This is a genomic window from Shouchella sp. JSM 1781072, assembly GCF_041949915.1.
GTDB lineage: Bacteria > Bacillota > Bacilli > Bacillales > Bacillaceae_D > Shouchella.
This window is the reverse complement of record NZ_JBHFQE010000004.1, coordinates 229,464-286,511: the sequence shown is the minus strand read 5'-3', so window position 1 is coordinate 286,511 and position 57,048 is coordinate 229,464. Positions and strand designations below refer to the sequence as shown.

Here is a 57,048-nt window from a genome sequence, read left to right as displayed (position 1 = left end):
GGCAAGCAGAGAGACACCTGAAAAGGTGTCTTTTTTTGTATAGAGAGGCGCAAAAGAGCTGCGCTTCGAAGAAGCGAAATGAAGAAGCAAGCACTCAGATTGAACAAAGCACGAATCCAAATCCATCATGAATAAACATCAAGGAAAGACATCGTGCCGCCCTGTGAGACGGAGTTATGAATTTCGTAAGACGACATGGAACGCATCCATGAAACCGCTTCGTGCGAAACGTCCCCGTAGAAAATCATGACGGAGCCAAAGGACGTTGCCAGGCAAGCAGAGAGACACCTGAAAAGGTGTCTTTTTTTGTATAGAGAGGCGCAAAAGAGCTGCGCTTCGAAGAAGCGAAAGAAAAGCACGAATCCAGATTGATGTCGTACTTGTGTCTGTGGTGAAAGCGAGGTGGTTCTCTTATAACAAATTATAATTGCTCGTGTTTTAACAAGGAACTTGAGTGTAGTCACTTTGTTTTTGTGTATAGAGCAATGTAAAAGATCTAACATTTTTGAAAAACTATTTTCAAAGAAGTTTTTGGAGATAACTAGAAAGATGATCTTTTATAAAATAGAAAAAATCGACCATCATACTTGAATACTATAGGGGGGTATAGTATAGTGAGTGTAACAGAATAAAATGTGCAATGAGTAATCATACACTCAATGTTAATGAAGAAAGTATGAAATGGCAATTAGGGAGGCTCGACTATGGCTGATAAAGAGGTATATATCCCGATAGAAGGGATGACCTGTGCTGCGTGTGCTAATCGCATAGAGAAGGGTTTAACAAAGCTTGATGGTGTGCATGATGTTAACGTCAACTTTGCAACGGAAAAAGCCAAAGTTCACTACAACTCGCAAGAAACAGATATAAAGATAGTTGAGGAAAAAATCAATCATCTTGGTTATAAAGTGTTTAAAGAAAAGGTCGTTTATGATGTAGCAGGAATGACTTGTGCTGCGTGTGCTAATCGAGTTGAAAAGAAACTGTCGCGCACCGATGGAGTTTCAAATGCAAATGTTAACTTTGCGCTTGAAAACGTTACGGTTGAATATAATCCGAATCAAGTGACTACAGATCATCTAAAAGAAGCGGTTAAAAAAATTGGGTACACGTTAAATGAGCAAGAATCTAAAGAAGTAACAGTGGGTCAAAGGGAAAAAGAAATTCAAAATCAAACAGGGAAATTTATTTTTGCAGCGATTCTTACGTTCCCTCTTTTGTGGACGATGGTGACGCATTTTGAATTTACCTCGTTTCTTTATATGCCAGATATGTTTATGAATCCTTGGGTTCAACTTGCGCTGGCTACTCCGGTTCAATTTATTGCTGGTGCTCAGTTTTATAAAGGGGCTTACAAGGCATTGCGGAGCAAAAGCGCCAACATGGACGTTTTAATTGCATTAGGTACGACTGTTGCATTTTTTTATAGTATCTTTTTGGGATGGGAGTGGCACGTTGGCGGTCAGGTTGGCATGCCAGAGCTTTATTTTGAAGCTGCCGCAGTAATTATAACGTTAGTCATTTTAGGTAAGTTATTTGAAGTGCGGGCAAAAGGTCGAACGGGAAAAGCAATCGAAAAGCTCCTAGGAATGCAGGCAAAAACAGCCCGTGTCATACGAAATGGAGAAGAAATAGAAGTCCCAGTAGAACAAGTAGTGGTCGGGGACTGCTTTATTGTTCGACCAGGCGAGAAAATCCCAGTAGACGGAAAAATCATAAAGGGTGAATCAGCAGTTGATGAGTCGATGATTACTGGTGAGAGTATTCCGGTTGATAAAAAGCTTGAAGATGAAGTAATAGGAGCAACAATTAATAAAAATGGAACGTTAACGATAAACGCAACGAAGGTCGGTAAAGATACAGCTCTAGCTCAAATTGTTCGTGTTGTAGAAGAAGCACAAGGAAGTAAAGCAGATATACAACGTGTTGCAGATAAAGTATCAGGTGTTTTTGTACCTATTGTTGTTTTCATTGCTATCGGCTCGTTTCTTGTTTGGTATTTCCTCATTGAACCAGGCGATGTACGCTCAGCCCTTGTTCCTTTAATTACTGTTTTAGTTATTGCTTGTCCTTGTGCGTTAGGTCTGGCAACACCAACATCGATCATGGCTGGGTCGGGTCGTGCAGCAGAAATGGGAATCTTGTTTAAAGGTGGCGAACATCTAGAGAATACTCGCACGGTCAAAACGGTTGTTTTAGATAAGACAGGGACGGTTACGAAGGGCGAGCCTGAACTAACAGATATTGTAATGTTGAACGGATTGGAAGAAGAACTTCTTCCTTTGGTTGGAGCAGCTGAAAAACACTCGGAGCACCCCCTTGCACATGCAATTGTAAAAGGAATTCAAGCGAAAGGACATGTGCTAGAGGATCCTGAAAATTTTCAAGCACTACCTGGTTTTGGCGTTGAAGCAAAAGTAAGCGGGAAGACAGTTCTTGTTGGGACGAGAAAGCTAATGCATCAGAAAGATATTAAAATCGCTAATGCGGAAGATACATTGACAACTTTTGAAGAAGACGGAAAAACCGCCATGTTAATGGCAATCGATAGAGAATTAATTGGTGTGATTGCTGTAGCTGACACGATAAAAGAAACATCACGAGCCGCCATTCAGCGTATGAAACATTTAGGACTGGAAGTCATTATGTTAACTGGGGATAACAAAAAGACTGCAGTAGCCATTGGCAATCAAGTAGGTATCGATCGTGTCATTGCAGAGGTTGTGCCAGAACAAAAAGCTGATGCGATAAAAGAATTACAGCTTAAAGGCAAGAAAGTCGCAATGGTGGGAGACGGGATCAATGATGCGCCTGCGCTCGCTGTAGCGGATATTGGAATGGCGATTGGAACAGGAACAGATGTGGCAATAGAAGCGGCAGATGTCACACTAATGCGGGGAGATTTACAAAGTGTTGCTGACAGTATTCAAATGAGTAGTAAAACGATGCGCAATATTAAGCAAAACTTATTCTTTGCATTCGTATATAATTCTGCAGGTATTCCGATTGCTGCAGCTGGCTTACTAGCTCCTTGGGTTGCGGGCGCAGCGATGGCTTTTAGTTCGGTATCCGTAGTGTTAAACGCGCTACGTCTACAGCGAACACGTTTTAAAAAAGAAGGTGTGCCAAATGAAGATTAAGACTTGGATAACGATTGCTGTTGTTTATTTAGTCGTCGTGATAAGTGCTTATGGACTTATCACGGGAGAAAATATTTTTCAGAGTGGAGATCTGCATGAAGATCACGAATCTTTGATGAATCATCATGATGAGAAACCGTTAGATTTTAAATAGGAGGGGTAGTAAATGGAAAAAGCTGAGTTGCATGTAACAGGAATGTCGTGTGGTCATTGTGTATCTTCAATTGAAAGTGGCTTAGGTGAGAAGAATGGAATTGAGCATGTAGAAGTGAATCTGCAAAAAGGACTTGTGACGGTAACGTTTACCCAAGAAAAATGGACGGTTGATCAGTTAAAAGGGGTTATCGAAGATTTAGGCTATGAGGTAAATTAAAATCAGGAACAGAAAAAAGGAGCCCTTTTAATAGAAGCTCCTTTTTGCGCTATTTCATGAAAGTTAGCTTATTGCAATTCCTGCACTGGCGTAGCCGGCTACTGCATTAACTAGTGTGAGTCCTTCTGCAGTGGCGGAAAAGACCATTAATAATCGATCTCCTGCCTCTACTGGAATGGAAAGGCCGGAAGCAATACCACTTGAAATTGTACCTAATTCTAAAATGCCAGTCAAAGGCGGCGCTAACGTAACAGTTGCCCCTGGAATCGCAGTAAACGTATTATCTGGCGTTGGGCCGGCTGAACGGAATACTTGAGCTGTAATCGTAACAGTAGACCCTACTAATGATAAGGCAGCGGTTGTACTGAAATACCCACTAAGTGACGTAATGGTTCCATCACGAGGGACGGAGAAACCGAAGTTAAGCAATGTTCCTCCTGCACCAGTTAAATCAATGGTGTCTCCTCCTAGCAAACTGACTCCTGCTAGCGCAGTACCAAAGCCAATTAAACTTGTTGTACCGATTAATCCACCTGCAATTGTAGTCAAAGCCGCTGGAAGTCCGGATGCAAATGGCACAATAGCCCCCCCGCCTGCTACACCAGTAGGTCCGGTGGAACCTGTAGTGCCTGGAAGTCCAGTGGCACCAGTAGGACCTGTAGCGCCTGGAAGTCCAGTGGCACCAGTAGGACCTGTAGTGCCTGGAAGTCCAGTGGCACCAGTAGGACCTGTAGTGCCTGGAAGTCCAGTGGCACCAGTAGGACCTGTAGTTCCTGGAAGTCCAGTGGCACCAGTAGGACCTGTAGTTCCTGGAAGTCCAGTGGCACCAGTAGGACCTGTAGCGCCTGGAAGTCCAGTAGCACCAGTCGGCCCTGTTGCTCCGGTAGTCCCTGTTGCGCCGGTAGGTCCAGGAGGATTGATAATGGTTGGTCCAGTAATTCCAGTAATACCTGTAATACCACTACCAGGCCCAGTGGGTCCAGTCGGCCCAGGAGGTCCTGGAATACCGGTAGGTCCAGTTATTCCCATACATGGTGGACAGCGGTCTCCTCCATTATTAGGGGTACGGGTAAACCGCTGGATGTTTGTACATTGACAATAGGTTGATTGACAATTTTGGCAATCGTTATTCATGACACACACTCCTCTAAAAGACATTTCATATACCCTATGCTCATGCCTAAAAAAATGCGCATCATTATTGAACGAATTTTATCACTTAAAAATGGTTTGGAAAGGGCGAAAATGTTATAAGATGGTCAGCGCAATATCTATTTGGACATGTGTTCCCAGCGATTGATTTACCTCAGGCATGCCTAATTCTTTATAAAGAGGACGAAATGGCTAAAAAAAAAACATCTCCAAATAAGGAGATGTTAGCAAAAATTCGTTTACTTTCCAAAAAATCCGCGAATTGCAAAGGCAACATTTTGTGGTCTCTCAGCAAGGCGTCTCATGAAATAGCCGAACCAATCAGTTCCAAATGGCACGTAAGAACGCACTTTATAGCCTTCATCAATTAACTCTTTTTGCAGCTGTTCTCTAAATCCATAAAGCATTTGGAATTCAAATTGATCTTTATCAATTTGATTCTCGCTCGCGTACTTTTTTACATCGGCGATAATGTTGTGATCATGGGAAGCAATTGCTGTGTAACTTCCATTTTCTAAGTGTGTTTTAATGAGGTTCATATAGTTTTTATCGATTGTTTCCTTATCTTGGTAGGCAATTGTTTCAGATTCTTTGTAAGCACCTTTTACAAGTCGTAGTGGGACACCTTTTAATTGTTTTACATCATGTTCAGCTCGATGGAGGTATGCTTGGATGACGGTCCCAACGTTATCAAAATGGTGTTCCGTACGTAAGATTGATAGGATACGTAACGTTTGTTCACAGTGAGAATAATCTTCCATATCAATACGAATAAAAATATTAAAGGCTTGCGCCACTTCACAAATACGTTTCATGTTATATAAGCAAAAACCTTCATCAATGTCTAAACCAAGCTGCGTCATTTTTAATGACAGGTTGCAGTCTACTTTTGTTTCGTTAATCGCGCGCAATACGGAAAGACATGCTTCTGTAGATTCAATTGCTTCTTCTCGTTCCGTAACAAATTCTCCTAAATGGTCGAGTGTACAAGAAACACCTTTTTCATTTAATAACTGAACATTTTTAATGGCATCTTCTAGTGTTGCACCAGCAACAACTTGAGAAGCGCCGAACTTCAGTCCCCATTTTTTTGCGGCTTTATTAAGCGATTTATTTTTAGCTAGCTGCATAAATACTGAACGAAGTGGTTGTTCTAGGACCATAATTCATTCCTCCTACAAATGATGTAAACGCTATATTGAAAGATATGCAAAAAGTATGCCAACTTTGAAAAGGGTTTAATGTAGAGTTTTTTAGGCAAATCGTCTAAAATATAGACAATAAGTGACACAATTGTCTAATGTGTCTAACAGCTGAGGGGGGAGATTGTGCAAACATCATTAAAGGATGTAGCCGTTCCGCATAAAGGGAAAATAGAAGAAACGAGTTTTCAGTTACCAGAATCTACATTATTAAAAGATATACCGTCATTTAGCGATGAAGCTAAGACGATTTACACTGTAAATGAAACAAATGAAGTTGTAGGAATGATCTGTAAAAACACCCTGCCCTCTATATTACTGAAAGAATTAAAGCGCTATCATTCGTTTCACGAGACACTGTTAACAGCGATGAATGATGCTGTCACGATTGTGAATGATGAGAGTGAAATTTTAGCAATCAACCATCGATCGGAAGAGCTTTATCAAATTAAAAATGAAAATGTCAAAAAGAAACCAATCCAACAATATTTTGAAGAGGATGCGCTTGTTTTATGGTCAGTATTACGAGATAAGCAACCAGTGATGAACCAGTACAATCAACCAAAGCTAGGATTACATGTTATTGTAAATACGGTTCCGGTTTTTTTAGGTGTGCAGTGCATCGGTGGTATTTCAATTGAACGAGATATTACGGATGTCGTTAAGCTGAATGAAAAGCTATCAACAACAACAGCAAGTTTAGTTGATTTAAATGGGAAAGTGGCAGACGAACCTTTTCAAAAAATTATTGGCAGTAGTAAACCCATTACACAAGCTGTTGATATGGCGCGAAAAGTAGCAAAAACAGAAGCAAATTTATTGATAACGGGTGAAAGTGGTGTTGGAAAAGAGTTGTTTGCAGAGGGTGTTCATCACTCAAGTAAACGAGATCAAGAGCCGTTTGTTGCCATCAACTGTGGAGCAATCCCGTCGGCTTTATTCGAAAGTGAATTATTTGGTTATGTAGCTGGAGCGTTTACAGGTGCGGTAAAAGGTGGGAAAAAAGGCAAGTTGGATGTAGCGAAAGGTGGGACGCTTTTTCTAGATGAAGTTGCAGAAATGCCGCTTGAATTACAAGTGAAGTTATTACGTGTGTTACAAGAACGAGTTTTCTATCGCGTTGGGGATCACAAACCGATTCCTCTTGATGTCCGAATTATTGCAGCAACGAACCGGAATTTAGAGGAGATGATTCGAGAAGGTCGTTTTCGTGAAGATCTCTATTATCGCCTTCATGTGATTCAAATCCATGTTCCTCCTTTGCGAGAGCGTCTGGATGATTTGCCTGAGCTTATTCAACGTTTTGCGCATGAATTTGCTGTTCGGTATGAAAAAGTCGTCCCGACATTTGATCCAGAAGTGATGTATATGTTGATGAATCATCGCTGGGAAGGCAATGTGCGGCAATTAAGAAACTTAGTGGAACGGGTAGTAATTTTAACGAATGATGCGGAAGATCGTGTACATTGGTATCATTTGCCGGAGTCCTTTCAGCAGCGAATTAATCATGTTTCGTCTTCTACCCATTCTAGGAACGACGAAAGAAGCGAAATTTTGGCGGCGTTAGAAAAGACATTTGGAAACAAGTCGGCAGCAGCAAAAATGTTAGGTGTGTCGAGAGCAACGTTATACAACAAGTTAAAGCACTATAATCTGTAAAATCGACTGTCTAGTTAGACAGTTTTGTCTAGACAAAAAAAGACACGCTTTTCGGCGTGTCTTTTCCTGTTCGATCGTTTAGTACATTTCAGAAATAGTCTTTGCTTGCATGTGTAAAACTAAGTAGTCTGGTCCGCCTGCTTTTGAGTCGGTACCTGACATTTTGAAGCCGCCGAATGGGTGATAGCCGACGATTGCTCCTGTACAGTTTCTGTTGAAATAAAGGTTTCCAACGTGGAAATCGTATTTTGCTTGTTCGATCTTTTCACGGTTATTTGTAATGACTGCACCTGTTAACCCATACTCGGTATTATTCGCAATCTCTAACGCTTCATCATAGGAAGAGGCTTTGCTAATCGCAAGAACCGGTCCAAAGATCTCTTCTTGCATGATGCGGGCTTGAGGATCAACATCGATAAAAATGGTCGGGTGAATAAAGTAACCTGTAGCGTCGTCACTTTGGCCACCTGCAGCAAGTTTTCCTTCTTCTTTACCAATTTCAATGTAGTTTGTAATCTTGTCAAAAGCTGCTTGATCAATAACAGGTCCCATGTAGTTATTTGTTGATTCCGCTGGGTTTCCAACAGTTAGCTCATTCGTACGAGCGACAATTTTTTCAACAACTTCATCATAAACGTCTTCGTGAATGACGGCACGGGAGCCTGCTGAACATTTTTGTCCAGAGAAACCAAATGCAGACACGACAATTGCTTCAACTGCTGTCTCAATATCTGCTTCATTATCAACAACAACAGTGTCTTTTCCGCCCATTTCAACGATGACTCGCTTTAAATGATTTTGTTGTTTTTGGACAATCGCTGCTTTTTCATATAAACGTACCCCAACATCACGAGAACCAGTGAACGAAATGAGTGATGTTTTTGGATGCTCAATTAAGTAATCCCCAATTTCACTTCCGCTACCTGGGACGAAGTTAATGACTCCTTTTGGAATTCCTGCTTCTTCAAGCACTTCAACAAATTTCGCTGCAATAACAGGCGTTGTACTTGCTGGCTTAAGTAAAACCGTGTTTCCAGTAACGAGGGGCGCTACCGTTGTTCCTGCCATAATCGCAAAAGCGAAATTCCATGGTGAAATGACAACCGTTACGCCTGTTGGTGTATAGATGTAGTTATTTTGCTCGCCAACACGGCTGTTAACAGGTTTACCGTTTGCCAATTCAATCATTTGGCGCGCATAATATTCAAGAAAATCGATTCCTTCCGCTGTATCGCCGTCAGCCTCTTTCCAAGGTTTTCCGCCTTCTTTTACGAGCATAGCTGTGAATTCGTGTTTGCGACGGCGAACAATGGCTGCTGCGCGTACAAGAACATTTGCCCGTTCTTGAGGTGTGACTTTTCTCCACGATTCGAATGCTACACTAGCTGCTTCAATTGCTTGCTCTGCATGTTCTTTTGTCGCTTTGCCTGTTGTTCCAATCACTTCAGATTTATTCGAAGGGTTATAAGACGTAAGTTTGTCAGTTGTATCTACGCGCTCTCCGTTAATGAGCAGTGGGTAATGTCCCCCTAATTGTGCTTCGACTTGCTCAATCGCAGCTAATAGTTCTTTTTTATTTTCTTCAACAGTGAAATCAGTAAATGGTTCATGTGTGTAAGGTTGTAACATATAAATCCTCCTCCAAAATCAGTATCACAATATTTAATGCAAGAAGTATGCCAAGTATTTTGGATTGTGAGACAAAGGAAAAAAACGGTATACTTTTTTTAGGAAAAGGGGGAAGCTGAAGTGAAGGAAGTTGCGATTGTTGGAACTGGTAGAATGGGTGAGGCGATTGCTACACACATCTATTCAGATGTTGAGTTAACGCTTTTAAATAGTGGGTCCAAGCAGGGAAAAGAGTTGGCCCGAACATTACACGCGCACTATTCAACGGATTTTAGCGTTTTAAATCAAGTAGACGTCATCCTATGTTGTGTACCTCAAGGAATGACGGATGAAGTTATAAGAAAAGCAAGCCGCTATGCTTCAAAAGGAACAATCATCATAAATTGCTCGACTAAAGCATGGATTAAAGAAGAAGTGAAAAAAGAACATCACGAGCTTCATTATGTGGAAGCAAAGATTATTGGTCATGCAGGTTCCATTAAAGCAGGGCAGCGAGCGTATGTTATAGCAGAGGCAGACGAAGATGTACGAGATAACGTAACTGATATTCTTTCCCCTTTGGCAGAAGTGGTGTTTGATGATCCAGCTCTCGTTGAAGAGTTAAATAAAGTCGCAACAGAGGTAGGGATTAAAGCCGCTGTTCAATTAGACCAGCAGGTAAGAGATAAAAACCTTTCCCCAGAAATCAAACAAATTTTAGTAGAAAATGTTTGTGCTGGGGTGATGAGTGCGTATGCACGTGATGATTTAGGGCATTTTGCAAAACAAATCGTTGAAGAAATAAAAAACAAGGAGCCTAAGGATGAAAGAGATTTATAGTAAGGTCATTCAGTATAGAGGCGACCATGAATCATTCGGCTATGAGCAAGGTGTAGAAATAAAAAAATCGATTATGACTAAAAACCGAGCAAATCAATGGAAAGTACGCAAACAGCGGTTTTCAATTAATACAGATGAAGCAAAAAGGGAGATTACGGCAATTTCTCCAGGGGTTTGGCGGGAGTTATTAGGCTTGCAGCAAGCATTAGAATGGTCGTTAGAAGACACATTAAAAGAATTTGGCGGCTATCGGGTTCCATATTTACGTTCAGGTTGTTCGATCGCAACAGGTGAAGATTATTTGATTCGTAACTATGATTATCATCCAAAAACCTACGAGGGTCGCTATACGCTCTTTCAACCGAGTGATGGTGGGCTGGCTGCTGCTGCGCCAAGTCAACGGATTACAGGGAGGATGGATGGCATAAATGAAGCAGGTCTCGCAATGGGCTATAATTTCATGAATCGAAAGAAACCAGGTCCTGGCTTTATTTGCTGTATGATAGGTCGCTTAATATTGGAAACGTGTGAGACGGTTGAGGATGCAGTGGCTCTTGTAAAGCGTATCCCGCATCGACATTCCTTTAGTTATATTGTTTATGATCGCTCAGGAAAAACAGCAATCATTGAAGCGACCCCCAGGGAAGTTGCGGTGCGCTCAAGCATCCGCTGTACGAATCATTTTGAGCAACTTGTATCTGAAAACCGTCATCATTTAGTGGACTCATCACGAAGAATGGACGTACTAGCGCAACATCAGAAAGAACGATTGCCTGCAAAACAAGCTTATACGTTGTTTAATGCGGCGGATCAAGGTCTTTTCTCAGATTTGTACGATAGCTGGGCTGGTACGATTCATACATCTGTTTATTTTCCAAAATCGTTACACGCTTGGTTCACACTTGGACCTGATCAAGATCCAACGGTGATTCATTTTGAAGAGTGGTTACGTGGAAATGATCTTCCTTATCAGCAACTAACTGGAATGATTGATACGGATGTACCGTTTCTACATATGGATGATCCAGCGGATTGGTTTAGGTAAGAGCAAGTGAGTGACATTGCTTCATTTAGCACATCCTATATGGAAGAAAGGGTGTGAAAAATGAAGCTTTTTGCTGTTCCATTAATCACTATATTATTATTGACCGCTGTTCCATTTCAAGCGAATGCAAGTCAATTGGAGACAGTTCGTATTTTACATACAAATGACATTCATGGAAGAATCGTTCCTGGCGAAGGGATGGGTTTTTCAAAATTAAAAACACTTATTGATCAGTACTGTCAAGAAGACTGTTTATTGCTCGATGCAGGAGATATGTTTCATGGAACGCCTTTTGTACAAGCGTCAAAAGGGGCAGCGGTTGTATCTTTAATGAATGATTTACATTACGATGCTTTTGTACCGGGAAATCATGATTTTAATTATGGCTTGAAACGGTTACTAACTTTACAAAAGCAAGCGCACTTTACGTTTCTAAATGGAAATATTTTTTATCAATCAACGAATCAGCACGTATTTACGCCTTATATGATTAAAACAGTAGCAAACAAAAGAGTGGGTGTGTTTGGCTTAACAACGACGGAGGCTTTTACGAAAACAAACCCCATTTATGTAAATAAGTTGGAAATTAGCGATCCTTACGCGCAGGCGAGAGAGATGATAAAGCAATTAAAAGACGAGCAAGTTGATATCATTGTTGCTCTCGTTCATTTAGGCGTTGAAGGAAGCCCTGAGACAAGTCAGGAACTTGCGAAAAATGTTGAAGGTATTGACATTATTGTCGATGGACATAGCCACACGACGCTAGAGAAAGGGCTCATTGCTGATCACGGGACATTAATTTCTAGTACAGGAGCACATTTACATGCTTTAGGACTCGTCACCTTGACGTTTCCAACACATGAATCATCTAAGAAAAACGCCTCTCTGTTAAAAGATAGACCGACTCTTCAAGCGCATAGTGGAATTCAAGAAAAACTACAGACGTTACTGTCAGACATAAATGATGCTGGGAAGAAAATGGTTGCGTTCACACACGTTCATTTAGATGGTGAACGAAAAAACGTTCGTACAGATGAAACCAATTTTACACAATTTATTAGTGATGCAATGCGCGAACAAACAGAAGCGGATGCTGCACTCATTAACGGAGGAGCAATTCGTGCTTCAATCGAAAAAGGACAGATTACGCAAGGAGATTTACAGTCTGCTCTCCCGTTTGATGGACAGGTTGTAACAGCTAACGTAACGGGTAAACAGCTAAAACAGATGATTGAATTTGGTGTCGATGCGTATCCGGCTGAGAGTGGAAAATTTCCACATATTAGTGGGATGTCGGCCACATTTCACTGGCATGGAACAACACGGAGATTGTCATCATTACTCATAAATAATAAAGCAGTGGACGATTCTACCTACTATACGTTAGCGACGACTGACTTTATTATAAATGGGGGAGATGGTTATCCAAAGATACAGGCGGCAGTACGGCATAAGCATGTAAGAGACTTAGTCGTTGATCATTTCCAAAATCATCAACCTTATGCACAGAAAAAAAGTCGTTTACTCGGTCTAGAAACATAAATAATCGGGAATAGAACGAGTAAACGACAGCTTTAGACCGATGAGTGCAGGAGGAAACGTACGATGAAAAAAAAGACAAAGATTACTTTATGGAGTGTTGGAGGAGTGGTGGTTCTTATTGGTGGCGCTCTCGTGGCAGCAAGCTATTATTTATTTGATATGGCTGTCGCAAGAGACACGAATAACTTTGACATTTACGCAGGTGAAGAAGAAGAGGAAGAAGCGGAAGATGAAGTTGAAAATATCGCTGAGTTAATGGAACGTGGGGAAGAGTGGCTTTCCACTCAAGATGCTGAAGTGCTGGAACAAATAACAGATGACGGATTAACGTTATACGGACGATATATTGCGAATGAAGAACAAACCGGGAAATTAGCTTTACTTTTACATGGTTATCGAGGCGAAAGTGATCAAATGGGGTTAGCTGGAGCGATGTACTATGAAGAGGGCTACGATTTATTTTTGCCAGATGCACGTGCCCATGGTGAAAGCGAGGGACAGTATATCGGTTTTGGGTGGCCAGAACGAATCGATCAATTAAACTGGCTTAATAAAATTATTGAAGAAAAAGGTGCAGATCAGATCGTTATTCATGGTGAATCAATGGGAGCAGCAACAGCACTCATGATAGCTGGGGAAGATGATTTGCCACAACAGGTCAAGGCTGTGATTGCGGATAGTCCCTATACGTCTGTGGATGAAGAACTGTCGCATCAAATGGAACAATTATTTAATATTCCGAGCTTTCCTTTACTCCAGATGGGGAGCGCGATAACGAATATTGCGGCCGGCTACACATTTGGAGAAGCATCTGCTTTGAAGCAAGTAGAGAGTGGGACACCACCGTTATTTTTTATTCATGGGCTAGATGACGATCTTGTTCCGACTCACATGTCAGATGATTTGTATGAACGAGCGGAAACTGATGAAAAAGAAATCTGGATTGTAGAAGGTGCCGACCATGTTGGGGCGAAATTCGAAGAACCGGAAGACTATGAGGAAAGAGTTTGGTCGTTCATTAATAAGCATGTTGAATAAGACGTACTCAACCCGATTGGCGTAATCGTCAATCGGGTTTTTTAAAGTTAATCTTAAACGATCTTTTGATAAGCTATTGACGTGATTGGTAAATTCGGTAAAATAAGAATGGAGTTAGCACTCGAGGTCGCGGAGTGCTAAAAAGGTGGATATTGAGAAGGAGTGTACAAAATGGAAAAGAAACAATTTCAAGCAGAATCGAAACGTTTGCTCGAGATGATGGTCAATTCAATTTACTCTCAAAAAGAAATTTTCTTACGCGAACTGATTTCCAATGCAAGTGATGCCATTGATAAAATGTACTATCGCTCGCTTACTGATGAAAGTCTAGCATTTGAGCAGGACAAGTATGCGATTTATATTGAAGCGGATAAAGATGCGAGAACGTTAACGCTCCATGATACAGGTATTGGCATGACGAAAGAAGAGCTTGAAGCGAATTTAGGCACGATCGCTAAAAGTGGATCACTCGCATTTAAAAAAGAAAACGAAATTAAAGATGGCCATGATATCATCGGTCAGTTCGGCGTCGGTTTCTATGCGGCATTTATGGTAGCCGATCAAGTCGCTGTCGTGAGTCGTTCCGTTGATAGTGAGCAAGCATACTTGTGGCAATCAGACGGGACAGACGGCTATACCATTGAACCGTCCGAAAAAGAAGAGGTTGGAACTTCCATTACGCTTTACTTAAAAGAAAATGGAGAAGAAGAATCATTTGATGAGTATTTAGAAGAATATCGCTTGAAGCAAATCATTAAAAAATACTCTGATTTTATTCGCTATCCAATTAAAATGACTGTGACTGTAAGCAAGCCGCAGGAAGACAATGAAGAAGAGTACACAGAGTTTGAAGAAGAACAAACGATTAACAGCATGATTCCTATTTGGCGTAAAAATAAAAGCGAACTAACTGATGAAGATTATGTTCAGTTTTATCAAGACAAGCGCTATGGGTTTGACAAGCCGCTTGAGCATATTCATGTGGCTGTGGACGGCGCAGTTCGCTACAATGCGATTCTATTTATTCCTGAAAACACACCGTTTGATTACTATTCAAAGGAATTTGAAAAAGGGCTAGAACTTTATGCGAACGGCGTCTTAATTATGGAGAAGAGCGCAGAGCTCGTACCAGATTATTTTAGCTTCGTTAAAGGGATGGTCGATTCGGAGGACTTATCACTTAACATTTCTCGTGAGATGCTCCAGCATGATCGTCAGCTTCAACTAATCGCAAAAAACATTAAGTCTAAAATTAAGAGTCAGTTAAAAACTATGTTGAAAAAAGACCCTGAGAAGTATGATACTTTTTACAAAGCATTTGGTCGTCAATTAAAATTTGGTGTTTATAATGACTTTGGTGCAAATAAAGAGGACTTGCAAGACTTACTCATGTTCTATTCATCAACTGAGAAGAAGCTCGTCTCCCTAACTGATTATGTGTCGCGTATGAAAGAAGACCAGACTCAGATTTACTATGCGACAGGAGACTCGGTTGAGCGAATTGCAAAATTACCACAAACGGAAATGGTAGCAGATAAAGGATACGAAATTCTTTACTTTACGGAAGATGTTGATGAATTCGCGATCAAAATGTTACGTGAATACGACGGGAAAGAGTTCGTTTCCGTTTCAAGCGCTGACTTAAAAATGGATGAAGATGAGAAAGAGCAAGAGGAAACAAGTCAAGAAGACGCAGATATGTTTAGTAAGATGAAAGACATTCTGGCAGGAAAAGTAAAAGACGTTCGTACTTCTAAGCGTTTAAAAACGCACCCGGTCTTTTTGGCTGCAGATGGTGAAATTACGATCGAGATGGAAAAGGTACTTCAAGCGATGCCGGACAATCAGCACGTGAAAGCAGAAAAAGTGTTGGAGTTAAACGGCAACCATGACGTCTTTGCTTCTCTGAAGCAGGCATATGGTCAAGATGAAGAGAAATTTGCGCTTTACACGAACCTTTTATATAGTCAAGCGTTACTGATTGAAGGTCTTCCATTAGAAGATCCTGTTGAGTTTACAAAAGATATGTGTAAAGTAATGGTATAAAGTATGTATGAAGGAAAGAGGGTCAATTTGTTGATCCTCTTTTTTATGCAGGAAAAAAGAGAACAAAGTGCGAAAGGAGCATAGAGACTTTTATTTGGAAGGGGTAAGCTCTGGATGTCTATTTCACTAAATAACAAAGCGTTTCATCAATCTCCTTATGAAACGTATAAAGAAATTCGAAACCATGACGAATTTGCCAAAGTAAAGCTGGTAAGCGGGTTAGCAGATTCATGGGTCGCTTTTTCCTATGAAGCGGCAGAAGCTGTATTAAAAGACAATCGGTTTGTGAAAGACCCAAGAAATGTTTTTCCAGATTTACATGAGTCAGAGCTGTTACCTATTTCGCACAGTATGCTGTTTGCTGATCCTCCTGATCATAAACGATTACGCGGGCTTGTGCAGCGGGCATTCACTCCTAAAATGATTCACCGTTTACAAACTCGCATTGAGAAAATTGCACAGGAGCAAGTGGAACAAATCAAGGGAAAAGGTCGAGTGGATTTAATTGCTCATTATGCGTTTCCGATCCCAATCATAGTCATTTGTGAATTGCTCGGTGTGCCGGCAGAAGATCGGCTAGATTTCCAGCGTTGGTCGAATACAATGGTTGAGTTAAATGAAGACCCGGCGTTTTCACAGCAAGTTCAAGAGCAAATGATTGAGTTCCAGCAGTATATCGAGCAATTATTAGTTGAGAAACGAAGACAGCCTGAAGAGGATCTGCTGTCTGAACTCATTCGTGCTGAAGAAGATGGGGAGCGTCTTTCTATTAAAGAGTTGTATGGAGCAATCATGCTAATGATTGTTGCTGGTCATGAAACGACGGTTAATTTAATCGCCAACGGTATGCTCGCATTGTTTACAAATCCTGAGCAGATGACAAAGTTAAAAGGAGATTTCACTTTAATTGACGGTGCGATCGAAGAAATTTTGCGTTATAACGGTCCAGTGGAATTTAGTACAGATCGTTATGCAAGCGAATCGTTCACGTTTATGGGAAAACAACTGCAAAAAGGAGATCATGTCCTCGTTTCCCTTGCTTCAGCAGATCATGATTCAGCGGTATTTACAGAACCTGAATCATTTGACATCACACGTAAAAAAAGTCCACATCTTGCTTTCGGAAAAGGCATTCACTATTGTCTAGGTGCGCCTCTCGCACGTTTAGAAGGGAAAATTGCGATCCAGACATTGCTGCAAGCTTTTCCAAACATGTCGCTAGATGCCTCTTTATCGGATTTGGAATGGCGACAAAGCTTTGTTATTCGGGGATTAAAGGAACTTCCGGTTAAGGTTTTATAATCGTACTTATGAAAACAAAACACGGCAACCGCAATCAAGCAGTTGCCGTTGTGCCAACTAATGGCTTAAGTCATTCATTCAATGACGTCGGTATGAAAACAACGTTTCATATGATCCATCATCATTTCCCCAAGGTCTGTAAAAGTAGCGGTTCCTTGTTTATAGGTAACGGTATGAAACCCTTCAGCATCAGCACCGGAAACGGTTGAAAATACGCAGATGTCAGTAGCGACTCCAACAACATGGACGGTACGAACATTAGCATTTCTTAAGGTTTCACTTAAATGTGTCTGAAAGAAGGCGTTATAATTTGTTTTCGGGCAATCTATGACTTTTTTATTCTGTTTATTTGCTTGATACCAGTCGTAAAGCTCACCGTACAATTGTTGTCCTTTCGTTCCAATCACATTGTGCGGTGGCCACAAGTCAAAATGTGAATCATTAGGCATGTGCGCATCCATCGCTACAACGACAAAGTTCTCTTCTTTTAAAAAGGCGTCTGCTAAATCCCTAATATAAGGGACAATCATTTGTCCTGCTGTCCCCACTGTTAATGGTCCTTCATCAGCGATAAAATCATTGCTCATATCGACAATAATTAAAGCCTCTTTGTGCATAATCATCAACTCCTTAACATCTCTAATTTAACGATTCAAGGCATAAGCCAAAGCTTTTCGTAGACGTTTAACCCTTATGTTTGTTAAAGAAACAATAACCCAATCGAGATGGGAATAAACGACCAAATTAATAAGACCAAGCAAAAACCCATGATATCTCGAACTTTTAATCCTGCAATCGCTAATACAGGTAATGCCCAAAACGGTTGAATCATATTTGTCCACGCATCTCCCCATGCCACAGCCATAGCCACACGGGCTGTATCGGCGCCAAGCTCAATAGCAGCAGGGATCATAATCGGTCCTTGTACCGCCCATTGTCCTCCGCCAGATGGAACGAAGAAATTAATAATACCGGCACTGATGAACGTTAAAAAAGGCAAGGTTTGTTCAGTTGAAATTTGCACAAACCATAGGGCAATTTGATCAGATAGGCCAGAAGCAACCATCATGCCCATTATTCCAGCATAAAAAGGAAACTGAATAATAATGCCACCTGCATTTTTTACGCCTTCTGTTACAGAATTAAGCAAGCGTCTAGGCGTTCGGTGAAACAAAATACCGAGGAAGAGCATCGTGAAATTGACGATATTGATCGTTAAATCGAGCCCATTATTGATAAAGTGAGTTACAACAAATAGTAGTCCAGCACCGCCAATAAGCAATGAAAGCAGTGAACTATTTTCCAACCGTTCTGCAGGTGTTAAAGTAGCATCTTTCGTAACTGCAAGTTCGTCTTGTGGTTCAGTTTCTAGAAAGAGGGGGTCTATGTACGTCTTTTGTTTAATTGATTTCAGCGAAAGATAGTTGAGAACTGGTAAAGTAGCAATAAGTGTACTTACGATAAACAGATTATAGGGGGTTAAGAGGGTTTGTGTAACAGGAATAACCCCTAAGGAATCAATTAAAAAATGGTCGGAACTGGCAATGGTTAGTGGAATCGATGCCGATAAACCCCCGTGCCACACAAGAAATCCACTATATGCAGCTGCAATTAGAATGCGATAGTCAACAGTCGGCACACGCTTGACTACATGTTTAGCAAAAAGGGCGCCAATGACAAGACCGAAACCGTAATTAATAAGACAGGCAATTGAAGCAACGAGAGTAACGAGAACGACAGCTTGACCAGGGGTGTTCGCTAGTAAAGCGAGTCGCTTCATTAGTGTTGCCATTACCTTTGTACTAGCGAGGATATATCCTGTTACGACAATTAAAGTCATCTGCATTGTGAAAGCAAGTAAATCCCAAAATCCGCCTCCCCAATATTGAACCATATCCATAGGAGTGCTACTAGTCAAGCCAACCCCTAGTATGAACACAATAATCGTTAATAAAATAGCAAAAATAAATGCATCGGGTAAATAACGTTGGACAATCCGGTCAAAAAAACGAATGATCGCTCCAAACACAGCAAAACCACCTTTCTACTCTTTATTTAAATGTATGCGCTTTCTTATACGTTATAGTAATCTTTCTGAAGAGTCAATGAATGGATTGCCATCCAAAAAAAGCCCCTCTCAACCTTTTGAGAGGGGGGGTTGGTTATAGACGATTGATAGGAAGACTAGCGTACTGTGCTAGGTACTTTGTTGAAGCAACGATCATAAATCCAAACATAATCTTTTTTCGTTAAATCACGAGGGTTTCCGATCGTTTGTGGATCTTTTAATGCCTCTTCAGCCCAGCGATCAACTTTGTTTGGATCTACACCTTGAGCTTCAAGTGTTGGGACTTCTAGTTCTTCTACAAGATCATACATGTACTGAACCGCTGCTTTTGCGGCTTCCTCGGTTGTCATGTTCGCTGTGTTAATGCCGAATGCTTGGGCAATACGAGCAAAACGTCCTGGCGCGCCTTTCCAGTTAAATTCCATAACAGGTCCCATCATCGCTGCAACACATTGACCGTGTGCGACTGGAACAATGCCGCCTAATGACTGACTCATAGCGTGGGCAGCACCAGCAGACTCGCTTCCGTAAGATAATCCAGCTAGCATCGCAGCTTGAGACATGCCGTAACGCGCTTCTAAGTCATCGCCATCGGAAAACGCGCGACGAATGTACGTAGCAGCATACTCGATTGCAAGAAGAGCAACCGCATCTGTTACAGGTTGTGCATACTTCATTGTATAACACTCTACAGCGTGAGCAATCGCATCAATACCTGTCATTGCTGTTACGTGTGGAGGCATGGACGTATGCAATTCTGGATCAATAATCGTTAAGTGAGCTGCAATTAACGGCCCGCCAGTATTAAACTTGTATTCTCTCTTTTCATCTGTAATCACGGCCCACTGAGTCACTTCAGAACCAGTTCCTGCAGTTGTTGGAATGGTAGCTAGAGTAGGAATACGGTTCTCTAATGGTTTTTTACCATCAGCTGCTTCATAATCAAGAACAGAACCTTCGTGAGATACTTCAACCCCGATGGCTTTTGCCGTATCCATGGAAGATCCTCCCCCAACAGCGACAAGCCCATCACAATCATTTTCTAGATAAAAGGCAGAACCACGAGCAATTAGTTTTGTCGGCGGGTTTGGTTCTACTTCATTAAAGAGGACAACTTCCACACCTGATTCTTTTAAACTCTCTTCAACAGGTTTTGTAACGCCAGCTTTATAGATTCCTGGGTCTGTCACGAGAAGAACTTTCTTTGAACCGTACGCTTTCATTTCTTCTCCAAGGTTTTTAATCGCACCAATCCCGTGTTTAATTGCAGTTGGTACCTCAAATGTGTGATAGCCTAACATTGATTCTACTTTCATGTGCATACTCATATGAAAATCGCTCCTTTTTTCTATTTATGATTTTTAAGACTGAAACCAGTTAACTGGTTGCGGGTTTTTGTTGCGGAATACATGCTTTACTTCTGTATACTCTTCTAATCCAATTTTCCCCAATTCACGACCGAAGCCTGATTGCTTATACCCGCCCCAAGGTGCTTGGGCAAAGTAAGGGTGGAAATCGTTGATCCATACAGTTCCCATTCGTAGCTTGCTTGCGACATCTTCGGCTTTATCAATATCGGAAGAAAAGACAGCGCCAGCTAATCCGTAAATTGTATCGTTTGCTTTTGCAATCGCATCCTCTTTCGTAGAGAATGTTTCGACGGTCAAGACTGGACCAAATACTTCTTCTTGAACTATGCGCATTTCATTTGTGCAGTTTGTAAAGATGGTCGGCTCTAAGAAAAAGCCGTTTTGTAGTTCGTCGTTTTCAGGGCGTTTCCCACCTACAGCGAGTGTAGCACCTTCATCTAAGCCAATTTGGATGTAGTTTTCTACTTTTTCACGGTGCTCTGCAGAGATAAGTGGACCTGATTCGGTTGCTTCATCAAAGCCGTTCCCTAATTTAATTCGTTTCGCACGAGCAATTAATTTTTCAACAAATACATCGTGAATGGATTCTTCGACAAGTAATCTTGAACCGGCGGAACATACTTGTCCGGCATGGAAGAAGACTGCATTTAATGCTTGATCAACAGCCGTTTCAAAATCTGCATCAGCAAACACGATATTTGGGTTTTTTCCACCAAGTTCTAGCGCTATTTTTTTGACGTTGCCGCTTGCTACTTGCATGATTTTTTTACCTGTTTCAATTCCACCAGTAAATGAGACTAAATCAACATCATGACTTTCTGCTAATTCAGAGCCGACTTCCGCGCCTGTACCTAAAACAAGGTTCACAACACCCTCAGGGAAACCTACTTCTTCAAAGAATTCAAAGACCTTTGCTGTTGTAAGAGGCGTAATTTCACTTGGCTTAATCACAAGTGTATTTCCTGCCGCTAAAGCAGGGGCTAATTTCCAAGCTGCTTGTAGTAAAGGATAATTCCAAGGTGTAATTTGTGCACAAACTCCAATAGGTTCGCGAACGACTTTACTAGTAGAGTCTGGGATTGGGCTTTCAATCACTTCGCCGCCATCTTTATCGGCTAGACCCGCAAAGTAGAAAAACACATTTGCGATATCATCCATATCCCCAAGGCTTTCCTCGATTGTCTTACCAGTATCTAGCGTTTCTAAGCGAGCAAGCTCCTCGCGTTCATCTTTAATTTTTTGACCAACGAGGCGAACCATTTCGCCGCGCTCACTTGCTGGCATTTGCGACCAGTTTCCTTCGTCAAACGCTTTTCTAGCTGCTTTAATTGCCCATGCTGCATCTGCTTTTGATCCTTCTGCCGCTGTGGCAATCTCTTCTTGATTAAAAGGATTAATAATGGACCGAGTTTGCTGTTTTTCTGCATCAATCCATTTACCGTTTATAAACATTTGAATATGCATGAAACATAACCGCCTTTCACTTTGTTTAAAATATATTAAACGATTTATACAAAATACACTTTACCATCCGTATTTTTTGTTGTCAAAGGAAAAGGTAAGGTAAAAAAAGCTTACCAACAAGAAGTTGATAAGCGCAGCGGTCTTTTAGTTATTGTCTTTTTTATATTTTTCGATTAGCTCGGCTGCTAAATTTCCAGTTCGAAATTGAGTGACGAGTAAATCCAAGAATTCATAGTACGCAATAGAAGAGTGGATTTTGTCTAGTGTAAAAGCAGCTTCATTTCGAATTTCCTCAGGATAGGTCTCATCTTTAATTACGGCTTCATAATGTGGGACCGCTTCTTTAATTGCACCCATATTCACGTCCCGCTCTCGTTCCCAGCGTCGTGTGAAAAAAGAAGTAAAGAAATTAAAGAAATCCTGCTCGGCTTCATAGAGATCTTTTCGTTCTCCCTTTCGGTACACACGGTGAATAATATTTTCTTCCAGCAGTTTTCGAACACCGATGCTCATACTACCTTTACTCATTCCTAGTTCATCACGCAGTTCATTTAAATTCATTGGCTCATCACTTAAATAAAGGGTAGCGTAAAGTTGTCCAATCGAACGATTTACTCCATATATATCCATCGTGTCTGCAATACTATCTTTTATAATTGCGTGAATGCGATCAAGATCATCTCGAGCTTGTTCCTTGTCCATGCACATGTCTCCTTCGTTTTTAACAGTTACGGATAACAAAATAACGGCTTTTTATAGTGTAAGCGTTTTTGTTTGACAGATCAATTTGCTATGTTACGATATATCTAATTCATTTAATTCATTCTAAACAAATTTTACAAAAAGAAACGGAGAGATGCAAGTTGAAAAAGAAATTTTGGCCAATCGTTGCTATTGTACCATTTACTTTGGCGGCATGTGGAGATAATAACGGTGAAGCTGAGTCAAATAAAGAAATTGAACTCACGTATGTGGCGTGGGATTCAGAACTTGCATCAAACTACGTCTTAAAAGAAGCATTTGAGCAGGCGGGGTATGATGTAACGTTAACAGTAGTCGAGCAAGCGATTATGTGGCAAAGTGTCGCAGACGGAAGCGTCGATGGACATGTTGCTGGCTGGCTACCGGATGATATGCGTGCTGACTATGAACGTTATCAAGATGAGATTGTTGATTTAGGTCCGAATCTAGAAGGCGCGCAAACAGGTCTTGCTGTGCCAACCTATATGGATGTAACGAGTATTGAAGAGTTAAGCACAGATGTTGTTTCAGAAATTACAGGTATTGATGCAGGTGCGGGAGTAGCCATTGCTACGGAAGAAGCAATTGAGGCTTATGATTTGGATTTAGAACAGACGCTCAGTACTGATGCATTTATGACGCAACAACTTGGCGATGCTTATGAAAACGAAGAACCGATTGTTGTTACAGCCTGGGAACCGCACTGGAAATTTAATTCGTATGACTTACGTTTTCTAGAAGATCCCCAAGGAATTTATGCAGAAGATGGGGAAATTCGTACGATTGTTCGTGAAGGATTAGAAGAAGACGATCCAGATGCTTTTCGCATTTTAGATCAATTTTACTGGACAGCTGATGATATGAATGAAGTCATGCTTTATATCGCAGAAGATGGAATGGAAGCAGAAGAAGCAGCTCAACTTTGGGTTGAAGACAATCAAGACGTCGTCGATGGATGGTTAGAAGGCGTTGAATAAAGCTGGTCAAGCGCATGCTTCTTTGCATGCGCTTTTTAATTTGTTCAAAAAACTCCTTGCCAAAGGAAAAAAACTCCTGTATATTGTAAGTGCTTACATAAGGTCATCTGATGACCTTATGATATAATGGATGAGTAAGAGGAGGAAAGAACATGGATACAGGTTGGCTTTCTTTGATTGCACTTACGCCAATTCTATCTGTTCTATTATTTTTAGTTATTTTAAAATGGCCTGCTAAAAGGGCAATGCCACTAGCGTTTATCATTACCGTTTTTGTAGCTTTCGTGGTTTGGCAAGTGCCGACAAATCAAATTGCAGCTGCAAGTATGAATGGTGTTGTGACGGCTTTAGAAGTATTGTTTATTGTTTTTGGTGCTGTATTAATGCTAAATACGTTGCGAGAAAGTGGTGCCATTCATACGATCCGACAAGGATTTATGAACATCTCTCCCGATCGCCGAATCCAAGCCATTGTTATTTGTTGGTTATTTGGTTCTTTCATTGAAGGTGCTTCTGGGTGGGGGACACCTGCTGCCATTCTCGCGCCTTTACTCGTGGCTGTTGGTTTTCCAGCTATGGCGGCAGTGATGGTTGCATTGATTATTCAATCAACGCCTGTTTCATTTGGTGCAGTTGGTACACCGATATTGGTCGGTGTAGGCAACGGTTTATCTAGTCAATCGAATGTGGAAGAAACCGCTTCTTCGTTAGGAATGTCATTTACTACATATATTCAATCGATTGGTGGGCAAGTGGCCATTTTTCATGGAATTATTGGACTGTTCATTCCGCTGATGATGGTGATGATGCTGACTTTGTTTTTTGGTGAGAAAAAATCCATTCGTTCTGGACTGCAAGTATGGAAGTTTGCCCTCTTTGCAGGCGTAGCATTTACAGTTCCTTATGCGCTTGTCGCAAACTTGTTGGGACCAGAATTCCCAGCATTATTTGGTGGATTGATTGGGTTAGCGATTGTCATTCCAGCAGCAAAAAAGGGTTGGTTTATGCCAAAAGAAACATGGGATTTCGCTCATACATCAAAGTGGGATCCGGAATGGATGGGAAAATTAACAGCAGATCGATTGGTTCAACCAACGATTTCTCCTTTTAAAGCATGGCTCCCGTACATTGTGATTGGCTTTTTACTTGTATTAACAAGAATGGATCTGTTTCCATTTGGAAATTGGTTAAAACAAGTGTCGATCCAAGTGAATCACCTGTTTGGAACAGACATTTCTGTGGAAAGCACGCCGCTCTTTTTACCTGGCTTTATTATGATCTGTGTATCTCTGATGAGTATCTTTCTATATCAAATGAATAAAACACAGTATCAATCAGCGCTCTCACAATCAACAAAAATGATTATTAGTGCTGCGCCTGCTTTGTTATTCTCTGTACCACTTGTACAAGTATTTATAAACTCAGATGTAAATGCACTTGGCTATGAAAGCATGCCATTACTGCTCGCGGCAACTGTTTCTTCACTAACAGGTGAAAGTTGGCCTCTTATAGCGCCCGCAATTGGTGCGCTTGGCGCATTCGTAGCAGGAAGCAATACGATTAGTAATATGATGTTTTCGCTTTTTCAATTTGGCACAGCAGAAAACGTAGGCATTACTCCTGGAACAGTGGTGGCTTTACAAGCTGTTGGGGGCGCCGCTGGAAATATGATTTGTGTACATAACGTCGTTGCTGCATCTGCAGCGGCAGGAATTGTTGGAAAAGAAGGCGTATTGATTCGTAAAGTCATGATTCCACTCACGTATTATTTAATTTTTGCAGGTGGGTTAGGGTATGTAGCGATCCACGGATTGGGCTTTAATAGTGGAACGTTTATCGTACTCGCTGTGCTCGTGACATTCACTATATTAATTTTAAAATTTGGACAAAGCAAAGGGTCACTAACGTATAAAAAAGAAAACAAAAAGAGTTCGAACATGTAGGAGAGGATGTTTATGAAAGTCTCATTATTTGTAACATGTCTTGCGGATGTGTTTTATCCAGGGGTTGGGAAGGATACGGTTGAAGTTCTTGAACGACTTGGATGTGAAGTTGATTTTCCTGAAGCGCAAACGTGTTGTGGACAACCAGCATTTAATAGTGGCTATCACGAAGATACAAAAAAAGCGGCAAAGCATACAATTGAAACATTTGCGCATTCCGACTATGTCGTACTGCCGTCAGGGTCGTGCGCGGCAATGGTCCATGAATATGAAGGCTTGTTCCATGACGAGCCCAAGTGGCAACAAAAAGCACACGCCTTGTCTGAAAAAACGTATGAGTTTACGCAGTTTCTTGTGCGTGTGTTGAATGTTAGAGATGTAGGAGCATGCTATCAAGGAACGGCGACGTACCATACTTCTTGTCATATGACACGCTTATTAAAAGAAAAAGAAGCACCGATGGCGTTACTTGAAGAGGTCGATGGGCTGGAATTAAACGAATTACCAAACAAAGAAACGTGCTGTGGGTTTGGTGGAACGTTTTCTGTGAAGATGCCGACGATATCAGAGCAAATGGTAGAAGAAAAAGTGCAGCATATTGAAGAAACAGGAGCAGACGTGTTGATTGGTGCAGACTGTGGCTGTCTTATGAATATTGGTGGGCGAATCGAACGCAATGGTCAACAAATAAAAGTAAAGCATATCGCACAAATTCTAAATAGCAAGGAGTGACGAGCATGGGGATTAAAATTGGAAATCCGGCGTTTTCCAAGCGAGTCGAAGAAGGATTAGGCAATTCATTTATGCGTCAAGCTGTCACAGGAGCGCAAGAACGGTTAAAAACATCAAAATCAAAGGCTGAGGTAGAGCTCGGTGATTGGGAAGAATGGCGTAATTTATCGGAAGAGATTCGTACGCATACACTTGAAAACATCGATTATTACTTGCATCAGTTAAGTGAAAACGTGACGAAACACGGAGGACACGTCTTTTTTGCGCAAACAGCGGAAGAGGCGAATGCGTATATTAAGAAAGTGGCTGAAGACAAGCAAGCGAAGAAAGTCGTGAAATCAAAGTCGATGGTGACCGAAGAGATTAGTATGAACGATGCGCTAGAAAGTATTGGCTGTGACGTCGTCGAGACTGACCTCGGGGAGTACATTTTACAAATCGACGATCATGACCCACCCTCTCACATTGTTGCGCCAGCGTTGCACAAAAACAAAGAACAAATTCGCGACACCTTTAAAGAAAAAAAGGGCTATACGAATACAGAAAATCCGCAAGAACTGACGCTATTTGCTCGCGAACAGTTGCGAAAGGAATTTCTTTCTGCTGATCTTGGTATCACAGGCTGTAATTTCGCGGTTGCAGAATCAGGAAGTATTTCTCTTGTAACGAACGAAGGGAATGCACGGCTTGCAACAGCATTGCCGAAAACACAAATTACGGTGATGGGGATGGAGCGTGTTGTTCCGACGTGGGAAGAACTCGACATTTTAGTGAGCATGTTGTGCCGGAGTGCGGTAGGACAAAAATTAACAAGCTATGTAACGGGATTAACAGGAATCCGTGAAGAAGGGGACGTTGATGGACCAGAAGAATTCCACCTTGTCATTGTCGACAATGGCCGGTCGAAAATTCTAGGCACAGAGTTCCAAGCTGCGCTTCATTGCATTCGTTGTGCGGCATGTATAAATGTTTGTCCAATTTACCGTCACGTTGGTGGTCATTCGTATGGATCGATTTATCCAGGACCAATCGGCGCAGTGCTTACACCGCTGTTAGAAGGGTACGACGACCATAAAGATTTACCATATGCCTCTAGCCTTTGCGCAGCATGTACAGATGCATGTCCTGTTAAAATTCCGCTGCATGAAATGTTGATTCAGCATCGACGTATTATTGCAGAAGAAAAACGCACGCCGAAATCAGAAGCGCTTGCGATGAAAGGATTCGGGGTTGGCGTGAGCTCACCTACCCTTTATAAAATGGGCACAAAAATGGCGCCAATGATGATGTTCCCGTTTGTTAAAGATGGGGCCATCGTTAAAGGACCAGGTCCTTTAAAAGGTTGGACAGACGTCCGTGATATGCCAGCGCCGTCAAAAGAGCGATTCAGAGATTGGTACGCAACACGCAAAAAAGGAGGAGGTCAAGCATGATTCAACAGCGTGAATCTTTCTTAGATCATGTAGCGGCTCAACTTGGTCGACCACGGAAAACAGAAGGTGTGGTCCGCCCAACATACAAGCACGCTCCGCAAAAAAATGTGATGGCTTCCTACTCGCAAGATGAACTAGTAGCTGTTTTAAAAGACCAATGTCTTGCGATTCATACTGATTTTAAAGAGACATCGATGAGTGAATTAGGGCATACTATTCAAGAAGTGATGGAAGAATATGCTGCTTCGTCGGTGATGACGTGGGAGGATCCTCGGTTTCATGAATATGGGTTAAGCGATTTTATCAATCAGCCACATGTGAATGTTTGGGAAACCCATGCGGATAATCGATCCATCGAGCTTGCTGAACAAGCAGATGTAGGGATTACGTTTAGTGATTGTACATTAGCGGAATCAGGAACAGTTACACTTTTAAGTGGAAAAGGAAAAGGGCGATCCGTATCGCTACTTCCTCGTTATTACATCGCAATTATCCCAAAAAGTAGTTTAGTGCCGAGGATGACGCAAGCCACACAACAAATTCACGAGATGTCCCAACAAGGTAGGGTTCCTTCGTGTATTAATTTCATTTCAGGGCCAAGTAATAGTGCCGATATTGAAATGAGTCTCGTTGTCGGTGTGCATGGTCCTTTAAGAGCGTGCTACATTCTAGTAGATGATAAATAAGGCTGGTGCACATGCACTAGCTTTTCTTCTGTATGCTATACTAGCAGTAGATGAAGCAAATGAGGTGTCTTCAGTTGGCATTTAAACAAGTGAAAACAAAGAAAATCTCTGAAGTCATTCGGGATCAGCTAGAAGAAATGATTCGCAGTGGTGCACTTCAACCAGGTGAAAAACTAGATTCTGTTGAGAAACTCTCAGCAAGCTTTGAAGTCAGTCGTTCTGCCGTTCGAGAAGCACTAAGTGCGCTTCGTGCGATTGGACTTGTAACAATTCGACAAGGTGAAGGAACGTTTGTAAATAAATATGATTTCTCCAGTATGGTTGACCCAGTCGGTAAGCGGAGAATCTTATCCAATAAAGAAAAACTAGAGCTTTTTCAAGTTCGGAAAATTATTGAAGTGGGTGCAGCTTCATTAGCAGCTGAATCAAGAACGTCCGAACAGTTGCAGCACATAAAAGATGCCTTGGATCGGATGGAAGTAGCCGAAGAAGGTTTAGACTTAGGGGAAAAAGCAGATGTTGATTTCCATTTAGCGATTGCCGCCGCAGCTTCAAATGATATTCTTTATGATATGATGACAAAGCTATCGGATACATTTTCATTAACGATGTATGAAAGCAGGAAGAAAAGCTTATTTAGTGAAGTTCAATCATTAAAACGACTGCATCATGAGCATGAGCAAATTTATAAAGCAATAAAAGCGAAAGATGCAAGTGCCGCGAACCAAGCCATGATGGACCATCTCGTGAAAGTTGAGCAAATCTTGCTTCATGATGATAGACAATCTTAATATCAAGGCGTCGTGTCCACAAATGTGTGGGGCTGCGCCTTATTTTGCAAACGAGAAAAGAATGGAGCGGCACAATGGAGTGGAAAGTGAAAGCATTTCAAGAATTATCAGCAAATGAATTATATGCCATTATACATGCTCGAGTAGAGGTGTTTGTGGTGGAACAACAAAGCATGTACCAGGATTTAGATGGATATGATGTACATGCAACGCACTTGTTTCTTCAAGATGAAGACGGTTCGATACAAGCGTATGCGCGAATGCTCGAAAGTGGAATCATCTATGAACAAGCGACGATTGGAAGAATTTTGACGAGAGATAAAGGAAGAGGCAGAGGATTAGGTCATGTTATTATGCGTCGTGCCATGGCGTTTTTGCAGGAAGATAAAGGAGAAACTGCCATCCGATTACAAGCGGAATATTATATTCGTGGTTTATACGAACAGTATGGCTTCGTTCAAGTGTCAGACATTTTTATAGAAGATGGAATTGAACATATTTATATGGACTTATGTGAGTAACACAAGTAAGAACAAAGAGCGTGATATGACTACAATGAATGGACGCTTTCACCACAAATATAAGCAAGCCCGCCACCAAAATTTCTAAGGAATTGGCAGTGCCTGTGAAATAAGGGGCTCAACTGAACCCCCAAGGCAAGCGCCCGCCAATTGAATACATTTTAACAAGAAATAATAACAGGTAGTAATCGTCAATTAAACGAATGATCGCATAAATCTTGTTTGTACCATTCGTCTTGCTAATTGGCGACGACTCCAACGGGAACAGCACGTGTCCGAAGACAATGAAGCGTTTTTTGCGGAATGGCTGAGGCCGTGCCCGTGGAAAGCGTTCGCCAATTCAGCTAAATCGTTTGTCTCTTTGAAATAATCTCGAGTAATAACATTCATTCATTTATTTTTAAAAATGGATTTCTCGTAAAATTCGCTCGTTAGTCAAAAATGTTTCCTTTATTGTCTACATAGATATGCTCAATAACCGTTCGTTCAAATGGCGTACCGTCTTCCGTTACACCTTCATAATCAGTCGTAATCGTTTGGGAAGCGTTTTTCGCAGCTGGTAGTTGGAATGAGTGAACAGAATCTACTGATTCGTTCTCTATTTGTAGCTGGTCGTTTATGTGAATGGAATACATGACATCGCTCGGATCTGCGTCAAAAGCTTGTGCGACATCATCTTCGGTTTGATAGTCGGCTGATAATCCACCTTCAATTGTAGCAATCGCTACGAACCCACCTTCAGTAGCGCTGTTCATTTCTAAAGTCCATGTCCCGCTTTCAGGTTGATCGAGCTCAATAAAATGACTATAAGCGCCTGCAAACATGCTTTGCGCGTGCTCTTTTTCAGTTGCTTGAATGGAGGTTTCTACTCCATCAGGCGAGACAAGCTGCATAGCAGGCATTTTTTCATGGGCTAATACAGAGAACGTGACTTTATCAATATCCTTTTCTAGTTGAAAAGATTGAACCGTTTCTCCTGCTAGTTCTCCACCACGTACAATCATCCCTGTATCGCTAGAAGATGAATCCGCTTTTTCTATTTCGTTTGCTAATTGTGGCTGTAAATAATGAAAAACACGATGTCCCTCTGCAATGGCATAATGATCGAGAGATAAAGAAGCAAATTCATTTGCATAAGATAGTCTTGAGCTATCTACAGTAACGGCTCCATCATTCGTTCCATAGCCACTTAAGTAGAGACCACCAAAATAAAGAGACGTCCCAAATGATCCCCATGAGCGTCCTGATAATGTTTGGAACGGAACAGAATTGGCTGAGACTAATTGATCGGTTTGATTACGAAAATGGGCCATTGTTCCTGTACGGAGGGAATCGGTTCCTGGTGAACGCATGCCGATAATGCCAGCAAGCCATCCAGCCCAATTGCTATAAGCTAAGTTTGCTAATTGACTTCCATGATGGGGCGTCCCAAGCGTAAACACTTCCTCTACATATTGTTCCGCATCGTAATGGAGTAGCGCAGTTTGTGTGTCAACGCCGCCTTTACTATGTCCAACAATCACAATTTTTTCGCCAAAATGGTCATACATTTCTTTTAATTTGTTTGCTAACATCTCACCATTATCCCAGTAAGACTGGTCAGGGTATAAATTGATAAAAGCGGTAGGGTGACCGGCATCTTGTGCTTTTTTGTACATGTCATTTGGCTCAAACCACGTTGATGCAGATCCGGTTAGACCGTGGACAAATAAAATTGGGCTACCCGTTTTCACTTGAGGAGCGTCGCCAATATACCATGTACCTGGAGGGGCGGATGGATCAGGTTTTCCTTTACTAAACCCATATGATAGATTAGGTTGAATAAAGAACATGACAAGAATCAGTGTTAAACTTAGTACACTTAATTTTTTTATCAATAGGCTCACCTCTTTTTCAAGATTTACTAAAAGGTATGCGTAAAGAGGCTTGACATGTCTGATTTTCTTACAATGCATTCCTTCAGCGTAGCAAAGAATTTTATGCTATACTAATTTGTTAGAATCGTTAGAAAGGCATGATGACTCATGATGGATAAGCATCCGCTGTTGGTCGCTGTTTCAGTAGAGCAAGAAAAAGAAGCGCTCCAACAAGGGTTGGGAAATGATCAAGATGTTGATGTAATTGTATGTGGAGTAGGATTTGCGGCTGCTGCAGCAAACACAGCGAAACAGTTAGCGTTAAAACCATACCGTGGCGTAATAAACGTAGGGATAGCTGGCGGTTTTCCGGAAAAAACGGCAATGGGGTCAATTGTTGTCGCAACTGAAATCATTGCTCCAGAAATAGGTGCAGAGTCACCAGACGGTTTCCTCACCATTGATGAACTTGGTTTTGGAACACAAAAGGAAGAAGCGATTGTTGATGATTTTTTCGTTGGGAAACTTAGTGAAACACATACTGTGCAAAAGGGTGTCATTCTCTCTGTCTTAACTGCAACTGGAACAGAGGAAACGTACCGTAGACGATTAACATTAGGTGCGATAGCAGAAGCGATGGAAGGCTATGGTGTAGCGGCTGCTGCGAAGTCTTTTAATCTATCATTTTCAGAGATAAGAACCATTTCAAATGAAGTCGGCATACGAGATAAGTCGAAATGGAATTTCCCACTAGCATTTGCTGGAATTAAACAGATTGGTCGTACGATAAAGGAGGTTGAACAGCATGAATATCGCATTTTCTCCATGTCCCAATGATACATTTGTATTTTATGCTTGGGTTCACGGAAAAATTGAAGGAGCCCCACCATTAAACGTCACCTATGCAGATATTGACAAGACAAATTATTGGGCGATTGAACAATCAGGTCCTGAAGTGATGAAAATTTCTTACGCCGCGCTTCCGTATGTATTAGACCACTATCAGCTCATCCCAAGTGGAGGCGCATTAGGTCGAGGTTGTGGGCCTCTAGTGTTAACGAAAGAAGCGCAATCCGTTGAATCGTTAGAAGGAAAAACCGTCGCGGTCCCTAGTGATCGCTCAACGGCCTATCTTCTGTTTCGTCTGTGGACGGAACAACAATTAACAAATAATGAGATAACAATTAAGGTGATGCCATTTGAAAAGATCATGCCAGCTGTTAAAGAAGGGCAAGTTGATGCAGGCTTAGTTATCCATGAAGCGAGATTTACGTACCATGAATACAATCTTCATCTTTTGCAAGATCTTGGAGAATGGTGGGAACAAGACACAGGTGCACCGATTCCATTAGGGGCTATTATTGCGAAACGCTCTTTAAATAAACAGCAGTTAACAGACTGGGCGACAGCATCTGTGGAATATGCGTGGAACGCACAAGAAGAAACAACGAGCTACGTGATGGATCATGCGCAAGAACTTTCTAGAGATGTGGCGGCACAGCACATTGATTTGTATGTAAATGAGTTTACGAAACAACTCGGTGAACAAGGCTATGAAGCGATCGAAAATTTACTAGGACGGGCAATGAAACAAGGGCTTGTTCCCTCTTTTGATTTAACAAAAATTAGAAATTAAAAAGGAGAATCGAAGTGGCGTATAAACAACTGGCATTAGCGATGCTTCGAACAGGGATTTTTGGATTTGGCGGCGGCCCTTCGGTTATGCCGCTCTTCCGACATGAAGCTGTGAATACATATAAATGGATGAGTCACGATGACTTTGGTGAAACGTTAGCAATTGCAAATACGCTACCGGGACCGATTGCGACAAAAATGTCCGCTTATTTAGGCTATCAACAAAAAGGATGGTTCGGTGCAGTTTGGGCGACGCTTTGGCATATCCTGCCTACAAGCCTTGCCATGATTCTCTTATTTTCAGTGGTTGATTTGATTAGTGGCTCTGCCGTTATTGCAGGAATGATCGGTGCGGTGACCCCTGTCATTGCCGTCTTGTTAGGGCAGATGGCGTATGATTTTGGCAAGAAAGCCGTACAAGGGTTTGGATGGGTAATGGGGATTGGTACATTTATACTTGCGTTTGTTTTGTTACAAGGGTTTAACCTTCATCCAGGTTTTGTCATTATCGGATTCATTATTTATGGCCTGTTTCATTATCGATTAGTCGATAAATGGCGCAGACGGCAAAAAGGAGAATCGGAATGACGATTTTTTACTTATTTTATGCCTTTTTTATTGCGAATTTACTAGGTTATGGTGGTGGACCTGCTTCGATTCCGCTGATGTTTGAAGAAGTGGTCAATCGATTTGGCTGGTTATCAAGCGAAGAGTTTAATAATGTACTAGCTCTAGGAAATGCGTTGCCGGGGCCAATTGCAACGAAAATTGCTGCGTATGTAGGGTTTAGCGTAACGGGATGGGGAGGTGCGGCCATTGCACTTGCTGCCACGATTATTCCTTCAGGAGTTGCGATTATCTTATTAATGAATGTTTTGCAAAAACATCGTCATTCACCAGTTGTAAAAGGACTTTCACTTGCCGTACAACCTGTCATTTGCATGTTAATGCTTCTACTAACTGTCACTATTTTTAGTGACGCCCTTGAATCAATTGGCTGGATTCAATCAATTGTTATCGCAGGGGTTGCATTCATTCTATTATCAAAAGTAAAGGTTCATCCCGCTCTTGTTATTCTTATGGCTTTTGCATATGGGGGAATTGTTGTTCCTTTGCTATAACGCGTAAAACCATCGACATTATACTTACGTGTCGATGGTTTTTTTATGAAACGCAGAACGAAGCATTGCATAGACACATGTATCGGCGTATCCGTTAGATAACGTGGCGCGTTCATTTTCCTTTAAGATCGCTTCAAGCTTAAAGTCTAACTTTTCAGCTACGGTTCGGCTTTTTTTGTTTAAAGGATCACATCGTAATTCTAAGCGGTGAACGCTTAATTGATTAAAAGCAAATGGGAGTAAAGGTTTAATTGCTTCGATCATATACCCTTTTCCTTGATACCGTGAATCAAGCCAGTAGCCAATTTCCATTCGCGGAACACTCCATTTAATTTCGTGAAACCCGACCGACCCAATAAAAGCAAGGGAATGTCGCTCGAATAAATGAAAGCGTAAATCATGCAAATCAATAAATTGTTGATAGGCAAATTGAACGGCCTCTTCGGCTTGCGATACAGTTGTTATTTGGTTCACCCATGGTAGCCATGGGGATAAATCCGCTTTTGAAAACTGGACTGATTCAAATAGCTTTTCCCCATCTCCTTTCAGAGGAGGTCTAATTAACAAACGATTTGTATGAAAAGAAGGTAAGGACGGGGAATACATGTTCATTGGCATTCGCCCCCAGTAAGTTCATCGTCCTTATGCATATGCAACGTAGAACTTGGCTTATGAACGCGCTTGAACGCTTATCAAGTCGATGAAAAAACGTTTGTAACGGCATCTCTTAGTAGTCGTGCGCCGTTTTTTGCAAATTGATCGTAATACGTTTTAAATCGCTCATCTTCTATATAAAGTTGAGCTAAGCCAACATGCGCTTGTGGGCTGTATGTTGGCCAGGAATATTGAAGCCATTGTTTGTGCAGGTTCGCGATCCGCTCTTGGTGATCCTGAGTTATGGCAGAAGCAAGCGACGCTTCTTGCAGTTGCTTCTTTAAATCTTCTTCTATTTTCAACATCATTGAATATTGATCTTCCGTTAGTTGTAGCTGTTTACGGTTTGCTTCGTCGACGATTTGGTCTCCGTAATGGTGGCGAATCTCTTTGCCATATATCCGTTCATTATCATGAACACGCTGTTGTTTAAAAGCAGAGAATCTTTGTTCATTTGACATCTTGCTTCCCCCTTGTTTTGCCGCCAATGTTTGATCAAGTGTTTCAATAAGATGATCCAATCGATCTCGCTTTTTCTTTAAATTTGCTCGATGCTGTACAAGCATGTCTTCATCATTCATGTTCGCGTCTTGTAACAATGATTTTATTTGTTCTAAGCCAATGTCAAGTTCACGATAAAAAAGAATATGCTGTAAACGATCCACTTCATGCTGCCCATACACACGATAACCAGATGAACTCGCTCTTCCAGGTTTCAGTAAATCAATCTGATCATAATAGCGCAATGTGCGAGAACTAACTCCAGCAAGATTGGCTAATTGCTGAACGGTATATTCCATCGTCCATTTCTCCTCTCATCATCACTCTAAAGGTTTACGTAACGTCAATGTCAACATGTAATGTACCAAAAAAACCAAACTGTTATGCAGTTTGGCTACTCATCGTTATGCGGAAACACGTTATCCTCAATGTGTTCGTCATCTTTAAGATCGCGTTTGTGTAAACTGAATGCATTCCCATCACGATAGGCGCTTGAGCGTTTGACGTAGTAAAGCATGTTAGTTGATGTAAGGTGAAGGGATTCAATTTCATTGCCGCTGACGCCCATTCTGTCTCCTTCTTCTTCATTTTTATAAGAATACAGAACAAGGTCATAGTCATACATGTCATCCCCATCGTGGTAATTTAAAATCGTTTGATAAATGAGGCCGTCTTCAACTTGCACAAAACTGGTGATGGGTTCTGATTTTTCTGGATCTGAGACAAGCTCTAGATCAAGTTGTTGTTCTGTAGGATCGGCCATGTAAATTCGTTCAGTTGACTCAAACATGGATTCAGCTGTCCAATTTCCCTGATCATCTGGCAAAATCATCATGAGTTTTCCGTCTTCAGTTGCTTGCATAGAACCGGGAGCGGCGTATGAACCTTGATAGATTTCCTCAAGATCCCCATTGTTTACACGGTAGATAGCGGTTTGATTCCCTTCCTGTTCTTCTGGTTCTGATTGTTGAGTAATATTCTCGCCAGTTGCGATGAGTTGTTTGCTAGAAGGAACATAGGCTAAATCTTGAAGAACCCCACGAGCATCCGCAACATTGACCACTTCGTTTGTTACTAAATCAATGAAATAGATCGTACTATAAGCCAATTCAGAAGAGGTTTCATAAGGATCATTACCATCTTCATACCCTGTTGTCTGAATGAAAGCAGCAGTATGGTCTTCCATAAAAACAGGGCTAGTTATTTGAGTATTTTCATCCGATTCAAATAGAGTGGTGTCATCTTCTTCATTTGCTAAAAGGAACAGTGACTCGTGTTCATGTTCTTTTACGACAACTAACACGTCTTCCAAATCGTTCACATCGTACTCTCCAGTAAAAGCGGGTTGTGCATCTTGAGTGGCCGTGACGAATGAACCAACTGTGATGAATAGAATGCATGATACGGTTAGAGTTCCTAATGAGAGTACGAGCGTTTTTTTATTGCTCATAAGTAAAACCTCCATTATTAAAAAGATGATTGTAAAGGAAAAATGACCCACCACAACACTTGGTGGAAACCACTACCGAACATGTCGGATGGCAAATAAAATACAACGATAAAAGAAGTCGCATAGAATACTGGGAAAAGCCATAAGATGTAGCTTCTTTTCGTCCATTTTGAATTAACATTAGTTAAGCGAATTTGTATCAGGTAGATGAGAAACCAGATGATATGCGGAATTAAAAAATTCAGCAAGATCTGTAGTTGAAACCCAGCAAAAATAGCGAAAGAAACAAAGAAAAATCCTGTAAAAACGAGTAACAGAAATCCAGTTGTAATGTTGACAATGTGAATGAATCGTTTTCGACTAATGTTTTCTCCCCCTTGTGGGTATGTTAAGGCAGTTCTGTAAATTAAGAAAATAGATAATGCAAGGAAACTATAGAAAATCATGTCCCATGTAAGAGTGGTTGTAAAATCGGGGAAAGCAAATAAGACCATTAACAGGATGTTCAACACAAGGGAAAGGTTTAGCCAAAGCTTTCGATTCACTGCATACGTTTGATTTAATGCAAAAAAAAGTAATAGTGCGTGCGCGATAGCAGGGACAAAAAATGAGTGTATCGCGACATTTTCAGTAAAAAGAACATAGAAATATTGAACACAAACAAACAAATAAGAGCCAATGGCTAAGAAAAGCAAAAATTCTCTCCGATATGGAAACATGGCTTGTTGCAGTCCATCTCCAATGGTCGCTTCATGGCCAAACTCCTTCATCGCGATCGCCTCCGCTTCTATTTTTGAATAACCTTCTTCCATATAGTCTTGACGGACTAAAAGTAAGTGATCACGCATCTCTTCAAACATATCCTGCCGTTCCTCTTTTGAACAGTCTGTTTGATTGACAATCCTTCGTAGGTAGCTATCCATTTTAGAGCTCATACGACTCTCCTGTACGTTGAATCAATTGATTTAACGTCGCCCAATCTTTTTTCTTCCGTACCAATTCTTTCTTTCCACTGTCTGTAATGGTGTAATATTTCCTGCGTGCGCCAGCTTCATTACTCCAATAAGAAGATACCCATAGCTTTTTTTCCATTCGCTTTAAAGCAGGATACAGTGTGCCCTCACTCATTGAGTACGTTTCTTCACTTAATAACTTTAATTTTTTCGTCATCTCATAGCCGTATAAGTCTCGATCTTCAATTAGTGACAATAGTAGAAAATCAATACTTCCTTTCATCATTTCCTTATCCATATAGATCGATCTCCTTTTTTACATCGTAACACTAGGTATAGATACATCGTATTACAAGGGTATTAGAAATACAACTGAAAATTAAAAAAATGTGGGTTGAGGAAAGATCTTTCTTATAATTTGTCATTGACTGGGAATGCTAACGGCATACTATTGAGGAGAGATGCTACATGCCTGCTATTCTATCTGTTGAAACCTCAGACTTGCCATATGAATTGCCTCAAGATCAAACAATGGAGTTTGCAAAAGAGCTGTTCTCAGAGAGTTTTGATGACATTGAGCGATTGTTAAAAGTGTTTGCAAATGGAGACATTCGTAAGCGGAATTTCTCAGAACCAATGGAATGGTTCAAAGATGATCATACATTTGGAGATCGAAATGAACGTTATATTGAAAACGCGACTACTTATAGTGTCAAAGGAATTGAAAGTTGCTTAGCAAGTGAGACGTTTTTAAAGCGAACGATTCACCCAAGTGAAGTAGATGCTATTATCTTTGTATCAAGTACGGGGATGTCGACTCCTTCGTTAGATGCGCGTATTATGAATAAGCTCCCGTTTCGAGCAGATACGAAGAGAATTCCTTTATGGGGATTAGGATGCGCAGGAGGAGCAGCTGGTTTAAGTAGAGGCTATGAATATTGTTTAGCTTATCCTGAATCGTCTGTTCTAGTTGTGTGTGTAGAGTTATGCGGGCTTACGTTTCAAAAAGACGATCATTCTAAAAGCAATCTCATTGGGACATCCTTATTCGCTGATGGTGTGGCGTGTGCGTTGCTGTCAGGCGATCAATCCGCATTAATCAAAGAGAGAAAACAACCGAACTATGTATCCATTCAATCCTCTCAATCCACGCTAATGCCGGATTCGGAAGATGTAATGGGTTGGGATGTGCAGGACAATGGTTTAAATGTCGTATTTTCAAGAAGCATTCCTTCCATCGTTGCGAACTGGTTAGAACCGGTCGTGACAGCCTATTTGGAAAAAGAACAAGTTGCTTTAGAAGAGATTGATGCGTTTATTGCGCATCCAGGCGGAAAAAAAGTATTAGAAGCCTATGAAAAAGCGCTAAAATTTTCTTCAGAGAAAACGGAACTATCTCGACAAGTGTTACGGGAGCATGGCAATATGTCGTCGCCAACCGTTTTGTATGTGCTAAAAGCGTGCATGGAGGAAGCGCATGACCCTGGTGAAAAAGGGCTGATTGCGGCGCTAGGGCCAGGTTTTTGTTCAGAAATGCTTCTTGTTGAGTGGAAGGGTGAGTTAGCTTGATCTGGGTGTATAGCCTTATTGGACTCATCATCGCTCAACGGCTTATTGAAGTCATTATTGCCAAACGTAATGAACGATGGTTAAAAGGAATTGGCGGCGTGGAAGCAGGGAAAGACCATTATCCGTGGATGGTTGCCCTACATATCGGTTTTTTTAGTAGCTTGTTAGTGGAAGTATCCATAAACGAACCAGTCTTCACAACGATTAGCTTCACCGCGCTCATCGTTGTTGCTGTTGCTCAAGTGATTCGTATTTGGGCACTCACATCACTTGGACGCTATTGGAATACAAAAATTATTGTGCTACCAGAAGCGCCAGTAGTGGAAAAAGGACCGTATCGCTACTTGCGACATCCAAATTATACGGTTGTCATGCTGGAAATTGCATTTATTCCGCTCCTTTTTCAAGCGTATTGGACAGCAATTGTGTTTACGCTCTTAAATGCGTGGATGCTCAGCGTTCGAATTCGTGTAGAGGAAGAAGCACTTCATGACGAAACAGATGATTATACAGAGCGTTTTGAGCGAAAAAAACGATTTTGGTTTGTATAATTAGATAGTCGAATCAATTTCATCACCCTTCCATCGTGTCATAAAAACGAACGATCCTTTTATTTGGCGAACGCTTTTACCACAATCACAAGCTTTTACTATTCCTTTATCAACGATCGTTCGTTGCATTCTCCTTAAAAAGGAATGATAAAATTGACTCAGTTAAAAAAGCTTCATGAGGGAATGTGCCCTCACGAAGCTTCTTCTTATGCTTTTGCAATTTTTAAGCGGAATGGAGCAATCACTAAAACGACAATGAGCAACATGCCTAAATAACCAAAGATCGGATAGAACAACGAGACAAGTTCAGTAAAACCGACAAAGCTCGTTGCAAAACCGCCAAGTATGAATGCAACAACAAGAATGTTAAATTTCTTCGTCTTCGGCTCGAAAAAGCGGGTTCCGAATGAAAAAAACATGCTAATAGCGGAGCTGTAAATCATTAAAAACAAGATGATAGAGTAAAATATACCTAATGAGCCGGAGACGGAATTCGCTAAACCGAGAAACGGCATTTCAAGTCCAGCAACAATATCCATGCTTGCAAAAAGGGTGAAATGACAAATAATGACTAATACGCCGACGGTTAAACCGCCAATAAGTCCACCTAACGATGCTCGTTTTGAACTCGACTCATCTCCACCCATTACGATGGCCATCGGTGCACACGTAGCAACAGCTAATGCGACGTAGTTTATAGCAGACACGAACCAGTGACTTGTAGAGGAAGGTTGTTCTAGAGCAATCGTCTCCATTTCTGCAAAACTCGTATCCATTGTAAATAGGCTATAGCCAAATAAAAATAAGACAAAAAGGATTAACAGTGGGGTTATTGCAGCAATAACTTTCACCACTCGATCGACATTTGATAAAACAGTAATCGTAACAAGTACAGTCATTAAAATCGTTCCAAACAGTTCTGGCATGCCAAATTGTTGGTGAAAAATTGCGCCTGATCCGGCAATCATGACGACTCCAATCCCAACTAAAATGGCAATTAATATGTAATCAATAATGGTGCCAATAACTTTTCCGCTTATACGGTGAATCACGTCTTGGTGTGATTCGGCTTTTGTTCGACTTCCTAATCGTAGCAAGAGTAACCCCATATAGCCAAAGATTACGATAGAGACAATTCCCCCTAAAGTACCTAAATGGCCAAAACTTGCGAAATACTGAGATAATTCTTGTCCAGAAGCAAAACCTGCTCCGACTAGGACGCCAACAAAAGCGGATGCAATTTTAAAAACACTTTTCATAGCGTCTTCCTTTCTCTGCTGTGATAGGACTTTATTCCCGTAATACAAATGTTTGAAACAAGAGAAGGATTGGATGGATGAAATAATGTCTGAGCATTGAAGAAGGGTGTCCAAATTTTTCTCTCATGTCTTACTCATTCGCGCTGATGGCGACTCTCTTCAGTTTAGACAGACCTACTTAAATGATAAAAGCGGTGTATCGTGATTTTACACAGAGATGTGGACTTGACTGTGATCTCCCATGCTCCGAAACCACTTATGTTACACTAAAGGGAAGTAAAGAACTAAAGGTAGGGGTACACATGAAGCCAAAAAAACAACGGTTTGAAGTACAAGAAGGAGAAACGATTGATGCGTGTTTACAAAGGATGCATCAATTAGGCTATATGCCGACAAAACGAATGGAAAAGCCTGTTTTTGCAGAAGACAAACAGAAAGAGCCTGTGTGGATTAAACAACAAATTATGTTTGAAGGAATTCTTGCAGAAAATGAAAATAAAAATACGTAAGATCAATAAACCCCATTGCACGAATGTGCAGTGGGGTTTGTTTTACGTAACGGATCAGTGTTCATGTTTCACGAAAGAACGATAAAAATATTCAGGAAACACACTGTTTGCAAGCATCGTCAGGCCGTTAAGAAACAGAAGCAGCGAAAAGTAAACAACAAGCATAGGAAAGCTTGGAAGAAGAACTGTTAATAAGTAAAGTAGAAGACCATTTAAAATGATTGGCGGAATGAGCGACTTTGTTAATGAGATAAACAAAGTACTTGGAGCAGCGATAAACAGAAAATATAGAATGAAGGGAAGTAGATGTGCATCATCTAACCCGAAAAAAACAAGCAAAAGAGGTGTCGTCCAACAAGCCATGAGTATGCCAGTCGTTAATGACGAAAGCCAAAAAGATTTCAGCTCAAGCTCTTTTTGAAAAAAGCCACGCCAGCCAACTTCTAAAAAAAATGAAATGCCTACTAATAAGAACCACCATGAGTGAAACGTAAACCATTCAATTGGGTAAGAGAAGATAAACGTGACCGCAAACAAAATCGGTATGATCACACTCAGCAACCACCAGCTATTTGGTTTTGCCTTCAAGAAAACGGATTGTACGAGTGAGCGATTCGTTGTTGATTCATGAACAATATAAGCAGCAGCGACTGGAGCTAGACAGGCAAAAAATAAAAAGTATGGAGAGGGAAGATCAGGTCTAGCCAGTAATAGTGCCGCCATACTCCAAGCCAATCCAAAAGTTATAAAAAGAAACGAACGTTTAATTCGTTGATCAAAGGAACGCACAGCGCTTCCTCCTATCTTGGGCATTTACCATAGCTTATGCGAAAATGGAAAGAAAGTGAGTCTTTAAGGACTTATCTTAAAAAACGAACGTTCCAGAAAGACAATTGTATAAATGTTCGACTATGTGTTGACAATAGATGGTTTCCTGCGTAAACTGAAAGTGCGAATTGGAACGAAAACGAATATATCCCCTCATATAATCTCAGGAATATGGCCTGAACGTCTCTACCTAACGACCGTAAATTGTTAGACTATGAGGAAAGACAAAGCGGGTAACCGGCTTTCACGACACAGTAGTCGTCTTTTCTCTTTTCTAAAAAGATGAATGACATGCTGTGTTTTTATGTTTGAATTAAATGAAATCGGAGGATCGCAATGAATCAACCACGTATTGGCATTATTATGGGAAGTACGTCAGATTGGCCAACAATGAAGCATGCGTGTGATGTGTTAGATGAATTGGAAGTTCCATATGAGAAAGATGTCATTTCTGCTCATCGAACGCCAGATCTTATGTTTGAGTATGCGGAGCGTGCTCAAGCTAGAGGGTTAACTGTCATTATTGCGGGAGCTGGTGGCGCGGCTCATTTGCCAGGAATGGTGGCAGCGAAAACAATTTTGCCTGTTATCGGTGTGCCTATTCAATCAAAAGCGTTAAATGGTCTTGATTCGCTGTTATCGATTGTGCAAATGCCAGGTGGCGTTCCGGTTGCAACAGTGGCGATCGGCCAAGCAGGCGCTACAAATGCTGGATTATTGGCAGCGCAAATGATTGGAGTGGAAGACCAAGCTCTTCAACAACGCTTGTTGGATAGACGAAAAAAAATGGAGCAGCATGTCATGGATCATCGAGGTGATCTTCAGTGAATATCGTCAAGCCTGGAAGTACGATTGGCATTATTGGTGGTGGGCAGTTAGGGAGAATGATGGCTCTTTCCGCAAAAGCGATGGGGTATCGCATTGCGGTTCTAGACCCAACTCCAGATGCACCATGTGGGCAAGTGGCTGATCAAGTGATCACAGCCCCGTACGATGACTATGAAGCATGTAAACAACTTGCATTAATGAGCGATGTGCTTACATATGAGTTTGAAAATATTGATGAACACGCCGCTGCTCAACTTTCTGAAATGAGTGATTTTCCACAAGGATACGAAGTGCTTGCGACGACACAGCATCGATTAAAAGAAAAGCAAGCGCTGGAACAGCTTAGTATACCCGTTGCCCCTTTTGCACCGATTTCTAAGCTAGCAGACATTGCGGATGCGATTGTCGTAACAGGGTTACCAGCTATTTTGAAAACGTGTCGAGGAGGATATGACGGAAAAGGTCAAGCGGTGGTAAAAACCACTGAAGACGTTGAGGCATCTTGTAAAGCGTTACTTAACCACGGGGAACTCGTATTAGAGAGGCTTATTCCATTTGAATGTGAAATTTCCGTTCTTGCAACAAAATCTCGTCACGGCGACGTAGAAATTTTTCCAGTTGCTGAAAATGAACACAAAGAAAGCGTGTTACATCGTACGATTGTGCCTGCGCGTATAGATACATCCATCGAAGAAGAAGCGAAACGGATAGCGTTGCGCATTGTGGAAGGACTTAACGTGGTCGGAACATTAGCCGTTGAAATGTTTGTGACAAAAGAGGGGACAATACTTGTAAATGAACTTGCCCCTAGACCACACAATTCAGGGCATTATACAATAGAGGCTTGTAAGGTCTCTCAATTTGAGCAACATATTCGAGCTGTATGTGGCTTGCCTTTACGCAAACCAACGCTTTTATCGCCTTGTGTAATGGAAAACGTGCTTGGTGAGCAGGTGTCGCCTTTAATGGAACGTTTAGATGAACTTCAACAGGTATCGCTTCATCTCTACGGAAAAAAGGAAGCAAAAGAGAAGCGGAAAATGGGTCACCTAACTGTACTTGAACAAGATACAGCAACATGCATACAAGCCCTTGATGCGTTTTGGGAGAAAAAAACGAAAGTCTTGGAGGAAATGGAATGATTGAACGTTATACGCGTCCTGAAATGGGAGCGATTTGGACCGATGAAAACCGCTATCAAGCGTGGCTAGAAGTAGAAATTGTCGCATGTGAAGCATGGGCAGAACTTGGCGAAATTCCTGAAGAAGATGTAAAGAAAATTCGTGAGAACGCCAGCTTCGATGTGAATCGAATTTTGGAAATCGAAGAGGAAACCCGCCACGATGTAGTCGCATTTACACGAGCGGTTTCTGAAACATTAGGAGAAGAACGTAAGTGGGTGCACTACGGTTTAACGTCTACAGATGTAGTGGATACGGCACTCTCGTACTTACTTAAACAAGCGAACGATCTTCTAGCAGCTGACCTTAATCGATTCTTAGAAGTGATTAAGCAAAAAGCTGTTGAACATAAATTTACCATTATGATGGGACGTACTCATGGGGTTCATGCAGAACCAACGACGTTTGGTTTGAAACTGGCGTTATGGTATGAAGAAATGAAGCGTAACATTGAACGTTTTGAACACGCTGCTGAAGGGGTTCGTTTCGGAAAACTATCTGGAGCAGTTGGAACGTATGCAAACATCGATCCGCGCGTTGAAGAAATTGTCTGTGCCAAGCTTGGGTTAAATCCAGCCCCTATTTCTACACAAACTTTACAGCGTGATCGCCATGCGGAGTATATGGCAAGTTTGGCACTTATTGCGACATCGGTTGAAAAGTTCGCCGTTGAAATTCGTGGCTTGCAAAAAAGTGAACTAAGAGAAGTAGAAGAATTTTTTGCAAAAGGTCAAAAAGGGTCATCGGCAATGCCGCACAAACGGAATCCTATTGGTTCAGAAAATATGACAGGCTTGGCTCGACTTGTGCGCGGATATATGAACACGGCTTATGACAATGTGGTGTTATGGCATGAGCGTGACATCTCTCATTCATCAGCAGAGCGCGTTATATTACCTGATGCAACGATTACTGTGAACTATATGTTAAATCGCTTCAGTAACATTGTGAAAAATTTGACCGTGTTCCCAGAGAATATGAAGCGCAACATGACGCGCACGTACGGATTAATTTATTCACAGCGCGTGTTGCTTAGCTTGATTGATAAAGGCATGGTTCGTGAAGAAGCCTATGACTTAGTGCAACCAAAAGCGACACAAGCGTGGGAAGAAGGTATCCAGTTCCGTGAGTTAATTGAAAAAGAGCCGAAAATTACAGCGGTCCTTTCGAATGAAGAGCTGGATGAGTGCTTTAACTACGAGCACCATATGAAGCATGTGGATACGATCTTTAATCGCTTAGGAATAAACGAGTAAATTTTCTTAACGAAGGGCTGATGCATGGTGAAAAAACAAGACTTGCTCTATGAAGGAAAAGCAAAACGAATCTATCAGACGGAAGAAGCAGACACACTGTGGATTGAATATAAAGATGAAGCGACTGCTTTTAACGGTAAAAAGAAAGATACGCTGGTCGGGAAGGCGAAGTTAAACAACGAAATTTCTGCGCAGATCTTTATGCGTCTTGCTGATAAGGGGATTCCGTCCCATTTTATACGGAGATTATCTGACACAGAGCAATTAGTAAAACCAGTAGCAATCATTCCTCTTGAAGTGGTCGTTCGAAATGTTGTTGCTGGTAGCATGTCGAAGCGGCTTGGTATTGAGGAAGGAACGGCCCTTCAAAGACCGATTGTAGAATTTTATTATAAAGATGATGCCCTCGGTGATCCTTTGATCACTGAGGACCACATTGGTCTATTGAATGCGGCAAGCCTTGAGGAAGTGGATCGATTAAAACGGATGTCATTAGAAGCGAACGAGCAATTGATTGAATTGTTTGACGGGATTAACGTTCGTTTAATCGATTTTAAACTAGAGTTTGGTCGAACTGACGACGGAATGATTCTTTTGGCAGACGAAATATCACCTGATACATGTCGTTTATGGGATAAAGACTCCGATCAACGCTTTGACAAAGATCTGTTTAGACGGAATATTGGTAATCTTCAAGAAGGTTATCAAGAGATTTTAACTCGATTATTAACGTTGTCGTCTAATGATGAACGTTTTTAGAGTTCGTTTAAATGAAAAACAGAAATGAAGAAAGCTACTAAAAGAATCACCTTAATTCTAAGTGAACGATCTACTATTCTATTAACGGGGGTTACGTCATGTATAAAGTCAAAGTGTATGTCACTTTACGCGAGAGTGTGTTAGATCCACAAGGAGTTGCAGTAAAAGATGCGCTTCACACAATGAACTACGAAGAGGTGGCAGATGTTCGGATCGGAAAATACTTAGAGCTTCACATTGAGGATGTCGCAAACATCGAACAACGAGTGAAGGAAATGTGTGAAAAACTCTTAGCTAACACAGTTATTGAAGATTACCGCTTTGATGTGGAGGAGGTTGTCCCATCATGAAGTTTGCAGTAATTGTATTCCCTGGATCAAACTGTGATGCTGATATGTATCACGCAATTAAAGATGGATTAAAAGAAGAGGTTGAATACGTGTTTCATACTGAAACCTCACTAGATGAGTATGACGCCATCCTGTTGCCAGGTGGATTTTCACATGGAGATTACCTACGTTCTGGCGCGATCGCTCGTTTTGCACCGATTATGCCCGCCGTCATTCAAGCGGCTCATGAAGGAAAACCAGTATTAGGTGTCTGTAATGGGTTTCAAGTATTGCTTGAATCAGGCTTGTTGCCAGGTGCAATGAAGCGTAATATCGATCTGAAATTTGTGTGCCGAACGGTCGAATTAAAGGTTGAAAACAACGAAACGCTATTCACATCAGGTTACGATCAGGGACAAACAATTCGCATTCCAGTTGCGCATGGCGAAGGAAACTATGAATGCGACGATAAGACTTACGAATCATTGCGTGCACATAATCAAATTGCGTTTCGTTACAATGAACATGTGAACGGATCAAAAGCGCAAATTGCTGGAATTGTCAATGAACAGGGAAACGTGCTTGGAATGATGCCTCATCCTGAACGAGCGGTTGATTCATTACTCGGAAATGAACAAGGTTTGACGCTATTTACATCGATTTTATCCAACTGGAGGGAATCTTATGTCACTACTTCTTGAGCCAAGTGCAGAAGCGATTAAAGAGAAAAAACTTTATCAGGAAATGGGTTTAACAGACGCAGAATTTACATTAGCCGAAACGATTGTCGGTCGTCCGCTTAATTTCACGGAAACAGGTTTGTTCTCTGTGATGTGGTCGGAACATTGTAGCTACAAAAATTCAAAAGTGTTATTAAAAAAATTTCCTGTTGATGGTGAAAAAGTACTACAAGGTCCAGGTGAAGGTGCTGGCATTATTGATATTGAAGACGAGCAAGCGGTTGTTTTTAAAATCGAGAGCCACAATCACCCATCTGCAATTGAACCTTATCAAGGTGCGGCAACAGGTGTAGGAGGAATTTTACGAGACGTGTTTTCAATGGGTGCTCGTCCAATTGCACTCTTAAACTCTTTACGCTTTGGCGAATTACAGTCACCAAAAGTGAAGTACTTGTTTGAAGAAGTAGTAGCGGGCATTGCCGGTTATGGGAACTGTATCGGTGTCCCAACAATTGGTGGGGAAGTACAGTTTGATCCTTGTTATGAAGCAAATCCGCTTGTGAATGCGATGTGCGTCGGCTTAATTGATCACAAAGATATTCAAAAAGGGCAGGCAAAGGGAGTCGGAAATACGGTCATGTATGTCGGCGCAAGTACAGGGCGTGATGGGATTCATGGCGCAACGTTTGCATCAGAGGAATTAAGTGACGCATCCGATGAAAAGCGTCCAGCTGTTCAAGTAGGTGATCCTTTTATGGAAAAGCTACTCCTTGAAGCATGCCTTGAAGTCGTGAAATCTGATGCGTTAATTGGAATCCAAGATATGGGAGCAGCTGGATTAACGTCATCTTCAGCAGAGATGGCGAGTAAAGCAGGCTCTGGAATTGAAATGAATTTGGACCTTGTTCCTCAACGTGAATTAGGCATGACGCCATATGAAATGATGCTGTCAGAATCACAAGAACGCATGTTGTTAGTTGTTGAAAAAGGTCGAGAAGACGAAATTAAAGCGATTTTTGAACACTGGAACTTACACGCTGTTGAAGTTGGGGTTGTGACAGACGATCAACGTTTGCGTCTCTTACATAAGGGTGAGATTGTAGCAGACGTACCAGTAGATGCACTAGCGGAAGATGCGCCTGTTTACCATAAACCGTCTAAAGTACCAGCGTATTATGAAAAGTTCCAGGCAGAAGCGCCATTTGTACCGGTTGTGGGAGATATAAAGGAAATGGTCGTCAATCTACTTTCTCAACCGACAATAGCAAGCAAAGAGTGGGTCTATCAGCAGTATGATCATATGGTGCAAACCAATACGGTTGTTGCACCTGGTTCAGATGCAGCAGTTGTCCGAATCCGAGGAACAAAAAAAGCCTTAGCGATGACAACGGATTGTAATTCTCGGTACTTGTATTTAGATCCAGAAGTCGGTGGGAAAATTGCGATTGCTGAGGCAGCTAGGAACCTTGTCTGTTCAGGGGCGACTCCACTTGGTGTAACCGATTGCTTAAACTATGGAAATCCAGAACGACCAGAAATTTTTTGGCAGCTCGAAAAATCAACAGACGGTTTAAGCGAAGCGTGTCGAGTATTGAAGACACCAGTAATCGGAGGAAATGTCTCGCTCTATAATGAGCGCTCTGGTGGTGCTGTTTATCCAACACCAGTTATTGGGATGGTCGGCTTAATTGAGAATGTGGATTGGATTACAACGCAAACGGTAAAAGAAGCTGGAGATTATCTTTACGTAATTGGTGAGACAAAACCAGAGTTTAGCGGAAGCGAAATTCAAAAATTGTTGCAGGGCGAACTTTCTGGTCAAGCACCAACCATTGATTTAGATGTGGAAAAAAATCGTCAACAGCAACTTTTGTCTGCAATCCAAGCTGGAATCGTATCTTCTGCCCATGACGTGGCTGAAGGTGGATTTGCTGTCGCTCTTGCTGAGAAATTGTTTGGAACATCATTAGGGGCGCAAGTAAACTGGTCGAATGACGCGGTAGATTTATTTGCTGAGAGTCAGTCCCGCTTTATTGTGACCGTGAAAGAAGAGAATAAACCGCATTTTGAAGAACTTGTGCAAGACGCGAGAGCAATTGGCATAGTGACAAAAGAACCCATTCTTGAAATAGAAAAAGATGGAGAAACGATCTTATCTGTTCAATCGGAAGAACTTGAGTCAGCTTGGAAAGGGGCTATTCCATGTTTGCTGAAATCAAAGGGTTAAATGAAGAGTGTGGCGTGTTTGCCGTATTTGGTCATAAAGACGCTGCACAAATAACGTACTATGGTTTGCATAGCTTACAGCATCGTGGGCAGGAGGGCGCTGGGATTGTCGTGTCTGATGGCGAGAAGCTCTCGGCTCATAAAGGACTTGGACTTGTAAATGATGTCTTTAATCCAGATATTTTAGCGGGTTTACACGGAAAAGCGGCAATTGGACACGTGCGCTATGCAACAGCAGGTGGTGGTGGTTATGCCAACGTTCAGCCATTGTTTTTCAACTCACAAAAAGGCGGACTCGCAATTGCGCATAACGGAAATTTGGTTAACGCCAATCATCTTAAGCACCAGCTTGAAGCGCAAGGATCGATTTTTCAATCCACGTCGGATACAGAAGTTCTCGCTCACTTAATAAAACGTAGTGGCTACTACAGTTTAGAAGATCAAATGAAAAATGCTCTTTCTTCGTTAAAAGGAGCCTATGCGTTTGCTGTTTTAAATGAACGTCAATTAATGGTAGCCCTAGATCCGAATGGCTTGCGTCCATTATCGATTGGTCGTTTAGGGGATGCCTATGTTGTGGCCTCAGAAACGTGTGCATTTGATATTGTCGGTGCCACGTTTGAACGTGAGGTTATGCCTGGTGAACTGTTAATCATTGATGATACGGGCATGAGAAGTGAGCGATTTGTCTCTCCTGGAAACCGCGCGATTTGTAGCATGGAATATGTGTACTTTGCAAGACCTGACTCAAATGTAGATCTAATAAATGTCCATACAGCGCGAAAAAGTTTAGGAAAGCAGCTTGCAATGGAATCGCCAGTCGAAGCGGATGTTGTGACGGGTGTACCGGATTCAAGTATTTCGGCAGCGATTGGCTATGCAGAACAAGCTGGCATTCCTTATGAACTCGGCATGATTAAAAATCGGTATGTCGGAAGGACGTTCATTCAGCCATCACAAGAGTTAAGAGAGCAAGGCGTAAAAATGAAACTTTCTCCTGTTCGTGGCGTGGTTGAAGGGAAGCGTGTTGTCATGATTGATGATTCAATTGTTCGTGGCACGACGAGTAGACGAATTGTCAACATGTTACGAGATGCAGGAGCAGCTGAAGTGCATGTACGCATTTCATCACCACCGATAAAGAACCCGTGCTTTTATGGGATCGATACTTCTACAACGGAAGAGCTCATCGCTTCCTCTCATTCAATAGAAGAAATGAGAGAGATGATGGGTGCAGATAGCTTGGCGTTTTTATCAACCGAGGGGCTAAAAGCCGGAATTGGTCGCTCAGACGCGATGCACAATTGTGGCCAATGTTTAGCATGTTTTACTGGAGAATACCCAACAGAAATCTATGCGGATACGCTCCATCCACACGCAAAACTTTAAGATGAAGCGGAGGAACTTGTCATGTCACAAGCATATAAGCAAGCAGGGGTCGATATAGAAGCAGGATACGAAGCAGTGAAACGGATGAAAACGCATGTCGAGCGAACGAAACGACAAGGTGTGCTTGGAAGCTTAGGTGGGTTTGGGGGCAACTTTGATCTTTCGCAATTAGGTTTAAAAGAGCCGGTACTTGTTTCAGGGACAGACGGTGTCGGAACGAAGCTAATGCTTGCCTTTATGGCGGATCAACATGATACAATCGGGCAAGATGCCGTTGCCATGTGCGTAAACGACATTGTTGTGCAAGGAGCAGAGCCGTTGTATTTTTTAGATTACTTAGCGCTCGGGAAAGCGGATCCAGCAAAGATTGAAGCGATTGTTAAAGGTGTAGCAGACGGTTGCGAGCAGGCAGGTTGTGCGCTGATCGGCGGGGAAACGGCGGAAATGCCGGGCATGTACAGTGACGAAGAATATGATTTAGCCGGGTTTTCTGTTGGCGCCGTTGAGAAAAGCCAAATGATTACTGGAGAATCAATTGAAGCTGGAGATGTACTGATTGGCTTAGCTTCAAGCGGACTCCATTCAAACGGTTTTTCGCTTGTTCGTAAGCTGTTGCTTGAACAGGCTGGTCTTTCGTTGGACAGTGTTCCTAAAGCGTTAGGGAAGCCGCTTGGAGAGGAACTGCTGACCCCGACTAAAATTTACGTCAAACCCGTTCTAAAAGCTGTTCGCTCACAGTTTGTAAAAGGGGCCGCACACATTACAGGTGGCGGGTTTTATGAAAACATCCCAAGAATGCTTCCAGAAGGATTAGGCGCAGAAATTGATTATGGATCATGGCCGATTCCAGCTATATTCTCATTGCTTAAGGAGCAAGGAGGTTTATCTGACAACGATCTATTTTCAACGTTTAATATGGGAATTGGTATGGTGCTGACAGTAAGCGAAGAACACCTGCATGAAGCCATCCGCTGTCTAGAAGACGCTGGAGAGAGCGCTTCTATTATTGGTAGAGTGACTAGCCAATCAGGTATTACAATTGGAAGTATTGAGCCATGAGGCTAGCGATCTTTGCCTCTGGCTCTGGTACAAATGCGGAGAATCTGATTCAAAGAACGAAAAATGGATCAGCTAAAGGAAATGTGGTGCTCGTTGTAAGCGATAAACGACAGGCACCCGTTCTTAAAAAAGCAAGTCAATTAGGCGTAGAGACTGCTGAAGTTTTGCCAAGCGACTTTATTGATAAACGAGCTTATGAAGCATATCTCATTGAACAATTACATGCAGCTAAAGTAGAGTTGATCGTACTGGCTGGCTATATGCGTTTAATTGGACCGACGCTTTTAGAAGCGTTTGAAGGGAGAATTGTAAACATCCATCCTTCATTGTTGCCGCTTTTTCCAGGTCTTGATGCAGTTGGCCAAGCACTTGAAGCCAAAGCAAAGGAAACAGGTGTCACGATTCACTACGTCGATGCAGGTATGGATACAGGACCGGTGATTGCACAGGAAAAAGTAGCCATTGCACTAGATGATGATCATGCTTCACTAACAACTAAAATTCAAGCAGTCGAGCATCAACTGTATCCACAGGTTGTCAATCAGATTGTGGCAGAAAAGACTAGGGGAGAAAATGAATGAAGAAACGTGCACTCGTAAGCGTATCAAATAAAGAGGGACTCATTCCATTTGTTAATGGACTAGTAGAACAGGATATCGAAATTCTTTCAACGGGTGGAACGAAGCGCTCATTAGAAGAAGCAGGAATCCCGGTAAAAAATGTTTCAGACGTGACGGCGTTTCCAGAAATTTTAGATGGTCGGGTCAAGACCCTTCATCCAGCCATTCATGGTGGATTACTCGCGAGACGAGATAAAAATGACCACATGAACCAAATTGCAGAATTAGACATTACGCCAATTGACTTTGTCGTCGTAAATCTTTACCCGTTTGCTGAAACAATTGCAAAACCAGATGCTACTTTTGAAGATGCGATTGAAAACATTGATATTGGTGGACCAAGTATGTTGCGTTCTGCAGCGAAAAATCATGCAGACGTAACCGTTGTCGTTGATCCGAATGATTACGAAGCAGTCCTTGCTAGTTTAGAACAAAGTGATGATCACCAACAGTCTCTTCGTCAAAAGCTAGCCGCTAAAGTATTTCGTCATACCGCGGCTTACGATGCACTCATTGCCTCTTATTTAACAGAAGCAGTAGATGAGCGCCATCCTGAAACATTAACGGTTACATATACGCATAAGCAAGCATTACGTTACGGTGAAAATCCGCACCAAAAAGCGGCATTTTACGAGAAAAGCAACGGATCAGCCTCTTCTATCGCAAAAGCAAAACAGCTACATGGAAAAGAGCTTTCTTACAATAATATTAATGATGCGAATGCGGCTCTTGAAGTGATAAAAGAATTCACCGAACCAGCTGCAGTTGCGATCAAGCATATGAATCCATGTGGTGTAGGAACAGGCGAATCAATTGCTACCGCTTTTAATCGCGCCTATGAAGCCGATTCAAAATCAATATTTGGTGGCATTGTTGCCCTTAATCGTGAAGTGGATCAAGAAACCGCACAGACAATGAGCGAGATTTTCTTAGAAGTTATCCTTGCTCCACATTTTAGCCCGGAAGCAAAAGAAATGTTGATGAAGAAAAAGAACATTCGCTTATTAGAAGTAGCAGTGGATAAAGGAAAAACAGAAGATAAGCTAACGTCCATTCACGGTGGCTTACTGTTGCAAGAAGAAGATTCCCTAGGACTGGATGATGCGGAACTCAGTGTTGTGACTAAGCGCGAACCGACTGAAGAAGAGTGGACAGCATTATCTTTAGGTTGGAAAGTCGTCAAGCATGTAAAATCAAATGCTATTGTACTAGCAAATGGTGAGATGACAGTTGGCGTTGGTGCAGGACAAATGAATCGTGTTGGTTCTGCGGCAATCGCGATTGAACAAGCAGGCGAGCGAGCAAAAGGGGCGGTGCTTGCATCTGATGCGTTTTTCCCTTACGGTGATACAGTAGAAACAGCAGCGAAAGCTGGAGTAACAGCGATCATTCAACCAGGAGGATCTGTTCGAGATGATGAATCGATCCAAAAGGCAGATGAATATGGCATTGCGATGGTGTTTACTGGATTACGTCATTTTAAACATTAAGGGGGACACGATTCATGAATGTATTAATCATTGGAAACGGTGGAAGAGAGCATGCGATTGCCTGGAGTGCCTCAAACAGCAAGCTTGTTGAGACAGTCTATATAGCGCCAGGTAATGATGGCATGGCTGATCTCGGGATTTGCCTTGGGTTGGAAGCTTCCGATCACGATGCACTTGTACAGTTTGCTATACAAAGTGACATTGGTTTAGTCATTGTCGGACCTGAGATTCCTTTATTAGAAGGGTTAGTTGACCGATTTGAATTTGAAGAAATACCTGTATTCGGCCCAAGAAAAGAGGCCGCCATACTTGAAGGCTCTAAGTCGTTTGCAAAAGAATTCATGCACCAGTATAGGATACCCACAGCAGCATCAAAAACATTTACTGAATTTGAAGCTGCAGCGAGCTATGTACGAGCGGAGGGAGCGCCAATTGTCATTAAAGCAGATGGTCTTGCGGCTGGGAAAGGTGTAACGGTTGCATTAACTGAAGAGGAAGCCATCGGTGCACTTCAACATATTTTAGTCGATCATGGGTTTGGCGAAGCTGGTGCCAAAGTCGTCATTGAAGAATACCTTGAAGGGGAAGAACTATCATTAATGGCATTCGTTAATGGAACAACGGTCATTCCGATGGTTCCGGCGCAAGATCATAAGCGCGCATATGATGGAGACAAAGGTCCAAACACAGGTGGCATGGGCGCATATTCACCAGTACCTCAGTTTTCTGACGATGATGTTGAAGAAGCTGTAAGAACGATTCTTCAACCAACAGCAAATGCGATGGTGGAGGAAGGACGTTCTTTTACTGGGGTCCTTTATGCAGGCTTAATGATGACAACTCATGGCCCAAAAGTAATCGAATATAATGCGCGCTTTGGTGATCCTGAGACACAAGTCGTTTTGCCACGCCTTGAGACCGATCTTATTGAAGTCATACTTAATGTGCTAAACGGTGAACCAATAGAATTGAAATGGAAAGAAGAAGCGGTTGTAGGTGTGGTTCATGCCAGCGTCGGTTATCCAGAAGCGTATGCAAAAGGTGTACCGATTCACGGCATTGAAGAAGCTGCACAAAACCAGCTAATCTTCCATGCAGGAACGAAGAAAGCAACAGAGTGGCAAACCAATGGTGGGAGAGTTCTTTTAGTTGCAGGAACAGGAAGTACCATTGAAGTCGCGCAAGAGCAGGCTTATCAAACGAGTAGCCAGATTACAAGTGATGGGTTGTTTTATCGGAAAGATATCGCAAGGAAAGCATTGCAACAACTATAAAAGGGAACCGACGCTATTTGGGGATGAATGGCGTCGGTTTTTTGTAGTAATATATATATATAATTTTCTGAATAAATGTAGGGATGTGAAAAAATGAAAAAAACATATGCTCCTTTAATTGGTCTGCTTTTCGTTCTTTTTGCTTGTACACCTGTTGTGTCAGAAGAAGACGAAGCCTATATGGAATTCTTACATGCGTATCGCGCTAACGACCGAGGGCATCATGATTTGTATTTGTTTTATGATGATACCACGGCGGAGGGTGAAGCGTTCTATCAAGAGGTAATGGATGAATATGAGCGTTCGTTTTTACCGCTCAGAGAAGAAAATGAGCTAGTGGAAGGTCGTACTGAAATGATTAACATTTGTTCGCATCATCAGCCTGAATTTGAGCTTGCTGATGTCGGAATTGTTTCAGAAGCATTACCCCTGTTCATTTTATTTGATGAAACAGGCGTCTTGTTAAGAACAGATGATGTTGATGTATTGATGCACTATTATGAATCAACATTTTGGTAAGTTGAATAAATGATGAAACTAGTGTGCTTGATAGGAGGCGCTAGTTTTTTTATTGGAATAGAACATAAAAAAACCCTCATTGTGGCATTCCTAATTGAAAGTATGCGGGGTCGCACATAGAAAGGAGAAGGTGTTCATTGAGGAAAGAGTCAATCGAAGCAACGATTGCAACCTTGTCGAAGTCAACGGACTTTGTCGTGGAAGATGCCCATTCAGATCATTCAATCAGCTACTATTACCTTGATTCGGTCATGGGCGATAAGCAATCTTTTCATCGAGTTATTGCTTACATAAAAATGAATCCGCATTTATCGATTGAAGAATTACATGATTCTTTACCCATTGAACGCATTGAAACCGCCCAATCAGCAGATGAATTTAGTACCCATATCATGCGAGGGTCGTTATTAATCGGCGCAAGCAAGGTGTCTAGTCCCTTCTTAGTGCTTCCGTTTAGGAAAATTGAAAGCAGAGAAATTACTGTATCTGAAAACGAATATTCCGTATCTGGACCAAAAGAAGGTTTCATTGAAGATTTAGATGTCAACATCAACCTCATACGAAAGCGAATAGCAGTTCCTGAATTAGTTGTAGACGAAATGACGTTAGGGAGTGTGAGCAAAAGTAGACTGGCCATACTTTATCTCGATGGTGTTGTGAACGATCAATTGCTTCAAACGGTCCGTCAACGTCTAAAGGATCTCGATTTCGATGAATTTACTGATATTGCACAAGTAAGTCAGTTAATAACGGATAGCCCAAATTCTCCCTTTGCGCAATTATTAGAAACAGAACGTCCTGATCGAGTCGCAACAAGCGTAACAGAAGGAAAAGTAACGCTTTTATTAGATGGTTCACCACTTGCTTTAATTGGTCCGA

54 protein-coding genes and 1 riboswitch (1 of these 55 cut by a window edge) are annotated in these 57,048 nt (G+C 41.7%); of the genes, 38 read left to right on the top strand and 16 right to left on the bottom strand.

The annotated features are described in order from the left end of the window. The first annotated feature begins 704 nt into the window (after nt 1-704). The 3 genes from ACE1TH_RS19495 to ACE1TH_RS19485 are packed head-to-tail and all read left to right on the top strand — an operon-like array spanning nt 705 to nt 3,513. Entirely contained in the window at nt 705-3,140 is a 2,436-nt protein-coding gene (locus ACE1TH_RS19495; RefSeq protein WP_375079794.1) for a heavy metal translocating P-type ATPase, read from the top strand. Further along, complete coding sequence (locus ACE1TH_RS19490) at nt 3,130-3,294, top strand: hypothetical protein (RefSeq protein ID WP_176554512.1); 165 nt, start codon at nt 3,130-3,132, stop codon at nt 3,292-3,294. The genes ACE1TH_RS19495 and ACE1TH_RS19490 overlap by 11 nt, the downstream gene beginning before the upstream one ends. A 12-nt stretch (nt 3,295-3,306) precedes the next feature. Then, nucleotides 3,307-3,513: a heavy-metal-associated domain-containing protein gene (locus ACE1TH_RS19485; RefSeq protein WP_099305831.1), complete on the top strand. Its 207-nt coding sequence runs from the start codon at nt 3,307-3,309 to the stop codon at nt 3,511-3,513. 63 nt (nt 3,514-3,576) lie between these two features. On the opposite strand, the gene ACE1TH_RS19480 is transcribed toward ACE1TH_RS19485, so the two are convergent. After that, nucleotides 3,577-4,647, bottom strand: a complete 1,071-nt coding sequence (locus ACE1TH_RS19480) for an exosporium glycoprotein BclB-related protein (protein ID WP_303709412.1) — start codon at nt 4,645-4,647, stop codon at nt 3,577-3,579. Between the two features lie 257 nt (nt 4,648-4,904). Further along, nucleotides 4,905-5,828, bottom strand: coding sequence for a proline dehydrogenase family protein (locus tag ACE1TH_RS19475; RefSeq protein ID WP_099305827.1), 924 nt, complete (start codon nt 5,826-5,828; stop codon nt 4,905-4,907). Nucleotides 5,829-5,993: 165 nt separating this feature from the next. Between ACE1TH_RS19475 and ACE1TH_RS19470 the strand changes: the two genes are divergently transcribed. Next, nucleotides 5,994-7,526 (top strand): sigma-54 interaction domain-containing protein, encoded by a 1,533-nt coding sequence (locus ACE1TH_RS19470; RefSeq protein ID WP_375079793.1) that lies wholly within the window; start codon nt 5,994-5,996, stop codon nt 7,524-7,526. A 78-nt stretch (nt 7,527-7,604) separates the two neighbouring features. Here the strand turns inward: ACE1TH_RS19470 and pruA are convergent, their stop codons facing one another. Then, the gene (gene pruA / locus ACE1TH_RS19465) at nt 7,605-9,155 is read right to left on the bottom strand and encodes an L-glutamate gamma-semialdehyde dehydrogenase (RefSeq protein ID WP_099305823.1); all 1,551 of its coding nucleotides are present in this window, start codon (nt 9,153-9,155) and stop codon (nt 7,605-7,607) included. Nucleotides 9,156-9,275: 120 nt separating this feature from the next. On the opposite strand from pruA, the gene ACE1TH_RS19460 reads away from it, so the two are divergent. The 6 genes from ACE1TH_RS19460 (at nt 9,276) to ACE1TH_RS19435 (ending at nt 16,947) form a co-directional block, all read left to right on the top strand. Then, complete coding sequence (locus tag ACE1TH_RS19460; protein WP_099305821.1) at nt 9,276-9,974, top strand: NAD(P)-binding domain-containing protein; 699 nt, start codon at nt 9,276-9,278, stop codon at nt 9,972-9,974. Next, nucleotides 9,958-11,019 carry a C45 family autoproteolytic acyltransferase/hydrolase gene (locus ACE1TH_RS19455; protein WP_375079792.1) on the top strand — a complete coding sequence of 354 codons (1,062 nt, stop codon included), beginning with the start codon at nt 9,958-9,960 and terminating at the stop codon, nt 11,017-11,019. The genes ACE1TH_RS19460 and ACE1TH_RS19455 overlap by 17 nt, the downstream gene beginning before the upstream one ends. 60 nt (nt 11,020-11,079) lie before the next feature. Continuing rightward, entirely contained in the window at nt 11,080-12,561 is a 1,482-nt protein-coding gene (locus ACE1TH_RS19450) for a bifunctional metallophosphatase/5'-nucleotidase (RefSeq protein ID WP_255224841.1), read from the top strand. A gap of 63 nt (nt 12,562-12,624) precedes the next feature. Next, nucleotides 12,625-13,599, top strand: a complete 975-nt coding sequence (locus ACE1TH_RS19445; protein ID WP_255224842.1) for an alpha/beta hydrolase — start codon at nt 12,625-12,627, stop codon at nt 13,597-13,599. A 171-nt stretch (nt 13,600-13,770) separates the two neighbouring features. Next, nucleotides 13,771-15,645: a molecular chaperone HtpG gene (gene htpG, locus ACE1TH_RS19440; protein WP_255224843.1), complete on the top strand. Its 1,875-nt coding sequence runs from the start codon at nt 13,771-13,773 to the stop codon at nt 15,643-15,645. A 114-nt stretch (nt 15,646-15,759) separates the two neighbouring features. Beyond that, the gene (locus ACE1TH_RS19435; protein WP_255224844.1) at nt 15,760-16,947 is read left to right on the top strand and encodes a cytochrome P450 family protein; all 1,188 of its coding nucleotides are present in this window, start codon (nt 15,760-15,762) and stop codon (nt 16,945-16,947) included. Nucleotides 16,948-17,021: 74 nt separating this feature from the next. Here the strand turns inward: ACE1TH_RS19435 and ACE1TH_RS19430 are convergent, their stop codons facing one another. The 5 genes from ACE1TH_RS19430 to ACE1TH_RS19410 all read right to left on the bottom strand — a co-directional run bounded on the left by ACE1TH_RS19430 (nt 17,022) and on the right by ACE1TH_RS19410 (nt 22,551). Beyond that, on the bottom strand, nt 17,022-17,564 hold the full coding sequence (locus ACE1TH_RS19430) for a cysteine hydrolase family protein (RefSeq protein WP_099305809.1): 543 nt from the start codon (nt 17,562-17,564) through the stop codon (nt 17,022-17,024). Between the two features lie 83 nt (nt 17,565-17,647). After that, entirely contained in the window at nt 17,648-18,976 is a 1,329-nt protein-coding gene (locus ACE1TH_RS19425) for a short-chain fatty acid transporter (protein ID WP_099305807.1), read from the bottom strand. Between the two features lie 155 nt (nt 18,977-19,131). Further along, nucleotides 19,132-20,343 (bottom strand): choline dehydrogenase, encoded by a 1,212-nt coding sequence (gene gbsB / locus ACE1TH_RS19420; protein WP_099305805.1) that lies wholly within the window; start codon nt 20,341-20,343, stop codon nt 19,132-19,134. 33 nt (nt 20,344-20,376) lie between these two features. Continuing rightward, nucleotides 20,377-21,849, bottom strand: coding sequence for a betaine-aldehyde dehydrogenase (gene betB / locus ACE1TH_RS19415; protein WP_375079791.1), 1,473 nt, complete (start codon nt 21,847-21,849; stop codon nt 20,377-20,379). Between the two features lie 144 nt (nt 21,850-21,993). Then, nucleotides 21,994-22,551: a GbsR/MarR family transcriptional regulator gene (locus tag ACE1TH_RS19410; protein ID WP_099305799.1), complete on the bottom strand. Its 558-nt coding sequence runs from the start codon at nt 22,549-22,551 to the stop codon at nt 21,994-21,996. Nucleotides 22,552-22,712: 161 nt separating this feature from the next. Between ACE1TH_RS19410 and ACE1TH_RS19405 the strand changes: the two genes are divergently transcribed. The 7 genes from ACE1TH_RS19405 to ACE1TH_RS19375 all read left to right on the top strand — a co-directional run bounded on the left by ACE1TH_RS19405 (nt 22,713) and on the right by ACE1TH_RS19375 (nt 29,673). After that, nucleotides 22,713-23,567 carry a glycine betaine ABC transporter substrate-binding protein gene (locus ACE1TH_RS19405; protein WP_099305797.1) on the top strand — a complete coding sequence of 285 codons (855 nt, stop codon included), beginning with the start codon at nt 22,713-22,715 and terminating at the stop codon, nt 23,565-23,567. 152 nt (nt 23,568-23,719) lie between these two features. Beyond that, nucleotides 23,720-25,510, top strand: coding sequence for an L-lactate permease (locus tag ACE1TH_RS19400; protein WP_375079790.1), 1,791 nt, complete (start codon nt 23,720-23,722; stop codon nt 25,508-25,510). A 12-nt stretch (nt 25,511-25,522) separates the two neighbouring features. Continuing rightward, entirely contained in the window at nt 25,523-26,242 is a 720-nt protein-coding gene (locus ACE1TH_RS19395) for a (Fe-S)-binding protein (RefSeq protein ID WP_099305793.1), read from the top strand. Between the two features lie 5 nt (nt 26,243-26,247). Further along, entirely contained in the window at nt 26,248-27,675 is a 1,428-nt protein-coding gene (locus ACE1TH_RS19390) for a LutB/LldF family L-lactate oxidation iron-sulfur protein (RefSeq protein WP_099305791.1), read from the top strand. After that, the gene (locus ACE1TH_RS19385) at nt 27,672-28,361 is read left to right on the top strand and encodes a LutC/YkgG family protein (RefSeq protein ID WP_099305789.1); all 690 of its coding nucleotides are present in this window, start codon (nt 27,672-27,674) and stop codon (nt 28,359-28,361) included. Before ACE1TH_RS19390 ends, ACE1TH_RS19385 begins: the two co-directional genes overlap by 4 nt. A 50-nt stretch (nt 28,362-28,411) precedes the next feature. Further along, on the top strand, nt 28,412-29,152 hold the full coding sequence (locus ACE1TH_RS19380) for a FadR/GntR family transcriptional regulator (protein WP_375079789.1): 741 nt from the start codon (nt 28,412-28,414) through the stop codon (nt 29,150-29,152). A 44-nt stretch (nt 29,153-29,196) separates the two neighbouring features. Next, nucleotides 29,197-29,673 carry a GNAT family N-acetyltransferase gene (locus ACE1TH_RS19375; protein WP_141556838.1) on the top strand — a complete coding sequence of 159 codons (477 nt, stop codon included), beginning with the start codon at nt 29,197-29,199 and terminating at the stop codon, nt 29,671-29,673. Between the two features lie 431 nt (nt 29,674-30,104). Here the strand turns inward: ACE1TH_RS19375 and ACE1TH_RS19370 are convergent, their stop codons facing one another. After that, nucleotides 30,105-31,550, bottom strand: a complete 1,446-nt coding sequence (locus tag ACE1TH_RS19370; protein WP_375079788.1) for an esterase/lipase family protein — start codon at nt 31,548-31,550, stop codon at nt 30,105-30,107. A gap of 147 nt (nt 31,551-31,697) precedes the next feature. Between ACE1TH_RS19370 and ACE1TH_RS19365 the strand changes: the two genes are divergently transcribed. Genes ACE1TH_RS19365 through chrA form a run of 4 tightly spaced genes read left to right on the top strand, consistent with a single transcriptional unit; the run spans nt 31,698 to nt 34,285 of the window. Then, a complete protein-coding gene (locus ACE1TH_RS19365; RefSeq protein ID WP_255224849.1) occupies nt 31,698-32,366 on the top strand; it encodes a futalosine hydrolase in 669 nt (222 codons plus the stop codon). Beyond that, nucleotides 32,335-33,165 (top strand): 1,4-dihydroxy-6-naphtoate synthase, encoded by an 831-nt coding sequence (locus tag ACE1TH_RS19360; RefSeq protein WP_375079787.1) that lies wholly within the window; start codon nt 32,335-32,337, stop codon nt 33,163-33,165. The genes ACE1TH_RS19365 and ACE1TH_RS19360 overlap by 32 nt, the downstream gene beginning before the upstream one ends. Before the next feature lie 8 nt (nt 33,166-33,173). Beyond that, the gene (gene chrB, locus ACE1TH_RS19355; RefSeq protein WP_255225349.1) at nt 33,174-33,752 is read left to right on the top strand and encodes a chromate efflux transporter ChrB; all 579 of its coding nucleotides are present in this window, start codon (nt 33,174-33,176) and stop codon (nt 33,750-33,752) included. Continuing rightward, nucleotides 33,749-34,285 carry a chromate efflux transporter ChrA gene (chrA, locus tag ACE1TH_RS19350; RefSeq protein WP_375079786.1) on the top strand — a complete coding sequence of 179 codons (537 nt, stop codon included), beginning with the start codon at nt 33,749-33,751 and terminating at the stop codon, nt 34,283-34,285. Before chrB ends, chrA begins: the two co-directional genes overlap by 4 nt. Before the next feature lie 24 nt (nt 34,286-34,309). On the opposite strand, the gene ACE1TH_RS19345 is transcribed toward chrA, so the two are convergent. The 5 genes from ACE1TH_RS19345 to ACE1TH_RS19325 all read right to left on the bottom strand — a co-directional run bounded on the left by ACE1TH_RS19345 (nt 34,310) and on the right by ACE1TH_RS19325 (nt 38,141). Continuing rightward, on the bottom strand, nt 34,310-34,897 hold the full coding sequence (locus tag ACE1TH_RS19345) for a GNAT family N-acetyltransferase (protein ID WP_176554491.1): 588 nt from the start codon (nt 34,895-34,897) through the stop codon (nt 34,310-34,312). Between the two features lie 80 nt (nt 34,898-34,977). Further along, nucleotides 34,978-35,739: a MerR family transcriptional regulator gene (locus ACE1TH_RS19340; protein ID WP_375079785.1), complete on the bottom strand. Its 762-nt coding sequence runs from the start codon at nt 35,737-35,739 to the stop codon at nt 34,978-34,980. Nucleotides 35,740-35,834: 95 nt separating this feature from the next. Continuing rightward, the gene (locus ACE1TH_RS19335) at nt 35,835-36,890 is read right to left on the bottom strand and encodes a hypothetical protein (RefSeq protein ID WP_375079784.1); all 1,056 of its coding nucleotides are present in this window, start codon (nt 36,888-36,890) and stop codon (nt 35,835-35,837) included. A 17-nt stretch (nt 36,891-36,907) separates the two neighbouring features. Next, the gene (locus ACE1TH_RS19330) at nt 36,908-37,825 is read right to left on the bottom strand and encodes a permease prefix domain 1-containing protein (RefSeq protein ID WP_375079783.1); all 918 of its coding nucleotides are present in this window, start codon (nt 37,823-37,825) and stop codon (nt 36,908-36,910) included. After that, the gene (locus ACE1TH_RS19325; protein ID WP_375079782.1) at nt 37,815-38,141 is read right to left on the bottom strand and encodes a PadR family transcriptional regulator; all 327 of its coding nucleotides are present in this window, start codon (nt 38,139-38,141) and stop codon (nt 37,815-37,817) included. The genes ACE1TH_RS19330 and ACE1TH_RS19325 overlap by 11 nt, the downstream gene beginning before the upstream one ends. A 170-nt stretch (nt 38,142-38,311) precedes the next feature. On the opposite strand from ACE1TH_RS19325, the gene ACE1TH_RS19320 reads away from it, so the two are divergent. Both ACE1TH_RS19320 and ACE1TH_RS19315 read left to right on the top strand, forming a co-directional pair. Beyond that, nucleotides 38,312-39,412 carry a type III polyketide synthase gene (locus tag ACE1TH_RS19320; protein WP_375079781.1) on the top strand — a complete coding sequence of 367 codons (1,101 nt, stop codon included), beginning with the start codon at nt 38,312-38,314 and terminating at the stop codon, nt 39,410-39,412. Beyond that, nucleotides 39,412-39,963 (top strand): isoprenylcysteine carboxyl methyltransferase family protein, encoded by a 552-nt coding sequence (locus tag ACE1TH_RS19315; protein WP_373454120.1) that lies wholly within the window; start codon nt 39,412-39,414, stop codon nt 39,961-39,963. The genes ACE1TH_RS19320 and ACE1TH_RS19315 overlap by 1 nt, the downstream gene beginning before the upstream one ends. A 206-nt stretch (nt 39,964-40,169) precedes the next feature. On the opposite strand, the gene ACE1TH_RS19310 is transcribed toward ACE1TH_RS19315, so the two are convergent. Continuing rightward, the gene (locus tag ACE1TH_RS19310; protein ID WP_099305355.1) at nt 40,170-41,222 is read right to left on the bottom strand and encodes a YkvI family membrane protein; all 1,053 of its coding nucleotides are present in this window, start codon (nt 41,220-41,222) and stop codon (nt 40,170-40,172) included. Between the two features lie 302 nt (nt 41,223-41,524). Between ACE1TH_RS19310 and ACE1TH_RS19305 the strand changes: the two genes are divergently transcribed. Beyond that, nucleotides 41,525-41,731, top strand: coding sequence for an NETI motif-containing protein (locus ACE1TH_RS19305; protein ID WP_099305353.1), 207 nt, complete (start codon nt 41,525-41,527; stop codon nt 41,729-41,731). A gap of 54 nt (nt 41,732-41,785) precedes the next feature. Here ACE1TH_RS19305 and ACE1TH_RS19300 read toward each other — a convergent pair whose 3' ends face one another. After that, nucleotides 41,786-42,520, bottom strand: coding sequence for a hypothetical protein (locus ACE1TH_RS19300; RefSeq protein ID WP_099305351.1), 735 nt, complete (start codon nt 42,518-42,520; stop codon nt 41,786-41,788). 172 nt (nt 42,521-42,692) lie between these two features. Next, nucleotides 42,693-42,794, top strand: a riboswitch (purine riboswitch). A 101-nt stretch (nt 42,795-42,895) separates the two neighbouring features. Between ACE1TH_RS19300 and purE the strand changes: the two genes are divergently transcribed. The 14 genes from purE to ACE1TH_RS19230 all read left to right on the top strand — a co-directional run. Then, a complete protein-coding gene (purE, locus tag ACE1TH_RS19295) occupies nt 42,896-43,387 on the top strand; it encodes a 5-(carboxyamino)imidazole ribonucleotide mutase (RefSeq protein ID WP_099305349.1) in 492 nt (163 codons plus the stop codon). Continuing rightward, on the top strand, nt 43,384-44,529 hold the full coding sequence (purK, locus tag ACE1TH_RS19290) for a 5-(carboxyamino)imidazole ribonucleotide synthase (RefSeq protein ID WP_375079780.1): 1,146 nt from the start codon (nt 43,384-43,386) through the stop codon (nt 44,527-44,529). Before purE ends, purK begins: the two co-directional genes overlap by 4 nt. Next, entirely contained in the window at nt 44,526-45,824 is a 1,299-nt protein-coding gene (gene purB / locus ACE1TH_RS19285; protein ID WP_099305345.1) for an adenylosuccinate lyase, read from the top strand. The genes purK and purB overlap by 4 nt, the downstream gene beginning before the upstream one ends. A 27-nt stretch (nt 45,825-45,851) precedes the next feature. Next, nucleotides 45,852-46,583 (top strand): phosphoribosylaminoimidazolesuccinocarboxamide synthase, encoded by a 732-nt coding sequence (gene purC / locus ACE1TH_RS19280; protein WP_375079799.1) that lies wholly within the window; start codon nt 45,852-45,854, stop codon nt 46,581-46,583. 98 nt (nt 46,584-46,681) lie between these two features. Next, complete coding sequence (purS, locus tag ACE1TH_RS19275; protein ID WP_255224858.1) at nt 46,682-46,933, top strand: phosphoribosylformylglycinamidine synthase subunit PurS; 252 nt, start codon at nt 46,682-46,684, stop codon at nt 46,931-46,933. After that, nucleotides 46,930-47,613 carry a phosphoribosylformylglycinamidine synthase subunit PurQ gene (gene purQ / locus ACE1TH_RS19270; RefSeq protein WP_375079779.1) on the top strand — a complete coding sequence of 228 codons (684 nt, stop codon included), beginning with the start codon at nt 46,930-46,932 and terminating at the stop codon, nt 47,611-47,613. Before purS ends, purQ begins: the two co-directional genes overlap by 4 nt. Further along, entirely contained in the window at nt 47,597-49,819 is a 2,223-nt protein-coding gene (gene purL, locus ACE1TH_RS19265) for a phosphoribosylformylglycinamidine synthase subunit PurL (protein WP_375079778.1), read from the top strand. The genes purQ and purL overlap by 17 nt, the downstream gene beginning before the upstream one ends. Next, on the top strand, nt 49,795-51,207 hold the full coding sequence (gene purF / locus ACE1TH_RS19260) for an amidophosphoribosyltransferase (RefSeq protein ID WP_099305337.1): 1,413 nt from the start codon (nt 49,795-49,797) through the stop codon (nt 51,205-51,207). Before purL ends, purF begins: the two co-directional genes overlap by 25 nt. 21 nt (nt 51,208-51,228) lie before the next feature. Beyond that, nucleotides 51,229-52,266, top strand: a complete 1,038-nt coding sequence (gene purM, locus ACE1TH_RS19255; protein ID WP_375079777.1) for a phosphoribosylformylglycinamidine cyclo-ligase — start codon at nt 51,229-51,231, stop codon at nt 52,264-52,266. Then, nucleotides 52,263-52,847, top strand: coding sequence for a phosphoribosylglycinamide formyltransferase (purN, locus tag ACE1TH_RS19250; RefSeq protein WP_099305333.1), 585 nt, complete (start codon nt 52,263-52,265; stop codon nt 52,845-52,847). Before purM ends, purN begins: the two co-directional genes overlap by 4 nt. After that, a complete protein-coding gene (purH, locus tag ACE1TH_RS19245) occupies nt 52,844-54,376 on the top strand; it encodes a bifunctional phosphoribosylaminoimidazolecarboxamide formyltransferase/IMP cyclohydrolase (RefSeq protein WP_375079776.1) in 1,533 nt (510 codons plus the stop codon). The genes purN and purH overlap by 4 nt, the downstream gene beginning before the upstream one ends. Nucleotides 54,377-54,390: 14 nt before the next feature. Next, the gene (purD, locus tag ACE1TH_RS19240; RefSeq protein ID WP_375079775.1) at nt 54,391-55,650 is read left to right on the top strand and encodes a phosphoribosylamine--glycine ligase; all 1,260 of its coding nucleotides are present in this window, start codon (nt 54,391-54,393) and stop codon (nt 55,648-55,650) included. A gap of 93 nt (nt 55,651-55,743) precedes the next feature. Continuing rightward, complete coding sequence (locus ACE1TH_RS19235; protein WP_375079774.1) at nt 55,744-56,169, top strand: hypothetical protein; 426 nt, start codon at nt 55,744-55,746, stop codon at nt 56,167-56,169. A 137-nt stretch (nt 56,170-56,306) separates the two neighbouring features. After that, a protein-coding gene (locus ACE1TH_RS19230; RefSeq protein WP_375079773.1) for a spore germination protein crosses the window boundary here: on the top strand, nt 56,307-57,048 show its 5' portion. It continues 716 nt past the right edge of the window; the window shows 742 of its 1,458 coding nt (coding positions 1-742); it begins with the start codon at nt 56,307-56,309; the stop codon falls past the right edge of the window.

Coding starts and splice junctions, on each gene's coding strand:
- ACE1TH_RS19495 (WP_375079794.1), top strand. CDS start 705: ATGGCTGATAAAGAGGTATATATCCCGATAGAAGGGATGACCTGTGCT.
- ACE1TH_RS19490 (WP_176554512.1), top strand. CDS start 3,130: ATGAAGATTAAGACTTGGATAACGATTGCTGTTGTTTATTTAGTCGTC.
- ACE1TH_RS19485 (WP_099305831.1), top strand. CDS start 3,307: ATGGAAAAAGCTGAGTTGCATGTAACAGGAATGTCGTGTGGTCATTGT.
- ACE1TH_RS19480 (WP_303709412.1), bottom strand. CDS start 4,647: ATGAATAACGATTGCCAAAATTGTCAATCAACCTATTGTCAATGTACA.
- ACE1TH_RS19475 (WP_099305827.1), bottom strand. CDS start 5,828: ATGGTCCTAGAACAACCACTTCGTTCAGTATTTATGCAGCTAGCTAAA.
- pruA (WP_099305823.1), bottom strand. CDS start 9,155: ATGTTACAACCTTACACACATGAACCATTTACTGATTTCACTGTTGAA.
- ACE1TH_RS19455 (WP_375079792.1), top strand. CDS start 9,958: ATGAAAGAGATTTATAGTAAGGTCATTCAGTATAGAGGCGACCATGAA.
- ACE1TH_RS19450 (WP_255224841.1), top strand. CDS start 11,080: ATGAAGCTTTTTGCTGTTCCATTAATCACTATATTATTATTGACCGCT.
- ACE1TH_RS19445 (WP_255224842.1), top strand. CDS start 12,625: ATGAAAAAAAAGACAAAGATTACTTTATGGAGTGTTGGAGGAGTGGTG.
- htpG (WP_255224843.1), top strand. CDS start 13,771: ATGGAAAAGAAACAATTTCAAGCAGAATCGAAACGTTTGCTCGAGATG.
- ACE1TH_RS19435 (WP_255224844.1), top strand. CDS start 15,760: ATGTCTATTTCACTAAATAACAAAGCGTTTCATCAATCTCCTTATGAA.
- ACE1TH_RS19430 (WP_099305809.1), bottom strand. CDS start 17,564: ATGCACAAAGAGGCTTTAATTATTGTCGATATGAGCAATGATTTTATC.
- gbsB (WP_099305805.1), bottom strand. CDS start 20,343: ATGAGTATGCACATGAAAGTAGAATCAATGTTAGGCTATCACACATTT.
- betB (WP_375079791.1), bottom strand. CDS start 21,849: ATGCATATTCAAATGTTTATAAACGGTAAATGGATTGATGCAGAAAAA.
- ACE1TH_RS19410 (WP_099305799.1), bottom strand. CDS start 22,551: ATGGACAAGGAACAAGCTCGAGATGATCTTGATCGCATTCACGCAATT.
- ACE1TH_RS19400 (WP_375079790.1), top strand. CDS start 23,720: ATGGATACAGGTTGGCTTTCTTTGATTGCACTTACGCCAATTCTATCT.
- ACE1TH_RS19395 (WP_099305793.1), top strand. CDS start 25,523: ATGAAAGTCTCATTATTTGTAACATGTCTTGCGGATGTGTTTTATCCA.
- ACE1TH_RS19390 (WP_099305791.1), top strand. CDS start 26,248: ATGGGGATTAAAATTGGAAATCCGGCGTTTTCCAAGCGAGTCGAAGAA.
- ACE1TH_RS19385 (WP_099305789.1), top strand. CDS start 27,672: ATGATTCAACAGCGTGAATCTTTCTTAGATCATGTAGCGGCTCAACTT.
- ACE1TH_RS19380 (WP_375079789.1), top strand. CDS start 28,412: ATGAAGCAAATGAGGTGTCTTCAGTTGGCATTTAAACAAGTGAAAACA.
- ACE1TH_RS19365 (WP_255224849.1), top strand. CDS start 31,698: ATGATGGATAAGCATCCGCTGTTGGTCGCTGTTTCAGTAGAGCAAGAA.
- ACE1TH_RS19360 (WP_375079787.1), top strand. CDS start 32,335: ATGAATATCGCATTTTCTCCATGTCCCAATGATACATTTGTATTTTAT.
- chrA (WP_375079786.1), top strand. CDS start 33,749: ATGACGATTTTTTACTTATTTTATGCCTTTTTTATTGCGAATTTACTA.
- ACE1TH_RS19345 (WP_176554491.1), bottom strand. CDS start 34,897: ATGAACATGTATTCCCCGTCCTTACCTTCTTTTCATACAAATCGTTTG.
- ACE1TH_RS19340 (WP_375079785.1), bottom strand. CDS start 35,739: ATGGAATATACCGTTCAGCAATTAGCCAATCTTGCTGGAGTTAGTTCT.
- ACE1TH_RS19335 (WP_375079784.1), bottom strand. CDS start 36,890: ATGAGCAATAAAAAAACGCTCGTACTCTCATTAGGAACTCTAACCGTA.
- ACE1TH_RS19330 (WP_375079783.1), bottom strand. CDS start 37,825: ATGAGCTCTAAAATGGATAGCTACCTACGAAGGATTGTCAATCAAACA.
- ACE1TH_RS19325 (WP_375079782.1), bottom strand. CDS start 38,141: ATGGATAAGGAAATGATGAAAGGAAGTATTGATTTTCTACTATTGTCA.
- ACE1TH_RS19320 (WP_375079781.1), top strand. CDS start 38,312: ATGCCTGCTATTCTATCTGTTGAAACCTCAGACTTGCCATATGAATTG.
- ACE1TH_RS19310 (WP_099305355.1), bottom strand. CDS start 41,222: ATGAAAAGTGTTTTTAAAATTGCATCCGCTTTTGTTGGCGTCCTAGTC.
- ACE1TH_RS19305 (WP_099305353.1), top strand. CDS start 41,525: ATGAAGCCAAAAAAACAACGGTTTGAAGTACAAGAAGGAGAAACGATT.
- purE (WP_099305349.1), top strand. CDS start 42,896: ATGAATCAACCACGTATTGGCATTATTATGGGAAGTACGTCAGATTGG.
- purB (WP_099305345.1), top strand. CDS start 44,526: ATGATTGAACGTTATACGCGTCCTGAAATGGGAGCGATTTGGACCGAT.
- purS (WP_255224858.1), top strand. CDS start 46,682: ATGTATAAAGTCAAAGTGTATGTCACTTTACGCGAGAGTGTGTTAGAT.
- purQ (WP_375079779.1), top strand. CDS start 46,930: ATGAAGTTTGCAGTAATTGTATTCCCTGGATCAAACTGTGATGCTGAT.
- purL (WP_375079778.1), top strand. CDS start 47,597: ATGTCACTACTTCTTGAGCCAAGTGCAGAAGCGATTAAAGAGAAAAAA.
- purF (WP_099305337.1), top strand. CDS start 49,795: ATGTTTGCTGAAATCAAAGGGTTAAATGAAGAGTGTGGCGTGTTTGCC.
- purM (WP_375079777.1), top strand. CDS start 51,229: ATGTCACAAGCATATAAGCAAGCAGGGGTCGATATAGAAGCAGGATAC.
- purN (WP_099305333.1), top strand. CDS start 52,263: ATGAGGCTAGCGATCTTTGCCTCTGGCTCTGGTACAAATGCGGAGAAT.
- purH (WP_375079776.1), top strand. CDS start 52,844: ATGAAGAAACGTGCACTCGTAAGCGTATCAAATAAAGAGGGACTCATT.
- purD (WP_375079775.1), top strand. CDS start 54,391: ATGAATGTATTAATCATTGGAAACGGTGGAAGAGAGCATGCGATTGCC.
- ACE1TH_RS19235 (WP_375079774.1), top strand. CDS start 55,744: ATGAAAAAAACATATGCTCCTTTAATTGGTCTGCTTTTCGTTCTTTTT.